The 56,966-nt window shown below is 54.2% G+C and carries 56 protein-coding genes (2 of these 56 only partly in view); 16 read left to right on the forward strand and 40 right to left on the reverse strand.

Annotated elements, in window-relative coordinates:
• From ACZ439_RS09885 to ACZ439_RS09960, 16 genes are all read right to left on the reverse strand, one after another.
• Positions 1-1,422: the 5' portion of a hypothetical protein gene (locus ACZ439_RS09885; RefSeq protein WP_127608061.1), read on the reverse strand. It extends 648 nt beyond the left edge of the window; 1,422 of the gene's 2,070 nt are visible here — the first part of the coding sequence; it begins with the start codon at positions 1,420-1,422; its stop codon lies beyond the left edge, outside the window.
• Positions 1,412-3,283: an ATPase, T2SS/T4P/T4SS family gene (locus tag ACZ439_RS09890; RefSeq protein WP_127608062.1), complete on the reverse strand. Its 1,872-nt coding sequence runs from the start codon at positions 3,281-3,283 to the stop codon at positions 1,412-1,414. The genes ACZ439_RS09885 and ACZ439_RS09890 overlap by 11 nt, the downstream gene beginning before the upstream one ends.
• Positions 3,280-4,125, reverse strand: coding sequence for a P-loop NTPase family protein (locus ACZ439_RS09895; RefSeq protein WP_127608063.1), 846 nt, complete (start codon positions 4,123-4,125; stop codon positions 3,280-3,282). The genes ACZ439_RS09890 and ACZ439_RS09895 overlap by 4 nt, the downstream gene beginning before the upstream one ends.
• A gap of 33 nt (positions 4,126-4,158) precedes the next feature.
• Positions 4,159-4,866: a hypothetical protein gene (locus ACZ439_RS09900; RefSeq protein ID WP_127608064.1), complete on the reverse strand. Its 708-nt coding sequence runs from the start codon at positions 4,864-4,866 to the stop codon at positions 4,159-4,161.
• Positions 4,867-4,877: 11 nt separating this feature from the next.
• Positions 4,878-5,999, reverse strand: a complete 1,122-nt coding sequence (locus ACZ439_RS09905) for an SAF domain-containing protein (protein ID WP_127608065.1) — start codon at positions 5,997-5,999, stop codon at positions 4,878-4,880.
• A 47-nt stretch (positions 6,000-6,046) separates the two neighbouring features.
• Positions 6,047-6,655: a hypothetical protein gene (locus ACZ439_RS09910; protein WP_054795907.1), complete on the reverse strand. Its 609-nt coding sequence runs from the start codon at positions 6,653-6,655 to the stop codon at positions 6,047-6,049.
• Positions 6,643-6,855, reverse strand: coding sequence for a hypothetical protein (locus ACZ439_RS09915; RefSeq protein WP_127608067.1), 213 nt, complete (start codon positions 6,853-6,855; stop codon positions 6,643-6,645). Before ACZ439_RS09915 ends, ACZ439_RS09910 begins: the two co-directional genes overlap by 13 nt.
• A gap of 74 nt (positions 6,856-6,929) precedes the next feature.
• Positions 6,930-7,868, reverse strand: a complete 939-nt coding sequence (locus tag ACZ439_RS09920; protein WP_430016618.1) for a ParB/RepB/Spo0J family partition protein — start codon at positions 7,866-7,868, stop codon at positions 6,930-6,932.
• A complete protein-coding gene (locus ACZ439_RS09925; RefSeq protein ID WP_127608068.1) occupies positions 7,816-8,643 on the reverse strand; it encodes a ParA family protein in 828 nt (275 codons plus the stop codon). The genes ACZ439_RS09920 and ACZ439_RS09925 overlap by 53 nt, the downstream gene beginning before the upstream one ends.
• A gap of 146 nt (positions 8,644-8,789) precedes the next feature.
• On the reverse strand, positions 8,790-11,600 hold the full coding sequence (locus tag ACZ439_RS09930) for an AAA family ATPase (protein WP_430103027.1): 2,811 nt from the start codon (positions 11,598-11,600) through the stop codon (positions 8,790-8,792).
• Between the two features lie 2 nt (positions 11,601-11,602).
• On the reverse strand, positions 11,603-12,136 hold the full coding sequence (locus ACZ439_RS09935; protein WP_127608070.1) for an ABC-three component system middle component 1: 534 nt from the start codon (positions 12,134-12,136) through the stop codon (positions 11,603-11,605).
• Complete coding sequence (locus ACZ439_RS09940) at positions 12,136-13,638, reverse strand: hypothetical protein (protein ID WP_430017293.1); 1,503 nt, start codon at positions 13,636-13,638, stop codon at positions 12,136-12,138. Before ACZ439_RS09940 ends, ACZ439_RS09935 begins: the two co-directional genes overlap by 1 nt.
• A gap of 455 nt (positions 13,639-14,093) precedes the next feature.
• Positions 14,094-15,629 carry a 23S rRNA (uracil(1939)-C(5))-methyltransferase RlmD gene (gene rlmD / locus ACZ439_RS09945; RefSeq protein WP_464620967.1) on the reverse strand — a complete coding sequence of 512 codons (1,536 nt, stop codon included), beginning with the start codon at positions 15,627-15,629 and terminating at the stop codon, positions 14,094-14,096.
• Entirely contained in the window at positions 15,610-16,545 is a 936-nt protein-coding gene (locus ACZ439_RS09950) for a diacylglycerol kinase (protein ID WP_236595693.1), read from the reverse strand. The genes rlmD and ACZ439_RS09950 overlap by 20 nt, the downstream gene beginning before the upstream one ends.
• 78 nt (positions 16,546-16,623) lie before the next feature.
• Positions 16,624-17,406 (reverse strand): sirohydrochlorin chelatase, encoded by a 783-nt coding sequence (locus ACZ439_RS09955; protein WP_054795896.1) that lies wholly within the window; start codon positions 17,404-17,406, stop codon positions 16,624-16,626.
• A gap of 162 nt (positions 17,407-17,568) precedes the next feature.
• Complete coding sequence (locus ACZ439_RS09960) at positions 17,569-17,859, reverse strand: YerC/YecD family TrpR-related protein (protein WP_010494821.1); 291 nt, start codon at positions 17,857-17,859, stop codon at positions 17,569-17,571.
• Positions 17,860-18,159: 300 nt separating this feature from the next.
• Between ACZ439_RS09960 and ACZ439_RS09965 the strand changes: the two genes are divergently transcribed.
• The 4 genes from ACZ439_RS09965 (at position 18,160) to namA (ending at position 22,442) form a co-directional block, all read left to right on the forward strand.
• A complete protein-coding gene (locus ACZ439_RS09965) occupies positions 18,160-18,705 on the forward strand; it encodes a hypothetical protein (protein ID WP_464620968.1) in 546 nt (181 codons plus the stop codon).
• A 282-nt stretch (positions 18,706-18,987) separates the two neighbouring features.
• On the forward strand, positions 18,988-19,617 hold the full coding sequence (locus ACZ439_RS09970) for a TetR/AcrR family transcriptional regulator (RefSeq protein WP_141335980.1): 630 nt from the start codon (positions 18,988-18,990) through the stop codon (positions 19,615-19,617).
• Positions 19,618-19,623: 6 nt separating this feature from the next.
• Entirely contained in the window at positions 19,624-21,174 is a 1,551-nt protein-coding gene (locus ACZ439_RS09975) for an MDR family MFS transporter (RefSeq protein WP_464620969.1), read from the forward strand.
• Positions 21,175-21,434: 260 nt separating this feature from the next.
• Complete coding sequence (gene namA, locus ACZ439_RS09980; RefSeq protein WP_054795892.1) at positions 21,435-22,442, forward strand: NADPH dehydrogenase NamA; 1,008 nt, start codon at positions 21,435-21,437, stop codon at positions 22,440-22,442.
• A 243-nt stretch (positions 22,443-22,685) separates the two neighbouring features.
• Here namA and ACZ439_RS09985 read toward each other — a convergent pair whose 3' ends face one another.
• The 4 genes from ACZ439_RS09985 to ACZ439_RS10000 form a co-directional block, all read right to left on the reverse strand.
• A complete protein-coding gene (locus ACZ439_RS09985) occupies positions 22,686-22,946 on the reverse strand; it encodes a GapA-binding peptide SR1P (protein WP_054795891.1) in 261 nt (86 codons plus the stop codon).
• Positions 22,925-23,980 carry a type I glyceraldehyde-3-phosphate dehydrogenase gene (gene gap, locus ACZ439_RS09990; protein WP_127608546.1) on the reverse strand — a complete coding sequence of 352 codons (1,056 nt, stop codon included), beginning with the start codon at positions 23,978-23,980 and terminating at the stop codon, positions 22,925-22,927. Before gap ends, ACZ439_RS09985 begins: the two co-directional genes overlap by 22 nt.
• Before the next feature lie 239 nt (positions 23,981-24,219).
• Positions 24,220-25,461 (reverse strand): sensor histidine kinase, encoded by a 1,242-nt coding sequence (locus ACZ439_RS09995; RefSeq protein ID WP_196426982.1) that lies wholly within the window; start codon positions 25,459-25,461, stop codon positions 24,220-24,222.
• A gap of 201 nt (positions 25,462-25,662) precedes the next feature.
• On the reverse strand, positions 25,663-26,394 hold the full coding sequence (locus ACZ439_RS10000; protein WP_054795887.1) for a ThuA domain-containing protein: 732 nt from the start codon (positions 26,392-26,394) through the stop codon (positions 25,663-25,665).
• A 216-nt stretch (positions 26,395-26,610) separates the two neighbouring features.
• Here ACZ439_RS10000 and ACZ439_RS10005 point away from each other — a divergent pair, with 216 nt between their 5' ends.
• The gene (locus tag ACZ439_RS10005; protein ID WP_054795941.1) at positions 26,611-27,549 is read left to right on the forward strand and encodes a helix-turn-helix domain-containing protein; all 939 of its coding nucleotides are present in this window, start codon (positions 26,611-26,613) and stop codon (positions 27,547-27,549) included.
• A 56-nt stretch (positions 27,550-27,605) separates the two neighbouring features.
• Here the strand turns inward: ACZ439_RS10005 and ACZ439_RS10010 are convergent, their stop codons facing one another.
• Positions 27,606-29,177, reverse strand: a complete 1,572-nt coding sequence (locus tag ACZ439_RS10010) for an extracellular solute-binding protein (protein ID WP_464620970.1) — start codon at positions 29,175-29,177, stop codon at positions 27,606-27,608.
• Positions 29,174-29,722 carry an RNA polymerase sigma factor gene (locus tag ACZ439_RS10015; RefSeq protein ID WP_127608549.1) on the reverse strand — a complete coding sequence of 183 codons (549 nt, stop codon included), beginning with the start codon at positions 29,720-29,722 and terminating at the stop codon, positions 29,174-29,176. Before ACZ439_RS10015 ends, ACZ439_RS10010 begins: the two co-directional genes overlap by 4 nt.
• A gap of 213 nt (positions 29,723-29,935) precedes the next feature.
• On the opposite strand from ACZ439_RS10015, the gene ACZ439_RS10020 reads away from it, so the two are divergent.
• A complete protein-coding gene (locus ACZ439_RS10020) occupies positions 29,936-30,196 on the forward strand; it encodes a GlsB/YeaQ/YmgE family stress response membrane protein (protein ID WP_141335996.1) in 261 nt (86 codons plus the stop codon).
• Positions 30,197-30,284: 88 nt separating this feature from the next.
• Complete coding sequence (locus ACZ439_RS10025; protein ID WP_054795884.1) at positions 30,285-30,761, forward strand: YtxH domain-containing protein; 477 nt, start codon at positions 30,285-30,287, stop codon at positions 30,759-30,761.
• Between the two features lie 532 nt (positions 30,762-31,293).
• Here ACZ439_RS10025 and ACZ439_RS10030 read toward each other — a convergent pair.
• From ACZ439_RS10030 to ACZ439_RS10050, 5 genes are all read right to left on the reverse strand, one after another.
• Positions 31,294-31,614 carry a hypothetical protein gene (locus tag ACZ439_RS10030; protein WP_054795883.1) on the reverse strand — a complete coding sequence of 107 codons (321 nt, stop codon included), beginning with the start codon at positions 31,612-31,614 and terminating at the stop codon, positions 31,294-31,296.
• Between the two features lie 117 nt (positions 31,615-31,731).
• Entirely contained in the window at positions 31,732-32,541 is an 810-nt protein-coding gene (locus tag ACZ439_RS10035) for a sigma-70 family RNA polymerase sigma factor (RefSeq protein WP_054798853.1), read from the reverse strand.
• Positions 32,538-32,987 (reverse strand): anti-sigma B factor RsbW, encoded by a 450-nt coding sequence (gene rsbW / locus ACZ439_RS10040; protein ID WP_054795882.1) that lies wholly within the window; start codon positions 32,985-32,987, stop codon positions 32,538-32,540. The genes ACZ439_RS10035 and rsbW overlap by 4 nt, the downstream gene beginning before the upstream one ends.
• 20 nt (positions 32,988-33,007) lie before the next feature.
• On the reverse strand, positions 33,008-33,367 hold the full coding sequence (locus ACZ439_RS10045; RefSeq protein ID WP_127608554.1) for an STAS domain-containing protein: 360 nt from the start codon (positions 33,365-33,367) through the stop codon (positions 33,008-33,010).
• A 68-nt stretch (positions 33,368-33,435) separates the two neighbouring features.
• Positions 33,436-33,975, reverse strand: coding sequence for a DUF948 domain-containing protein (locus ACZ439_RS10050; protein ID WP_464620971.1), 540 nt, complete (start codon positions 33,973-33,975; stop codon positions 33,436-33,438).
• 231 nt (positions 33,976-34,206) lie between these two features.
• Here ACZ439_RS10050 and ACZ439_RS10055 point away from each other — a divergent pair, with 231 nt between their 5' ends.
• From ACZ439_RS10055 to ACZ439_RS10075, 5 genes are all read left to right on the forward strand, one after another.
• On the forward strand, positions 34,207-34,692 hold the full coding sequence (locus ACZ439_RS10055) for a Dps family protein (protein ID WP_372814233.1): 486 nt from the start codon (positions 34,207-34,209) through the stop codon (positions 34,690-34,692).
• Positions 34,693-35,116: 424 nt separating this feature from the next.
• Positions 35,117-36,172, forward strand: coding sequence for a BMP family lipoprotein (locus ACZ439_RS10060; protein WP_127608557.1), 1,056 nt, complete (start codon positions 35,117-35,119; stop codon positions 36,170-36,172).
• Complete coding sequence (locus ACZ439_RS10065) at positions 36,169-37,734, forward strand: ABC transporter ATP-binding protein (RefSeq protein ID WP_054795880.1); 1,566 nt, start codon at positions 36,169-36,171, stop codon at positions 37,732-37,734. Before ACZ439_RS10060 ends, ACZ439_RS10065 begins: the two co-directional genes overlap by 4 nt.
• Positions 37,727-38,806 (forward strand): ABC transporter permease, encoded by a 1,080-nt coding sequence (locus ACZ439_RS10070; protein WP_141335974.1) that lies wholly within the window; start codon positions 37,727-37,729, stop codon positions 38,804-38,806. Before ACZ439_RS10065 ends, ACZ439_RS10070 begins: the two co-directional genes overlap by 8 nt.
• Before the next feature lie 4 nt (positions 38,807-38,810).
• Positions 38,811-39,773, forward strand: a complete 963-nt coding sequence (locus ACZ439_RS10075; RefSeq protein WP_054795879.1) for an ABC transporter permease — start codon at positions 38,811-38,813, stop codon at positions 39,771-39,773.
• A gap of 314 nt (positions 39,774-40,087) precedes the next feature.
• Here ACZ439_RS10075 and ACZ439_RS10080 read toward each other — a convergent pair whose 3' ends face one another.
• Together ACZ439_RS10080 and ACZ439_RS10085 are read right to left on the reverse strand one after the other, a co-directional pair.
• A complete protein-coding gene (locus tag ACZ439_RS10080) occupies positions 40,088-40,546 on the reverse strand; it encodes an ATP-binding protein (protein ID WP_054798855.1) in 459 nt (152 codons plus the stop codon).
• 16 nt (positions 40,547-40,562) lie between these two features.
• Positions 40,563-40,958 (reverse strand): STAS domain-containing protein, encoded by a 396-nt coding sequence (locus ACZ439_RS10085; RefSeq protein ID WP_464621123.1) that lies wholly within the window; start codon positions 40,956-40,958, stop codon positions 40,563-40,565.
• A gap of 198 nt (positions 40,959-41,156) precedes the next feature.
• On the opposite strand from ACZ439_RS10085, the gene ACZ439_RS10090 reads away from it, so the two are divergent.
• Positions 41,157-41,315: a hypothetical protein gene (locus tag ACZ439_RS10090; protein ID WP_164751864.1), complete on the forward strand. Its 159-nt coding sequence runs from the start codon at positions 41,157-41,159 to the stop codon at positions 41,313-41,315.
• A gap of 92 nt (positions 41,316-41,407) precedes the next feature.
• Here the strand turns inward: ACZ439_RS10090 and ACZ439_RS10095 are convergent, their stop codons facing one another.
• The 6 genes from ACZ439_RS10095 to ACZ439_RS10120 all read right to left on the reverse strand — a co-directional run bounded on the left by ACZ439_RS10095 (position 41,408) and on the right by ACZ439_RS10120 (position 50,638).
• Positions 41,408-42,046 (reverse strand): hypothetical protein, encoded by a 639-nt coding sequence (locus ACZ439_RS10095; RefSeq protein WP_464620972.1) that lies wholly within the window; start codon positions 42,044-42,046, stop codon positions 41,408-41,410.
• A gap of 82 nt (positions 42,047-42,128) precedes the next feature.
• Entirely contained in the window at positions 42,129-43,337 is a 1,209-nt protein-coding gene (locus tag ACZ439_RS10100; RefSeq protein ID WP_054795877.1) for a sugar phosphate nucleotidyltransferase, read from the reverse strand.
• A 243-nt stretch (positions 43,338-43,580) separates the two neighbouring features.
• Complete coding sequence (locus ACZ439_RS10105) at positions 43,581-44,774, reverse strand: ATP-binding protein (RefSeq protein WP_141335970.1); 1,194 nt, start codon at positions 44,772-44,774, stop codon at positions 43,581-43,583.
• Positions 44,775-44,784: 10 nt separating this feature from the next.
• Positions 44,785-45,549 carry a CheR family methyltransferase gene (locus ACZ439_RS10110; RefSeq protein ID WP_464621124.1) on the reverse strand — a complete coding sequence of 255 codons (765 nt, stop codon included), beginning with the start codon at positions 45,547-45,549 and terminating at the stop codon, positions 44,785-44,787.
• A gap of 150 nt (positions 45,550-45,699) precedes the next feature.
• Positions 45,700-49,431, reverse strand: coding sequence for a response regulator (locus ACZ439_RS10115; protein ID WP_464620973.1), 3,732 nt, complete (start codon positions 49,429-49,431; stop codon positions 45,700-45,702).
• A 52-nt stretch (positions 49,432-49,483) separates the two neighbouring features.
• A complete protein-coding gene (locus tag ACZ439_RS10120; RefSeq protein ID WP_464620974.1) occupies positions 49,484-50,638 on the reverse strand; it encodes a PP2C family protein-serine/threonine phosphatase in 1,155 nt (384 codons plus the stop codon).
• 280 nt (positions 50,639-50,918) lie between these two features.
• Between ACZ439_RS10120 and ACZ439_RS10125 the strand changes: the two genes are divergently transcribed.
• Entirely contained in the window at positions 50,919-51,326 is a 408-nt protein-coding gene (locus ACZ439_RS10125) for a YflT domain-containing protein (RefSeq protein WP_054795939.1), read from the forward strand.
• Positions 51,327-51,480: 154 nt separating this feature from the next.
• Here ACZ439_RS10125 and ACZ439_RS10130 read toward each other — a convergent pair whose 3' ends face one another.
• Both ACZ439_RS10130 and ACZ439_RS10135 read right to left on the reverse strand, forming a co-directional pair.
• The gene (locus ACZ439_RS10130; RefSeq protein WP_464620975.1) at positions 51,481-51,987 is read right to left on the reverse strand and encodes a DUF4188 domain-containing protein; all 507 of its coding nucleotides are present in this window, start codon (positions 51,985-51,987) and stop codon (positions 51,481-51,483) included.
• Positions 51,987-52,631: a TetR/AcrR family transcriptional regulator gene (locus tag ACZ439_RS10135; RefSeq protein WP_464620976.1), complete on the reverse strand. Its 645-nt coding sequence runs from the start codon at positions 52,629-52,631 to the stop codon at positions 51,987-51,989. Before ACZ439_RS10135 ends, ACZ439_RS10130 begins: the two co-directional genes overlap by 1 nt.
• Positions 52,632-52,926: 295 nt before the next feature.
• Here ACZ439_RS10135 and ACZ439_RS10140 point away from each other — a divergent pair, with 295 nt between their 5' ends.
• Together ACZ439_RS10140 and ACZ439_RS10145 are read left to right on the forward strand one after the other, a co-directional pair.
• Positions 52,927-53,493 carry an RNA polymerase sigma factor gene (locus ACZ439_RS10140; protein ID WP_054798612.1) on the forward strand — a complete coding sequence of 189 codons (567 nt, stop codon included), beginning with the start codon at positions 52,927-52,929 and terminating at the stop codon, positions 53,491-53,493.
• A complete protein-coding gene (locus ACZ439_RS10145; protein WP_054798613.1) occupies positions 53,480-54,763 on the forward strand; it encodes a hypothetical protein in 1,284 nt (427 codons plus the stop codon). Before ACZ439_RS10140 ends, ACZ439_RS10145 begins: the two co-directional genes overlap by 14 nt.
• Here ACZ439_RS10145 and ACZ439_RS10150 read toward each other — a convergent pair.
• The 3 genes from ACZ439_RS10150 to trxA all read right to left on the reverse strand — a co-directional run.
• The gene (locus tag ACZ439_RS10150; protein WP_054800500.1) at positions 54,757-55,887 is read right to left on the reverse strand and encodes a DUF3048 domain-containing protein; all 1,131 of its coding nucleotides are present in this window, start codon (positions 55,885-55,887) and stop codon (positions 54,757-54,759) included. The genes ACZ439_RS10145 and ACZ439_RS10150 overlap by 7 nt on opposite strands.
• An 88-nt stretch (positions 55,888-55,975) precedes the next feature.
• Entirely contained in the window at positions 55,976-56,746 is a 771-nt protein-coding gene (locus ACZ439_RS10155; protein ID WP_054798616.1) for a dioxygenase family protein, read from the reverse strand.
• Positions 56,747-56,941: 195 nt separating this feature from the next.
• Positions 56,942-56,966 carry the 3' end of a thioredoxin gene (trxA, locus tag ACZ439_RS10160; protein ID WP_054798617.1) on the reverse strand. Its footprint extends 290 nt past the window's final position, so only the last 25 of its 315 coding nucleotides appear in the window; the start codon falls outside the window, past its right edge — the gene reads right to left on this strand; it ends in the stop codon at positions 56,942-56,944.

A 56,966-nucleotide genomic window follows, 5' to 3' on the forward strand; every position in this document is an offset into this window, starting at 1 on the left:
CGTCGGCGTTTCGCTGCGGAGCAGGGCCATCACCGTTTCTTCGGTGCGATGCTTCACCTCCTTTACGCGATCGATGATGCGGCGATCGAGCGCTGCCGCCTCGCGCGCCTTGGCTTCCTCCTCCGGCGAAAGTTGGCCGAACAGGATGCCCGGCTTTACCGGCGCATACAGGATTTGATGCCGGCTTGCGGCATGAAGCGTAATAAACATCCCGAGCACTGCCAGAAAAGCCATGCCACCCGCCACGATGCGCTGCACATAGAGCCATTCCAGACGAAGCGGCGATGCGGTGTCTTTAAGCAGCTTGACCATGCGGTCAGCTTCCCGGGAACCGGGGGCGGGACCGAAACGATGCACAAGCCAGCGCATCCAAGGCCATTCGTAAACCCGTTTCTCCCATCTTTTTCGGCCGGTTGGTTTTGGACTCGCGTCCAGTTCCTGAATGTTCCGCAGCAGAACGTAGGACAGCCATACGACCGCCATCAGGCCGATTTTCACGATCCAGCCAGTCGTGCTCGCATAAAAGGCGTCCATGGCCGGAAAGTAATGGCTGGCCCAAGCTTCGATCGGCCGGGTAAACAGCAGCGGCAACAGCGTGATGGCGGTCAGTCCTTGCAACAGGAAACTGAGGCGCTCGCGGCGCAGCAGTTCTAGATTCAGTTTGGTCGCGAGCTTCCCGAGCGCCTTCAAGTACACGGAACCGGTTGCGGTTCGTTTGTCGCCGTATTCCTTCACCAGATGCGACAGCCCGGCCAAGCCCTGCAAATAGCGGTTCGGCGCGCTCTCGATATATTGCGCCAGCCGATGCTCGGCATCGCTTGCCGTGAGCACTTCGTATATTTCGTGTCCGTGCAGCGCCATCTCATACGGCGCGCCGTCCGCCGCTTCATAAATGGCTTCTTCCACCATGCCGTGACGATGATAATGATGACGCACATCCGAAAAAAAATGCCGGAGTTGCCGAAGCAGTCGCGTCTCCAGCCGATGGACCAGATTGTCCGAAAGGATTCCGTGGCCAACCCAGAAGCCGATGCCAATCATGCCGAGCGCGGCCGGGTCGCGCACGCCGATAGCCAGCGGAACAGCCGCCGCGAGCAGCACGCCCCATATGAGGAGCGCCGACTTCATCGTCTCCAGCCGCAGCTTCCATTCGTCGCCAAGTTGGAGAATGGTCATTCGTTTGCGAAGTTGAAGCAAATAACCGCGTAAAATCGGTACACTTTCGCTTAGGCGATACAGCTGCTGCAACACGCTGTGCAGCGCTTGCTTCTTGCGGGCTTTGCCCGGTTTGCGCAACGCTTCATACTGCCGAACGGCCTCCACGTCCGAACCGTGGCGGGATACCCATTGAAACGCCGCCACCATCGCGAGGAACAGCACCGTCGCTGCGCCCAGCAACAGGGACAGCCATTCAATCTTCATCGCTATCCCCCCAGTGAACCGCCAAAAACGCTTCGAACGCCGCCTGGTCCGGCCCGGCGAGGCATGCGGCGATTTCCTTGCGGTTTCGCTCGGACAACGGATGAACGGCGACATAGCATCCGTCTCGGTACTCGATGACGTTCCGCGCGACGTATAGCGGGCGGTCCGTTGAGCGGCGGAAATATTCCAGCATCGTCTCCATGAACGCCGTCATTTTCTCCTCGGTCGTCGTTTTGTGGCGGAACGTCTCCGGGTAGGCTGTTTCCTGCTCCTCCGGGACGCATTCGGTAATCCGTTCGATGTAGCGATGTCCGTCCGCGTCCCGCCTGAGGTGAATGTCGAAATTGATGACGCTGACGACCTGCTGCTCGGCCACTCTTTCGTTCGTAAACACCCCTGTCTTCAGCAGCGAATTGCGCAGCGAATAGACGAGATCGCGGAACGTTTTGGCATGATGCGTAAACAAGGTGAACAGCGAAGCGACCTGCGCCATCTGCACCATCCAGGCGGCAACCGGGTCGGTCGCCACTTCTCCCAAAATATTGACCGAGCCGTCCGTTTTTTTCTGGATGTCCAGCCCGTCCTGCCCGGAGATCGTTTCCGTTTCCCGCAAGCTTAAAATGTTGCGATCCCGGTATATTTTCCGCAGCTGAAGCTCAAAGCTCATTTCCTGCACCCGGATCGGCAAGATGGCCGGAATGTAGCGCACCATAGCCGTGAGCAGCGTCGTCTTGCCGCTGCCCTGCGCGCCGGTAATGGCCGTTATGCGCTCGCCCATGACGAGATATCTGATCAGTCCGATGGGAAGCTCCGCATGGTCGTCCTGAATCAATTGTTCGAGCGTGGCGTTTTGCACATCGAATTTGCGCACAAAAAAAGCCCACGATTCGCTGAACCGGGGGCGCAGCACGACGACGCGGGAGCCATCGGCCATTTCGTTCACCTTAAAGCCGTTCGCCTCGGACAATTGGCCGGGAAAATTATGTTTGTACACGTTCTGGCACACGCGCCTCAGTTCTTGCTCCGAGCCGAAGGACAGAAAGCTTAAATGGATAGATTTCCCTTTATAAAACAGCCACACGCTGTCATGCGACCTTGGCACCTCGCGCAGCTGCGCTTCTTCCTCCAGGCTCCATTCGCCTTCCCACATCGAGGGCGGGATGCCGGAAACGCCGCCCGATACGCCGTCGATTTTCATGTCGCGGATTTCGTCGATGACGCTAAACCCTTTGTACTGCTGGTAGATCCGCTGCACAACGATCTGCGTTTTGTCCCCGGCAGACAGCTTGCGCGCTTCCTGCTTGTAAATATCTCGGATTTCGTCGGCGGTAATCCGGTACGATTCTGTCTCTTCGTCTTCCATGCTCCGCTTGGGGCGGTCCAGTTCGTATTTGCGGATCAGTTCGTCCAGCGCTCTCAAACGATGTTGTTTTTTATAGAGATAGAGCAGGATGTCAAATTGATCTTGCGATGTGAGCGCCTGCGGGTCGTCAAACGGCAGGAGGCGATTCAGGTTATTATCGTCCAAGGTATAACGCTGTTCGAGCAAATCGGCGATTACCTGCTTCACATACGCCTTGTCCCGCAAATCTCCGGACGTGCAGCCCCGCAGCGCCTTCTTCAGTTCTGCGCGCTTGTTTTTGCGGCGGCGGTATTCTTCTTCCGACAAGCCGAAGTCAATCAGGTTGCTGCTCGTCATCTCGTGCAGCGCCTCTTTCACAAACGCGGTCATCGCTTCCAGCGTATAGACCGGCTTTTCGTCCGGCTGCTCCGGCAAGCGACGGCTCATACGCAAATAGAGCAAGACGCCGATCGCAATGAGGATGCCCGCCAGAAGCAAACCGTTCAGCGCGAACATCATCGGTCATCGTCCTCCTTCCCGCCGAAAAAAGGCTTGCTTAATCCGGCGCGCTGGACGATCGCTTGTGCCAGTGTCCGCACCTGTTGCATAAAGGGATAGTTTTTATGATTGCACGGCACCTGTCGGTTGCGAAATAAAAAACGGACGGCTTCTCCTTGTTGGGTCGCGTCCAGCCAGCCCGTATTATGGACAATCGGGTACGTTAGCTCCCGCCGATGAAAATGGCGCTTAATGTTTTTGACGGTCAACGCCGACCCGGGGTCATATTGTCCGAATACAAGCAAATGCTTCCGGTCGGACTGAAGCTGCGCCTCCACCAGCGGAAAGACCTGCTCCAGCTTGAGCCCATTTTGAGGCAGACAGACGACCAGCAAATCCGCCTGACGCAGCAGCGCCTGTGTCCACGCCGACAGGTTGCCGCTTCCGCCGTCCAGCAATACCAGATCGTAAGCGCGCCTTGTCAGTTCCAAAAGAGGTCCAAGCCATTCCTGTGCGGCGGAAACAAACGATGCATCCGGCTTGTTCGATCCCGGAAGGATGTCGAGTCGGTCGGCGAGCAGCGGCAGCGTGTAATCCCGCAACCTGTTCGGTTCCAGCTTGCGGTTTTGTAAAAGCCTGAGCAGCGCGTCGATGCCCGCGTCAGGCGGGGCGTCCGCTTTGCTCATCCAGCTCCGTCTCGGGTAAAAGCTGCGTTCGATGGCCGCGTATTCGCTTTGCAAATGCCCAAGCAACAAAAGGCGCGAGGAATATTCGAGTCCGAGCAGCGCCGCGGCGGCGATCAGGTTGCTCGTCGTACCTGCCTGTCCCGAAACCGGACTCCAAAACACCACGGTAAAACCCATTGCTTCATCTCCTTTCGTGCAACATTACCGAATTTACGTGCGCCTTCGGGATCGCGCCCATGCCCGCCGGGCGGTTTTGGCATCGCAATCAAACAACTGTTGCAGCATGTCCAACACGTTCCGGCGATACGTCCCGGATAGCCGCCTGATGTCGATGCGCCCATGATGCTGGTTGTCCAGTTCGACCGACATATCCCCTTCATCAAGCGAAAAGCGGAACACGGTGTCCTCCCAGCGTACAAACTGCTGCGCCAGAAGCGAATCGATATACGACTCGGGTATGGCGATCGGCAGAGTGGGAGCAATCAGTTTGTAAAACGTGAGCGGCTGGCCTTCCGCTTCGTGAAGACACAGCCGCTGCATCAGTTCCGCGTTTTTATGCATGCTGAGCCGGCTCCAATTGCTGCACCAAACCCGCTTGTCATAGCCCGGCAACTCTCGTCCTTTCACAAATTCGGTGTGATCGGTGTCGAGCAGCATGACATCGTATGCCGCTTCGCCTCCGGCTTGAAACAGGGAGCGTTCCAATTGCGCTGGCGTGATGAGCCCGGTCGCCACATCGATGCCTTCAAACTCCCGCAACGAATAGCCGAAATCCGCTCGCGGCAAATAGCCTTGCATGGACTGGGCAAGGGTGGAGTCCACGATCAGCACCTTTCGCTCCATCGCCGTGAGTAGCTTGCCCAGCACAAGGAGCAGGTGGCTTTTGTCCGACGCGCCGAAAAACACGACTTTTTTCATGACGGCCTCCTTCACTGATTAAAAATTTGCTCTAATTTATCCACTTTTGCAGGCTCTCCAGACGGCGAAGCTGGTGCCGGATCTGTCGAAACAGATGGCGTAGACTCCGCAGACGTTTCCGGCCGATTCTCATTCGTCGTTGTCGGAACGGAAGGGGAGGTCAGCGGCTGTGCAGCTGGCGGTTCCTGGTCGACCGTAGCCGTTGCGCCTGCCGGTGGCGGCGATGGGGTCGCCTCATGCAGGGCATTGCCTTGCTGTGTGACAATCCGTTCGTTTTGCAGTTGCTGCTGAACCGTTACGCTGCCGCTCGTTACGCGCAGTTTGTCCGACTCGCTCATCGCCTTGAGATTGTCATCAAGTGTCAGGCGAAGCTGGCGGGCAAGCTCGGTTGTCGCTTTTTCGAGCAGGTTCGGATCATGTTCCATCAAATCGAGCACCTTCGGATTGGCGGGATAATTGACTACCGCCGATTCCTGCAAGCCCGGCTCGATGTAGGGCAGGGCATACAGCCGCGCGCCTTGCAAGTAGGCATCGATGATCGCGCTTGAAGTCCGTAATATATCCAGCTCGTTCATTTCCAGCCAGATGACATTGCCGGACAACTCCCGCGCCTTCTTCTTCGCCAGCAGGACAAAATCTTCGCCAGTCGGGAAGTTGATTCGCACGTCGATGTACTGTCCCTTTTGCAGATTGGAGGGAAGCTGAATGACATGAAACTCCTGCACCCGCAAATCCTTCGGGATCGGCGCGCTCTCGTACAGCATGGACGGCATCAGCGGCGTGCCTGGCTGCAATTCGATTTTGGCGCTTTTGCCGATAACCGTGTTCTGATCGGTCATCATCCCTTGCGGCACCAGATTCGCAGGCATCGGGACGGACTTGAGGTCTTCCGCCGTCACGGTGCCGCCGGCAGGAATGGTGCGCGCCACAGTCCAAACGCTTCTGCGCGATTGTTCTTCTATCGTTTTCAGTTCTTCGATTTGCTTTTCATATTGTTCCTTCATTTGCTGCTGTTTCTGCTCTTGCTCTGATTGCTTTATCAGAGAATAAATGGCCGCAGCCGCCAGTAAACAAACGCTTACGGCAATCGCGGCGATCATAAGCGTCTTGCGGTGCCGATAAGTCCACGACATCGCTCACGTCTCCTTTCAATCCGAGATTGAAGTGCTATCGAATGACTTTACCGGGCTTCGTCACGGCGCTTCGGCTTTTGCTGAGTTCCAATCTGATGCTGCTCCAGTTTTTCTTGCGCCCATGCAGGCATATGCTCCGGTTTTATCAGACCCATAAAATCCTCCCGATTCCAGCGAGCCTCTTCACCGGTATACAGATTGATCACGTAGACGGCGCGACCTCGGGAATTGGCAGAGGTGCCAAAACCGCTTAGTGCCAGCACAAGCTGGTTAACAGCGGTGCGATATTCGGGTCGCAACCGTTCCGGTCGGATGACAACAACCTGGTTGTCAATGCGCATGTCTTCGCGAATCGGCTGGCATTGGGCTTGGGTAAGGGGAGATAGGGGCACCTTGACACTGGCCCTTTCTTCTTTGAGATCCTCCAGTTCCCATTGCACGCGGGAAATAAAGTCATGCACGGCTTCAAGATAATCCTCGCCTAACGCAATCGCGTAATATTGCTCGACACCCAACGAATTGTTTCGGGTGCAGGTACATACCATGTACGGACGCTCGGCATTGGTTTCGTCTATGCCAAGCAGCACTTCCACCTTCCCGATGGAGATGGCCTGATCGACTTCATAGTTGTCCACCATTCGCTTTATTTCTTCCATTGTCCGTCCTCTTTTCCTGGAAAGTTGCGGTCTTCCTTCGTTCCCCGGCTTCGCTTTGATTGGCCGGCTTCACGAGATTTCTTCTTTCGCGTGCGCGGCTGCTCGGTCTCATCCTCCAAAACTTCAAAGCGGTTGAAACCCGGCTTTTCTTGCATCAGGCGCTCATATTGACGACGCCTCCCTTTCGTGAAATACATCATGAATCGCCTCCCCAAAAATGGGCATAAAAAAGCTCTCCGTCCTAGGGGAGAGTGCCTGCCGAACAGGATACAGGTTAACGTTCCTGTTCCCGTTGCCGTTTTTTATACCAGCTTTCCAGTAGTTGTACGATCAGGTCTTCCTTTTGCTTTTCGGTAAAGTCCCTCGGGAAGAAACGGTCTATCCGCTCGCGCCGAATGGTCATCTTTTCTTTCTGGTTCGGTTTCTCCTCCGTGAGAATCGAGAAGATGACATCCACGTTAAGCCGCCCGTCCTGACTCAGTTTTTTCATGCGCTGCGCCTGCGCCAGCGAAGGCGTGCAGTCTTCAGACTGCATCGTTTCGTACAAGGCTTTCTGTTCTTCTTCGGCCAAGTATGAAAGTTCTACGGCCGGATTGAACGCGATCCGTTTATCGTCCACCATTTCGAGAATGGTGGGGGTCAGTTCGGTAAGGCGGATATAACGCTGGATTTGATTGCGGCTTTCGCCTGCCTGATCTGCCAACAATTGATCGGACCGCTTTTGTGTCCCAACTTGGGACACATTTTCTCTATTAGGTCTGCCCGCCTGTCTCTTCATCGCCTCCAACTTCATCTTATAGGCGAATGCTTTCTCGCTTGGCGCAATATTTTCCCGTTGCAGGTTGCTGTCCACCATGATGATCGTCGCCTGATCGTCGTCCAGTTCGCGGACGATGCAGGGCATCGTTTCTCTGCCTGCCAGTTCGCTCGCTTTTTTACGACGATGCCCGGCTACCATTTCATAGCCGCCGTCCGTCTTCGGACGTACCAGGCCGGGAACGAGAATGCCGTATTGCTTTACGCTGTCTGCCATTTCCAACATCGCTTCGTCCGCCTTCACCTTGAACGGATGTCCGGGAAAATCGCTGATTTCCGACAATGGTATTTCCATCACCTTTTCCCGCTGCTGGTCGGCGCGGCTCTCCTCCGTCGAGAATAAATCAGCGACTGTGGCCAGTTTGATGCTGGCGCGCATGTCGTCTTTCGCTGCCAATGCTCTGCACCTCCTTCGTAAAGGCGGCATAAGCCCCCGCAGCTTTCCCATCCGGATCATGGACGTAGATGCTTTTCCCCTTGGCGCTTGTTTCCGCCGCGCGAACGGATAAGGGGATTTCGGTGTTGAACACGCGCAGCTTGTCGCCGTAGTCGCGCCGAAGAATAAAGGAAATGTCTTTGGCAAATTTCGTCCGACTGTCTACCATCGTGAGCAGCACGCCGTCCAAAACCAACTTCGGATTGATCTGCCTGCGCACACGGGAAATGGTCTGCAACAGTTGAGTCATTCCTTTGGCCGGTAAATAATGCGCCTGTACGGGAATGATGACGCTGTCCGCCGCGGCAAGCGCATTAATGGTCAACATGCCCAAACTCGGCATGCAATCGATCAGCACGTAATCGTAGTCGGCTTTAACGGAATCGATGTACGAACGTAAAATCGTTTCTCTGCTCATCGTGTTGACGAGCGATACCTCAACAGCGGACAATTCAATATTGCCTGGCATCAGGTCAACGCCTTCATGGTGATGCAAAATACCTTCCCGCGCTTCATAGGATTCTTCCAGCATCGTTTTCGCCAGCAATGTGGCCAAAGATACCGACAGGTTATCCGGTTCGTGGAACCCTAACGAATCCGTCAGGTTGCCTTGCGCGTCCGCATCGACCAGCAAAACCTTTTTCCCATCGGCTGCCAATCCGATCCCCAGGTTGACCGCCGTTGTGGTTTTGCCCACGCCGCCTTTCTGATTGGCGAGGGCGATCACCTTGGTCATCTTACACTTCTCCTTTCACGCAAAAAGCCGGTTTGCGCTGATATTTCAGGGCAACCGGCTTTTTGAAAGTATCTATATAAAAAGAGAACGCCGCTGAAAGGGCGTTCTCTTGTACAATCGGGCTCTATTTACATCAAACTTGATTCTCACTTCATTTTTATAATTTGGGGACCTTCCTCTGTATAACCCACAATTCTGTATTGTACCATTTTTCTGTTTCTCATTTTTATTGAAAGTAACTGGGCAAAATCTTCATCGTGAGTCGAAACGACTATATGCTTATTGCTGTATTTTGAATCCATAATTGCACGCAAAACATCAATGAACGCCAAAATATTAACGTCATCCATACTCTGAATAGGATCGTCCATAAAAAGCTGTTGAAGTTGACTATATCGTTGGGTCAAACCAAGGCCAAGAAAGATACTTAAAGCCAATATATTCAATTGTGCTGCACTAAATATCTGGTCAAGATAGAGATCAATTTTATCTTCTAACTGGGTTTGCCCTATAAAATTGGTTCCACGTTCTGTATTTGTAATATGTAAACTTTTATGAAATGGATGTGGGTTTATCGTTTCGTAGACCCAGCTTATGATAGGATGATTCTCCAACCTTTCTTTTACTATCTGTCTTTGTTTCCCAAGCAATCTTCCGTGCCATTTACTTGCCTCGCTTCGGTATTCCTCAATTTTTTGTTTCTCAGATTCTAAGCTACTTATCAGTTCTCCCAATTTTTCATATCGAACTACTGCAACTTCATACTCATCAGGAAGCTTCTTGTTTAAAACTTCTTTTATTAATGCTATAAGACTCTCAATGGCAGCTAACTTTTTTTTTGTGGATTCTAAATTGGTTTTCACACTTTCATGCTCATTACCGTTAAGGTACTCTTTTCTTAGCAAAGCAAGTTCGCTTTCGACCTCACTAATACTTGGACTACTTGAAAAACCCGTTTCACTTAAGTTCGAGAGAAACCATTCTTGTGATTGAGTAATAATTTGATCAAGAAGAGAAGTTTCAAGTTCTTCAAGTTTAATCTCATTCCCGAATAAACTAATTATTGACTCACGAATCCTATTGAGTTGTAATTGAGTTTCGTTTCTCGTCGAAATTGAAGAATCTTTAATAGCAGATTGAGCTATCAACTCTTTTTGAAGATGCTTCTCCACAACATCATATTTTTCTTTGAACTTTTGATTTATATTATCCAATCTCACACGCAACGGCTGTTCAATTCTTAGAGAATACTGATTTTCAAGCGACCTAATTTTATCATGAATTTCCTTTTCTCTTTCTACTAACAGCGCTACCTGTTCGTTGCCCGCGGCGAAAGTTGAATCAATTATTAGAATAATCTTCTCTGCTATCGATGAACTACTTTCCCAACCTTGCAATGAAGAATATTTAGGATTTGAAAAGTCCTCGTTTAAACAAACTGGGCACTTATCAGTGCTTTGAAAGTTATCATTTATCAACTTTTTGACATGAATTAAAGCTTCTTGATATTGTACGTTTAATAATGAAACGGATTTTTTTTGAGAAAGTATATCTTCTAAATTTTCATTCAATTGTTTTTTTGTATCCTGTATATTGATTAACTGCCTCTGAATTTCACGAAACCACTCTTTATCTATGTCCTCAATACCGAGATTCTCTATATTTACTTCAAGTTCCGATTTAAACTCAATAACAAACTTTTCCCATTTGACTTGCTCTTGGATTAATTCAGCCCAAAATCGCTCATCAACATCTGTGCTTGAAATATACTTTGATAATGGTAGGAATGTATATCTATATTCTTCCAGAGTAACTTTTTTTCGCTGGATAGAATCAATACTTGATTCACAAGAAACAATTTTTTGATTTAAACTACGTATTTGTTCACTCAGCGAATCACTATTGTTTAGTTTTAAGCGTGCAGCCGCCTCTGATCTTTGAAGTTGTACTTTAGCTTGTTCCAACAATGAAAATGTTTCAAACCTTTTATTAAGCCGCAGTAATTCCTCATATTTTGAATTCAAGTCATCACGAAACGCAACAATTTTTTGATGCTCCGCACTCAATGTTTTCAAATATTCAACACAATTGCTAAAACCAATACCTGATTCAGCCACTAACAATGAAGCATTTATCGGGAGATTCCCGAGATCACTACTTGTTAAAACCAATTTAATTTTTGTATAGTCATCATTAATCGCTTTTATATAATGAATAATATCATCAAAACCCAATTTTTTGATGAAATCTGTGATCCCTTGTTGATAAGTCCTTAAATTTACAGATTTGGTGGTCAAGTCATTGTACTTTAAAGTTAACGAATTATTTTTTGCTTGAAATTTACTAAGTGCCTGATACAAATTATTTAGCTCTTCTTCTTGTAACAGATGCATAAAAATTTCCCTTCGCTGCGAAGGAGAATTATTTCTTAGAAAATCGCTTATACTTTCTTGGCCTAGCATATGAGTATGAAAAAATGCTTCTTTGTCTTTTGTTTTTGAAATGAATTTATGCAACACTTCTTCCGTTGTAGTTTCGACTAACTCATTTATTCCCATAAATACTTTTGATGAATAACTTGCATCCTTATCAGTGGTACGAAGAACTTTATTATTACTTCTTCGAACTATTCTCAATCCATTGTCAAATAGTAATTCTACATATATCTCCCTAAGTTCATTATTCCCATATTTAGGGTGATAAAACTTTAAATAATGGCTTCTCTTTAATTCATTGGCTTGGTAAGTTTTATCTACATAGAACTTTTCCAGACGATAAACATTATCAGTCAAGCACCACTCCACTGCTTCAAAAAATGATGTTTTACCGAATCCATTGTACCCATGAAAAATTACTAAGGGAGAATCTAACTCATCGTAAACAAAGCAATTGTCTGGTGAGCCTTCGTATTCGCCGTAGCCGCGGAAGTTTTTTATTCTTACTTGGGAAAGATACAAATTCAGTCCCCCTTACTTACTACGTTTTCAATGTTTTGAATTAACAATTTTATTGCTTCAAAATCTAATTCTTCTTCGTTCTCTTGATTGTCTATAATTGAGAATCCATCCAATACTCGTTCAGGAAATAACAGCCGAATAAACTTTCTCTTAAGCTCCTCAAAATGCTCATATTGAATTACGATTTTTCTTGCTACAAATCTGTCACGTTCGTATTTGGCTATATCTGCAGGTCTAAAGAGTTCCTTTTCACTTTTATATTGATGAAGGGCGACTACATACATATCCCACAAAAATTTTGACATGGGGATTTTTTCATTCTCGACATATTCCTTGTTTTTGGGGTTATTCATTTGTGTCATTATCTTGTTTCTTAAACTGGGTAATTTTGTAACGATATCATCAATTTGTTCAAGGTATGTTATTGAACAAATAACAAGTACTTTATCTTTATCCAAGTTGCAGATTCTACAGGAAGGAAGTTCTTCATAAGTAAGAAAATCTGAAATCTCTAATTCGGCCATAATCCTATCCATCAAATCAGTCCTTCCTTAAAGCTTTTATTAAAAGGACAATTGGCGTCGTGTGTTAATAATCTAATACATCGCATACATTTATATTGAAAGGATCGGTAAAACTCCTGATGCACTATAGTTCCATATGGTTTCGAGATGTCCATTACAATATCTTCAATATTTAGTTTATCAGGCACACATATTTTACACTCAGCGTCAAAAATAATAGTTTCATCGCCGACAGCGTGTATGAGATGTTGTTCCTTTAAAGTATGGTCAATAAAAGCAGCAATTAAAAATTGTTCATCCTGCTTATCACTTGCATGTGGAGTAGTCTTTAAAGAAAATGCTCTATATTCCGAAAATGAAACATTGTTAATCCCTTCAAGTCCAAAGAGTTCGACATTACCAAGTTCCTTTTCCGATAATGAATACACTTCTCCCATCGCTTTGAATAATTCCAATATGTTTAAGGTATACGAGGAAGTGGCTCCTGCCATCAGATACCTACTGTTCATCTGCTGCACTCCCAGTTCTTTCATCCCCTGTACCCACTGTTCGGTACACGAACCCACGACTTTTAGAATACGTTCTAAACTGTCTGAAACTCCTTTTTTCTTCAATAGTTGCTCATATTTGATTAATTCTATTTCGATCTCTTTAATTGCGTTAGCTAAAACATCCTTATCAAATAATTCCTTTATTGAATCAGATTGATTTTCTACGATTTTACTGATTGCATTTGTTCTTAAAACAAATACACTTTCATCTACGGTGGTATCTAAAAAAGCGTTCATCATGAGATACCTAACATTTTCATATTCGAACGCAGTTAGACCCGGAAAATATATAGACAGGAGATATTCTGTCTTTTCTTTAAGTTCAATAATACTATTAAATTTGTCGACTTTTTTTCTTGGTGTATTAAATGAAATCAACTTTATAAATTCGAAGATCTCTTCGTCACTTATCAATTCTTTATTACAATAATTTTTGTATTCACTAGGATTTTGATGTAGATGCTCTATTAATGCTCGTTTATACTGAGGTCTTATGAGATGAGGGTTCACATTGCTATAAAAATTTTTAAACTCCTCGAATGCTTTTTTCCCTTCTTTTTTTTCTATATATTCGCGAACCAAACAGTCTTTCACATAATTAATGTATTCAACTGGATTCTCAAAATGCTTCCTATTCCAATTTTTAAAAAATTCAGTTTCAGAAGGAGCAAACGGCACATTCGTTTTTATTTGAAATTCACCGTTAGTTTTTGTTTTCTTGTATGTATGATAAAAGTTATAGATAGTATGAGTAATCGCTTCATGATTACGAGTAAACGTGTCGTCACTATAAAATTTTGCTTCGATAAATTTTTCGTCACCGTAATTGACTCTGATATCCGCATCACACTCAACGCCTACATATGCATCTTCATATTCATATACGTTTACTAATTCATAACAAGCGATAAGAAGTTGAAAGTAAAATCCAGCTATTGAATGCTTTACATCCGTTGATTTCATTTCTAGACCGCCTTTAAAAAATGTCAGGTTTAAGGCTAATTCCTCACACTTGTAAACTCTTTTCGTATTCCATGGAATGAAGTTTTCAGATTTTTCTTTGTAAATATCGTACCACACTTTGGATAAGTTTGTAATTAAATTGCTCTTGGAACGCTAGTTCTAGAAACCCACAAAGTTATCAATTGTAACCCCTATACGAGTGGAAATTCACTTTCAATTTATATAAAAAGAGAACGCTGCTGAAACGACGTTCTCTTCTTCATTCTCAATATATAATTTATTTGCTCAGGATCAAGATTCCTGGAACGAATTCAACATGTCTACACACCCGACGTCCAAATCCAGGTCCAAAACGACGGAAACCTCAATTTTGTCTTTGAGCACCTTATTTTTGAAGTCGCTGCCGTCTGCCGTGAAAGTCATAAAACGCGCAAAGTGTTGAAAATAAAGGATTTCTACGTATTGATTCGTTGCATTCCTATTACGCACTCCACATGAACGGTATGCGGAAACATATCCACCGGCTGTACCTCCATTGTGCGATAACCCCCATCCTCCAACATGCGCAAATCCCTCGCCAATGTCGAAGGATTGCACGACACATACACCACGCGCTCCGGCCGCATCTCGAGGATCGTCTCCAACAGCGCGGCGTCGCAGCCCTTGCGCGGCGGGTCGACGACGATAACGTCGGGCGCGATGCCCTGCTTGCGCCAGGCCGGGATGACGACCTCGGCCGCGCCGGTCTCGAACTGAACGTTGCGGATGCCGTTCAGCGCCGCATTGGCGCGGGCATCGTCGATCGCTTCGCCGACGATCTCGACGCCGTACACGTTCCTCGCCCGCTGCGCGAGGAACAAAGAGATCGTGCCGATGCCGCAATAGGCATCGATCACGACTTCTTCGCCCGTCAGCGCGGCGAAGTCCAGAGCCTTCCGGTACAAGACCTCCGTCTGTACCGGGTTCACTTGATAGAACGATCGCGCGGAGATCGCGAATCGAATGTCGCCGATCGTGTCGTAGATCACATCGCGGCCCCACAGCACGAGCGTCCGGTCGCCGAAGATGACGTTCGTCTGCTGCGTGTTCACGTTCTGGCAGATGCTCGTCACGCCCGGAACAGCTTCGCGAATGAGCCCCACCAGCTCGTCGCGGTGCGGGATCGACTCACCGTTGGTAATCAGCACGACCATGATCTCGCCGGTGTTGAAACCGTAGCGGGCCACGACGTGCCGCAGCATCCCGCGGCCCGTTTCCTCATTATAGGCGCGGATGCCGAGCTCGCCCGCCACTCTTTTCACCGCTCGCACCACGTCGTCATTCTGCTCGTGCTGGATAAGACAGGCCTCCATGTCGATAATCCGGTGGCTGCCCTGCGCGTAGAAGCCCGCGATCAGGCCGCCCTCCATGTCCGGCCCGCCATGGCCGATCGGCACCTGCGCCTTGTTGCGGTAGCGCCAAGGGTCGTCCATGCCGATGGTCGGATGCACGAGAATGCCTTCGCCCGCAGCGTCCCCCGGCCCGGCCACAGCCAGCTTCCCGATCCGCTCCAGGTTATCGGCTACGAGCTGCCGCTTCCAGCGAAGCTGAGCTTCGTAGCTCATGTGCTGCAGCTGGCAGCCGCCGCACTGCTTGTAAATCGGGCACGGCGCGTCAACACGGTCCGCGCTCGGCTCCAGAATGTCCAGCAGCTTGGCGTAGCCATACTGCTTCTTCAGCTTAACTACCTTGACCCGCACCTTCTCGCCCGGCAGCGCGCCTTGAACAAAAAGGGTAAAGCCGTTCACACGGCCTACCCCTTCTCCGTCATGCCCTAAGCCGACAATCTCGGCAATATAGTCCTCATTCTTCGTTACCGGCAGATCGCGCAGCACGGCTGCGGCTGGGGTTGGGGACGATTGCCGGTTCGAAAACGGTTGTTCCCGCCGGTCCGTTCTGCTGCCTGCCTGCGCACCCTTACCGCCGCGGCGGTTATTCTTGCTCTTCATCATGTTCGTTCTCTTCTCCGGCTTTAGTTTTCCAAGGTAATTTCAGGTGCAGCGGGTTCGTATTCTTATACGTCGTCTGGCCCGTCTCATCCACGAAGATGCGCAGGTGCTGCGACAGGTTCGTGAACATACAAGGCAGCGTCCCGCCGAACTCCCCGTCCAGGTTCAGTTGGACATAGTCCGGAGAGGTGACTTGGATTTGATTCGTCTGCAAATAAATGATGTTCGGATCGCTCAGATGTTCGCCGCGCAGCGCCAAGGACACGACGCGGATAAATTCGGCCAGATTGCATTTCTTCAAGATCAGCACGTCGAACAAACCGTCGCTCAGCGACGCGTCCGGCGCAAGCCGCTCGAAGCCGCCTACGGAATTGCTGTTCGAGATAAGGAACAGCATGACTTCCTCGTGGAGCTCGACCTCGGGCGTACGGATGTACAGCTCGATCGGACGCAGCCGGGGCAGTTTCTCGAGGCCCTTCATATAATAGGCCATCTGGCCGATCATCGTTTTCAGCTTGCTGGGCACCTCATAAGTCAGCTCGGTCATCGACCCGCCGCCTGCAATGTTAATAAAGTAACGCTGGTTGACCTTGCCGACATCGATGATGCGCGTATGCTGCTGCAGGATCACGTCGACCGCGCCTTCCCAGTGGCGGGGAATGTTCAGCGCCCGGGCAAAATCGTTCGTCGTCCCCAGCGGCAAAATGCCAAGCGGCGGCCGGTTCTCCTTCTCGGCCATCCCGTTGATGACCTCGTTCAACGTGCCGTCCCCGCCGGCGGCGATGATAATATCAAAACCGCGTGCGACGGCATCGGCCGCCGCCAGCGTCGCATCGCCTTCGCCGATCGTGGCGTGCGTGCTCGTCTCCAGACCGCCGCGCTCCAAGCGCTGCAGCACGTCCGGCAGCCGCCTCTTCATCTCCTCCCGACCGGAGGAGGGGTTATAGATTAACCTAGCGCGTTTGACCCGTTCCGTCATCTCTCTCACCCGTTCGCTTCATAATTCATGCATCTCGTTCCCGTCCAGCACGCGGGCGATCTGCCGCTCCATCCAGCGCGAAATGCCCGGATGGGGCAGCAGCGCCTGACCGTTGTACCGGTACGTGTATCCTTCCAATCGCTCGGGAATGACTTGTCCCGTAAAATATCCTTCGCTCAGGAACAGCGGCGCGACCAGCACCTGACAATCGGGCCTGCGCCTGCGCCAATCGTTCATCTTCCACTTAATTTGATCGGGCAGCAGCATCGCCCCGTCCGCTTCCGCGAACCCGCCGAGCGCCTTCACCCGCGCAGCAAGCCGCTCCAGGCCGCGCCGCCAGGCGAGATGGAAGCCCTTCTCTGCGCTGCCGTGTCCGACGAGCAGCACGATCTCGCGTTCCGGGCGCTCCGACAACGGCCGCAGCTTGCCGTACACGATCTCCGCGATAATCGGATCGTCGTCAATCGGCGGCGTGCAGTGCACCCGGGCCCGAATCGCAAACGGTTCCATGTCCGTCGGGAGCTGCGGCTCCTTTTTCAAACCCAGGGCATACGTGATCTCGTCAATATGCGTGCTCCCCGAGGAGACGAACAGCGGGATCACGATCATATCCGTAACGCCAAGCGCCTCCAGCTCCGTAATGCCGTCCTGAATAAGCCGTCCCTCCACAATCTCCAAGTAGGACGAGTAGATCGGGACCCCCGCCGGCACGCGCACCGCACGGACTGCTTCATCGACGAGCCGTACCCATTCCTCGCTTCGGGAACCGTGGCTTATGACCAATATCCCGTATTTTACCACACCGTATGCCTCCTCTCCAAAACCGCATCCGACGCTCGCTGGAAGAACCCCTCGAACACGAAAAATCCCGCTCAGCCTCCAGGCCGAGAAGGATTCGCATGTTGCGTTAATCATGCCGGGTGAGAGCCTGGCAAGAGCGGGACAACGACTTGTCCGGGACCGTTAGCGGCCCAGGCGTTCCAGCGTCATTTTGTACCCGTCGTTGCCATAGTTCAAGCAGCGCTTCACCCGCGAGATCGTCGCCGTGCTGGCGCCGGTTTCCGCTTCGATCTGGTTGTACGTGTTGCCCTTCCGCAGCATCCGCGCCACTTCGAGCCGCTGAGACAGCGACTGAATCTCGTTCACGGTGCACAAATCGTCGAAGAACACATAGCATTCCTCTATATCCTTCAGCGTCAAAATCGCTTCAAACAGCTGGTCAATCGCTTTATCATTCAGCTTCTTTAATTGCATGGTCGTTCAACCCCTCGATGGACTATCTTACCTATCATACTTCGAATCGGCATCGTTTTACAATCTATACAAGCAGTATTCGACGCCAGAGCCCGAAATCCTTCCTTTATGTTTGTAAAACGTTACTCTTTTTATGCGGTAGCGGACTAAATCGCTTCACTAGGCCAAAATCTAAAACAACGTGACAAGCGCCCATACCATCCATTCGCCTATCACATACAGTATACAAGGAAACCGATGTTGGATGAAAGTCAGGCCGCAGCACTTCTGCGAGAATTTAAATAAAAGGAATGAAAAATGATGAATTCTACAAAACAAATAATCGGCAACCGAGGGATCCATCCGCAAGCCACTGCGCACCAGGCAGCTTCAAGAACGAATCGGCCTCCGTATGCGCAGACGCGGTCTTACAACCAAGGCGTCTACCCGGGGCCGAGCTCCTACACGGATTTCCCCGGTATGGCGGGTACCCAGCTGCCTGCAGAGTCTACGATGTTCGCGCAGCCTCCCGTGACAACGGGCACAGGCGGCGAAGGAGGCGGACTCACTACGCTGTTCGGCGGCGGGTCCGGCGGTAGTGCCGGCGGCGCAAGCAGCGGCGGCGGATTTAACTTGCAGCAGGTCAGCAAGATTCTCGACCGCCTGGGCGGCATCGAGGGGATCGTGGACACCTTCAGCAAAATGCAGAAGATGGTCCAAAGCTTCCAGCAATTCGCGCCCTTGATCAAGGTGCTCCTCGGCTCGTTCGGCAAGGGCAAAGCCAAAGACGACGAGAAGACGAAGCCCCGTCGTCGCAGACGCCGCAGGCGCAGAAGCTCCAGACGCAATCGGCGGATTCGGCAGTAAGCGGCGCGAACGAGAGCGGCGGCGGCGCTGCCGTACGCTTCCCAGCAAGCGTGTGCCGCGCGATTAGCGTTGCAAACCGCGAAGACCGGTCCCCTGAGGCTTGAAGCCCCAGGGGACCGGTCTTTGGCGTTGGCGCAGCCGGCGGCCTGAGCGATCGGACAAGCCCCGAAAGGTAGGCGGTCCTATTTACCGTTTTTAATTGACACGAGTGTCAACCAATGATATATTTTTAACTGACATGAATGTCAATTAAAAATAATTCGAATTCGGAGGTGCCGGAGCATGTCCCCGCGCTCGTCGGAACAAAACGAAAAAATAAGAGAAGAACGCATCCAGCAAATCATCGATGCGGCGATTGCCGTATATTTGGAAAAAGGCGTACGGGGCACGGAAATGGGTGATATCGCCAAGCGCGCCAATATGGCCCGCGGACTCGTGTACTATTATTTCAAAGACAAGATGGACTTATTTCGCTTCGTGTTCACCCGTCTCATCGAAGAGGCGAAAACGTACATCAGCAGCACGCTGCTGTCCGACGAAGAGGTGATCTCCAAGCTGAGAACGTACGCCCGCTTTTATCTGAGATCAAGTCTGCTGAAGCCGCACATGGTACAGTTCTACCGCAACATACCGGCCGATATCCCGTTCGTGTTCGGCGATAAGGGGGAAGCGGTCTTGAAGGAATATGTGGACAATGCGACCGGACCTCTCCATCGCGTGCTGGAGCAGGGCATCCGGGAAGGGAAGCTGAAGCCGCTCGATCCGAGGCTGATCTCTGCCGTATATTGGGGCGGTCTGATGGGCGGGATGAACGCTATGTCCAGTGGTCAAGTACCGGAGGAACAAGCGGAGCGCATGATGGACGACGTGATTGACATTCTGTTGGATGGCATCGTAAACAAGAAAGGATGACGTGCAATGGCTATGAACGAGAAAAGATTGAGCTGGGTGATGGGCGCCCTGCTGCTAAGCCTGTTTCTCTCTTCGCTGGACCAGACGATCGTTTCGACGGCGCTGCCGACAATCGTTGAGAAGCTGGGCGGCTTTGAGCAAATTTCTTGGGTTTTCACGGTTTATATGCTGACCTCTACGGCGATCATGCCGATTGTCGGCAAGCTGTCGGATATGTATGGACGCAAGCGGTTTTATGCCGCCGGTCTGCTGACGTTTATTATAGGGTCGGCGCTGTGCGGGCTGGCGCAGGACATGACGCAGTTGATCGTATTTCGCGGGATTCAAGGGCTGGGAGCCGGCTGCATGATGCCGATCACGTTCACCCTGCTGTTTACGCTGATGCCGCCGGAGCGCGCCGGACGGTTTCAAGCGATGTTCATGGGCGTATTCGCGCTGTCCTCGATCGTCGGGCCGAGCGTCGGGGCGTTCATTACCACCTGGATGAGCTGGCGCTGGAACTTCTATATTAATCTGCCGCTCGGGCTGATCGCGCTCTTCATTCTAATGGGAGCGCTGGTTGAATCGAAGGACACTACCCGCAAGCCGAAGGTCGATTATGCCGGCGCCTGGTGGCTGGTGTTCACGACGGTCCTCACGCTGCTGGCGCTCAAAATGGGCGGCGTCGACTACCCCTGGGCCTCCTGGCCGATCCTCGGCCTGCTTGCCGCTGGGGCGTGCGGACTGGCGCTGTTCCTGTACACCGAGACAAAAGCGGAGGAGCCGATCGTCCCGTTCGAGCTGTTCCGCAACCGGACGATCGCCGGCTCAAGCCTCGCAACCTTCCTGCAAGGCATGATCATGTTCGGCTCCCTGCTGTACGTGCCGATCTTCATCCAAGGCGGTCTTGGCGGCGACGTCGGCGATGCCGGCAACGCGCTGACGCCGATGATGTTCTCCGTCATGATCGGCATGGCGATCAGCGGTTTTCTGATGCGGTTCTTAAGCTGGCGGATGAGCACGTTCCTGTCGATGCTGCTCGCCGGGAGCGGCGCGTACATCATCACCCTGCTGCCGCTGGACGTCAACCAATGGGCGCTGCGCGCCGACATGCTGCTGCTGGGGATCGGCATCGGCTTCCTGATGCCAATCTCGCAGATGGCGATCATGACGAATGCCCCTGCCCGTTATCAAGGCGTCGCTTCTTCGACGGTCACCTTCTTCCGCTCCGTGGGCGGGGTGTTCGGTTCGGCCATTATGGCTGCGATCGTGAACCGGCATATGACGTCGACGATCGAACGGGAAGGCGCGACGCTCGGCATTCCGCCGGAGAAGCTGGAGGCGTTCACGAACCCGCAGGTGCTGCTGCACGCCGAAGGCCAAGTGCCGGAGGCGGTGATGACCATGCTGAAGCATGCGCTTGGCGATGCGGTTCATGTCGGCTTCTGGATGCTGGTCGGGGCCTCGCTGCTCGGCTTGATCGTCTCGCTGTTCATGGGCGGAGCCCGGTTCGATCTGGAGAAGCACAAGCAGATCCAGGCGGCTAAGCAGACACAAGAAGCGCCCTCGGCCGGTTAGAGGCTGTGCGGGTTGCGGCACCAAGACCGGTCAGCGTAATGGATAGGAGCAATCCGGTCAGCGGATGGTGAGGTGACGCCATAGGCGGGTGAGCGAGTTATTGCGAGGCCTTCCCGTGCGCGGATGAAAACGGAGTAATCGCGAATACTGGTACATTTTGCACGAATCCCCATCAACATGCTATGATTAGGTTAGTTTGAGACATCGAGTTAATTACTAACCTTTTTTAAGAGACCAAGAATAAAGGATGTGGAGTATTCATGCTTTTTACTTCTTACCCCCTTAGGAACCTTACGCTGAAAAACCGGATTGTCATGTCGCCGATGTGCATGTATGCATGCGCCGATGAGTCGGGCCGTGTGAACGACTGGCATCGAATCCACTACCCGTCGCGCGCCGTCGGGCAGGTCGGTCTGATCATCGTGGAAGCGACAGCCGTCACGGCGCAAGGGCGCATCTCCGCGAACGACCTTGGGATCTGGAGCGATGAGCATGTTGCCGGGCTGCGGGAGCTCACGGCGCTCGTTCACGGTCAAGGCACGCATATCGGCATCCAGATCGCTCATGCCGGACGCAAGGCTACGGTAGACGGTCCGATCGTGGCTCCGTCGGCGATTGCATTCGACGAGAAGAGCCGGACGCCGGAAGCTATGACGCTCGGGCAGATCGAAGAAACGATCGCTGCCTTTGGCGCCGCCGCCCGCCGGGCGAAGGAAGCCGGCTTCGACGTGGTGGAGATCCATGCTGCGCACGGGTATTTGATCAATGAGTTCTTGTCGCCGCTGACGAACAAGCGCGATGACGCTTATGGCGGCGATCGCGCCCGCAACTTCCGATTCTTGAGCGAGGTTGTCCGGGCGGTCCAAGCGGAGTGGGACGGTCCGTTGTTCGTGCGCATCTCCGCTAGCGACTACCATCCGGAAGGCATGACGCCTTCTGATTACGTCGAGTACGCACGCCTGTTGAAGGAACAAGGCGTCGATTTGATCGACGTCAGCTCCGGCGCTCTCGTGCCGGTTCCACCGAAGGTCTACCCCGGCTACCAGGTGCCGTTCTCGGAGCAGCTACGGCGCGAAGCGGGCATTGCGACCGGCGCGGTCGGCTTGATAACCGAGGCCGAGCAGGCGGAGGAAATTTTGCAGAGCGGCCGCGCGGACTTGATATTCCTCGGTCGCGCGCTGCTGCGCGACCCGTACTGGCCGCGTACGGCGGCGAAGCGCCTGGGCGTACAGCTGGAGCCGCCCAAGTCGTATACACGCGCCTGGTAAGAGCGGGCACCTGCGTGAAGACAGAGAGAGCCGTTCGGGATACATCCCGGACGGCTTTTTGTGATATCGCCGAATCATGGACGGAACTCAAGCACTTCGCATATTCGCTGCTTTCGCCGATCCCCTTGCCCGCCAGCATACAAATAGGCCAACCAGAAGTTTCCGGCTGACCTAGAGATACGAAAAAGCCTGTGTAGCCCGTCCTCTATTCCCGAGAGGGGCGGATACACAGGCCTTCGGCTATTAGCAGAGCTCGGTGTAGGTGCGCATATGCAGCGGTTGAGCGCCGTCTTCGCCCAAGCCCGCCCCACTTGACTCGGCAGACCGGCTGTTGCCGGAACACGACGGATCGTCGCACTGGCTGTAATAGAAAGTTACTTTACGCGTCTCCTGCGTGCCGATTAGCTGCCCGCAGTGCTTGCACAGAATCGTTCCGAGATGCCCTTGCCCGGCCTCACTGACCTTCGCTGCAGCGTCTACCTTCAAACCACCGCTTCTTTCCATGTTTCATCGCTCTCCCTCGGAATGGAATTCGATACGGTTTGCGCCAAATCCATGACGCGGTTAGCATAGCCCCACTCGTTGTCATACCAAGCCAGCACCTTCAACTGATCGCCCGCCGCTGCCACCGAAGGTCCGTCGATCACAGCCGACTTGTCGCAGCCGATATAGTCGGCCGACACAAGCGGCTCGTCAACGTAGCCCAGATAAGGCGCCATCACCCCTTGCGAAGCGGCAAGCAGCGCAGCCTGGGCCTCCGCCGTATCGACCTGACGCTTCAACTGCATGGTCAAGTCGACGAGCGACACATCCGGCGTCGGTACCCGTATAGAGATACCGTTTACATATGGCGCCAAGTGCGGCAGTACGTCGATCAGCGCCTTCCCTGCGCCGGTGCTCGTCGGAATGATCGACTGTGTGCACGCTCGTGCTCTGCGGAGATCCTTATGCGGATTATCCATATGATTCTGATCGCCGGTAAATGCATGTACGGTCGTCATCCAAGCGCTCTTCACGCCGAAGCTCTGATCGATGACATGCAGAACCGGCGCGACGCAGTTGGTTGTGCAGGACGCTGCCGAAATCAAATGATGCTGCTGCGGAACATAGCGGTCGTCATTGACACCCATGACGACGGTGAGATCCATTCTTTTGCCCGGTGCGGTGATGATCACTTTGCGGGCTCCCGCCTGCAAATGCTTGGAAGCGCCCTCACGGTCATTAAACTTGCCGGTCGCATCGACAGCCAGCTCGACGCCAAGCTCCTTCCACGGAATGGCCACCGGGTCCCGCTCGTACACGATGCGGATCCTTGCTCCGTTAATGACCAGGTCCCCTCCGTCGACGCGGATGTCCGCCTTCCACGTGCCGTGGACCGTATCGTATTTCAACAAATGCGCGATCGTCTCCGCCGGGTACACCGAATTAACCGCTCGAACACCCAGCCCCCGCTTATCTGACTCAAAAGCATGCCGCACCAACAACCTGCCGATACGTCCCATCCCGCTTATCCCTATGGAACCTGCCTGATCTGCCATCGAGGTATACCTCCCGCGCTTGATATCGTGTGTATTATTTATAATTAATGTATAACATATATTTAAATAGTATGCAACATTTAAATCATTTCTTGTATTCTGATGCTTCATAAATGAGAAAAGTGCACAAAAAAACCTTCCCCTTTCAAAAGCTCCGATGCGGGGGAAGGTCGATTTCCCGAATGCATCCGAAGCTTAACAGGTGAAGGCAGCTCTTGTTAGGATATGACGTCTTACTCTCAGCACGTCGGAAGCGTAATGATAAACTTCGTCCCTTTTCCCTTCGTGCTGCTTACTTCAATTCTGCCGTTCATCGCCTTGGCGACGCTGAAGGCGACCATCGTGCCGAGTCCGGTTCCCTTGGTTTTCGTTGTATAATACGGCGTGCCCAGCCGTTCCACTTCCTCCGTCGACATCCCGGCTCCGCTATCGATGATGCAGATGCGCGCTTTCTTGCTGTCGCACACAGCTTTGACCTCAAGCGTTCCGCCACCCGGCATCGCCTCGATTCCATTCTTGAGCAGATTGATCAGGCATTGGCGGAACTTATGTTTATCGCCCAGCACGAATCCTTCTCCGACGCCGGACACTTTGATTTCAACCTTGCCGAGCAGCGCGTAGGGCTCCAGCACGCTGATCACGTAAGCAAGCTCGTCGGCGACCTGCAGCCGGGAGACCATTTCCGCTTCGGGCTTCGCATAGGCGAGATAGTCGGTTATGATGTGCTGTGCACGATCCATCTCTTCAAGCGTAAGCCGCAAATACCGGGCATCCTGCTCGTTGTCCTTATGGCGCTCCAGCAGCAGCTGCAAGAAACCGCGGGACACCGTCAACGGATTGCGCACCTCATGAGAAACACTCGCGGCAAGCTCGCCGATCACTTGAAGCCTCTGAATTTGCATCATCTCATTGCGCATAAGCATATTTTTGCGCATCGCCTCGATAAATCCGGCAATCATGCCCGAGCTCAAAGCCTGAATCGATAAACCAAGCAGTACGTACCCGGTCAGGGGATCGTGCACCTCTTCCGGAGTGTTCATGTAAAATCCGTAAAGCGACACCATGACGGACAACGTGGAGAGCAGAACGACGACGGAAATTTTCATTTTTGGAGAATAAGTACGGAACCGGATGATGCCGATTTGAATGAGCAGCGCCGTAACTGCATTGATGAGCAGCGTATACGGCGATGGATCGTGAATAAGCAAGATATCAAGCAGCAGCATGAATCCGGCAAGCCAAGCCGATATACGATGCCCTCCATACAGCGAGGCGATGATAAACGGTATCAGGTGCAAATCAAACTGATGACCGGCCGTCAGCCCGATCGGGAACAACATGCACAATCCGATTGAAAGCAATCCCATCAGCGTATAACTGAGGTTGGGCAATTTATGTCTGCGCCGCTCCCCCCAGAATACATCATACAAAAAAATCGGAAATAAGATAAAAAAAAGATTGCTCAGCAGGCTGGTCAGCATGAACGACATGCGCTCCTTCACGCAGAAATCTGGAAGTTGGATTCTACCCTTAGCAGTTCGACGTTCTGAAAATAGTTCCTGCTAATCGCGCATTTTTTTGGCATTATTACAAAAAAATCCGGCATCTTCTCTGCAACTGCAGATCAGAGCCGGATTTCGCCTGCTCAGGCTTCGTGCGTAACGCCGCACGCGGTTTAGACGCTAGCCTTTCGCTTTAATCGTCTCAAGCGGTTTATGGTTGCCGTATGTCGGATACTCGCGAGTCGTCGGAGCTGCCCAATAAGCGGCGTTGCGAATAACCCGGCGAATTTGCTCATTATAATAGGTCGGGTACGCTTCATGACCGGGACGGAAATAGAAGATCTTTCCTTGGCCCCGATGGAACGTGCAGCCGCTGCGGAACACTTCTCCGCCTTCGAACCAGCTGACCATGACAAGCTCGTCCGGAGCAGGGATATCGAAGTGCTCGCCGTACATTTCTTCTTCCGGGAGCTCGATGTATTCGCCGATTCCTTCGACGATCGGATGGTTAGGCGCTACGACCCAGATGCGTTCCTTCTCGTCCGCTTCGCGCCACTTCAGATCGCAGCCGGTTCCCATGAGCCTCTTGAACACCTTCGAGAAATGCCCCGAATGCAGCACGATCAAGCCCATGCCCTGCAGCACCCGTTGCTGCACGCGGTCAACAATTGCGTCCTGCACCTGGTCATGCGCTTTATGTCCCCACCAGATCAGCACGTCGGTGCTGTTCAGTCGCTCCTCGGACAGACCGTGCTCCGGATCGTCGAGCGTGGCGTAGGCGACTTCCACGTCGGCGCCGAGTCCTTCGCCAATGGCCGTATGTATGCCTTGCGGATATACCGAGCGAATACGTTCACTTTCTTTCTCATGCCGAAATTCGTTCCAAACGGTGACGCGTAATTTTTGACCCATCGTCCCATTCCCTCCACATCTTGTGTTCGTGTTACTCTCAGTATAGTGATTCAAACGGGGAAAAGATATGCTTAATCCTGCTTCATCTATATGCAATACTGCTCTCCTCTATCGATTCGTGATATACTGGTTAGGGAAGTGACTACGATGAAAGCTGGTCGTATATATGCAAAAGCGTTCTTCGGAAGCGAGGTCGGTTACGCTGTGAAACCTTTAATGCCGGTGCAGTCCGATGTCATGATCGAGGATGTCGTGTATCAAAATCCGCTGCTTTTTCTGAAAATATGGGAAATCCGCTCCGATAAGAGCGAAGATGGTACGAGCGGCTCTCCCGATCCGTGTCTGTGGCATTATCATAAAGAGGTCGAGTTTCTGGCGATCGTGGACGGCATGCTCGGCGTGCAGACGAAGCATGACTATGTTGCGCTTGGCCCCGGCGATGTGATGGTGCTGGGTTCCTCGCAATTGCACCGCACCCATAAGGCAGCCGTCGGGGAATTAAAATATGTCGTGTTTCAGGTGGATTTGACGCAGCATTTTGACCAGAGCACGCTGCCTTATTTAAGCTCGTTCTCCGAGCTGACAGAGCCTTTGAGTAAACTGAACTACATCTTCGCCGAAAATGCCGCTGCCCGGGCGCAGGCTCACGCGCTGGTTATGAACATCTATACGGAGGCGCTGCAGCGCACGCGCGGATACGAACTCGCCGTCAGCTCGGCCATCAAGCAGCTGCTGCTGCTGTTGATCCGCTCGGACGAGCGGGGCGTGCTGGGCGGCGTGCAGGACGCTGACCTGCTGCGCTTGCGCCCGGCGCTGGATTATGTCGACCGCCACCTGAGCGAGAAGATCGCCGTGGAGGACGTATGTGCCGTGCTGCACTTGAGCTACCACTACTTCATCAAGCTGTTCAAAAAGGTGATCGGCCTGTCGTTCATCGACTACGTGAACTACAAGCGCGTTAAAACCGCCGAGCGTCTGCTCCTGACGCAGGACCTCAGCGTCACCGAGGTCGGCGAGCGAGTCGGCATTCCGAACATGGCGCAGTTTTACAAGCTGTTCAAGCGCCACAACGCGTGCTCGCCGAAGACGTTCAAACAGCGCATGCAGAGCGGCGGCGGTCCGGCTTCCCGCGAAGCGGCAGCCGGGGCTGACTGAGCCCACACTGCGCCGCATGGGCGCGGTATGGGCTCAGATAGCGGAATTACAGAGCGCTATTGCCTGTTTTTTTCAAGCCCCGTATTCCCCTTCGGCAGAGGCACCAGCCCCGGTCTCTCGCTTTCCTCCGGGTTCCACAGCTTCTCCGCCTCAGCCTGCAGCTCGCGCAGCGCCTGTTCAAGCGTCTTGCGCCCTTGAAGCACCTCGGCTGACTTCGTTTGCAGCTTCTTGAACACCTCCCCGCTGATGGTGCGGCCAAGCGATGACGATCCGTCGAATAATAGATCCGAGGGCCGCACCTTCAGGAACGCCTCCGTATGCTTGCCGGGGACGCTTGCCACCGGCATCGCCGGACTTGCCGGATAACGATCAACCTCCAGCCGTCTCGGCTCTTCTTGCTGAATCAGCTTGATCAGCTCCCAGGCGGCCCGGCGGTTCGGGGAGTTGGCGCTGACCGCGAATATGCCCCCCAGCGAGAAGGTCATCGATTCCGAAGGGCGATCCGGATGAACAGGCTCGCTCGCCACGTCCCATTCCGGGGCATTCTTCGAGGCCTTCAGCGTTTGGATATAGCTGTACCGCTGCAGCGTCATCGCCGCTTTCCCCGTCAGGAACGGGTCCGGGGTCCCTCCCGTCTCCGCACGGTTGCCGCCGGATGCCGATTGAGGCGCTTCGTATACGGCCCCTTCGCGCAGCGCCTCAAGCACGGTCGCCCACACCATCCGCCACTGCGGCGTATCGATCGCCACCTGCCTGGTCTTCGGATCAATGATGGAAATTCCCGCCGCATTCGCCACCTGCATGATCATACTGGTCGGCCACGACCCGTTCCCCGTCGCCAAACCGTACACGCCTTCCCGCCTGCCGCCTCCTTCGCCGATGGCGGCAGCTATGCCGAGCAGCTCCTCCCAAGACATCCCGTCTTCCGGATAGGCCACTCCATAACGATCGAACAGCGCTTTATTGTAATAAACCGCAAGCTGGTCGAAGCTCGGGGCAAGGCCGTACAGCTTGCCGTCGCCTTGCTTGCGCAGCGCCTCGATCAGGCCCGGATGGGCTGTCTTTAGCGGAAATCCGTCCTTTTTCACAACCTCATCGAGCGCGTACAGCTTGCCTTGACGCACAAGGGTCGCAAACTCCGCACCGTTCACCCCCATCACATCGGGCAGTTCCTCAACCGGCCATGTCGATGGATTCGACCTCATCACGCTGCTGACCGGAGAGACGTCGCCGTACGGAATAATCTCCACCTTCACATTCGGAAACTTCTTCTGAAAAACAGCCCCGTATTGCGACATAAACGCCTCTTCGCTGAAATAAGCCACCTTCAACGTCAATGCTGTATTCGGGTCTAGCGGCTGCAGCGCCGGGTCTTTCGGCTGGGTCACCAACGGAGTGAACGCCGATTTCAGCCGATCGGCTTCGGTCACACCGAATACAACCGCTCCCAGCAAGGCGGCAGCAGGCAACCATAGCCATTTGCGGCTCCGCCCTCTAACCGGCGGCACCATCCGTACCCGCGCCTGCACCCGTTCGGCCAGTTCCTTCGAAAACCCGCCCTGAGACAACGGCAGCCGTCTTAACTGCTGTTCCCACGCTTCGGGTTCGTTACGCTCGTTTTTTGTCACAGGGTATCCCTCCCTTCGGTTTCCAATTGCTGTGATATTTTCGCTCTTGCCCGCGACAGTCGCGACTTCATCGTCCCGACGGAAATGCCCAGCAGCTCCGCGATTTCGACATACGACAGCTGATGATGCGCATGCAGCAGCAGCACCTCGCGCAGCTTCGTCGGCAGCTCCAGCACAAGCTTCCACACGTCCTCCTCCACGAGAGCGCTTAACGCTTGCGATTCGGCCGAGGCGACGGTTTCATCCCGCTTCAGCACGCCGAACGGCACAACGCGCCGAAACCACGCCGAGCGCCACTGATCGCGCACCGTATTGCGCGTAATCGCCAGCAGCCACGTCTTGATGCTCGCTTCACCGCGAAACGAGTAAAGCCGCTCATATACTTTCATAAATACATCCTGCGTAATGTCGTCCGCCGTCATCGGCTGACGCGTCAGAAAGAACGCGTAGTTCCATACATCCTCGCCATAGGTGAGCATCAGCTCGGATAAGATTTCGTTCTTATCCATACCTCCTGCGAGCGATTTCAAATACTCAAAGGCCACCCGGGTTCACCTCTCATCCAATTGGACGATGCAGGGATGGAAAGGTTCCCTTTTTCGCTGAAAAATCATAAACGCCCGGCGCCGATTGCGGTCGAAAATACCTGCAGCAGCTGTCGAACGGACGCCGAATACAGCCGCTTTTTGTTTCACCCTCCCGCCACCCGGGTAAAAGTAGACATGCAAGTAATCAACCTCAAAGGGAGCGTGATGAACATGTTAAGCTTGCTGATAACGTTAATCATGGCTGTTGTCATTGGATCTATCGGGTCGGCGATTGCGCCGGGCGCGATGCCGGGAGGTATGCTTGGTTCGATGATCGCCGGATTCGTAGGCGCTTGGCTCGGTGCCCTGCTGCTCGGTTCGTGGGGGCCGGTTATCGGCGGATTCGCCGTTTTGCCTGCCATCATCGGCTCTGCATTGTTCGTGTTCTTGCTCGGGCTGCTTGCAAGAGGCTTCGGCAAACACACGGCGTAACGGTTGTACAAACCCTGTAGCCCCGTAACCTGTAGGATTGATTCACACCGGAGATCGTGTGGATGACAAAGAGAAGGAGTGAGGAGATATGAGTACGGTGAACACGGAGACAAGACGAAGCGGCATGCTGATAGGAACGGTAATGGCCGGTCTGGCCGGCGCAGCGATTGCGTTGTTAACGGCGCCGAAATCCGGACGCGAGCTGCGCGGCGATCTGAAGGATCGTTTGCAGACGCTTCAGGCTAAAGGCGCAGACCTGGTGGGAACGTGTAAAGCGAAAGCTGTGGAAACGGCTCAGCTCGTGAAAGAGCAAAGCGGCATGCTTGCGGACAAAGCGCACACGGTTACCGACGACATGACAGATAAAGCCCGCGCTGCGACCGATCGCGCGGAAAGCGCCGCCCATACGGCCGTTGACCGCGCCTCATCCGCAGCGGAGAAGAAGCTCGGACAAGCGTCCGACTTCACTCATCGAACGATGGATTCCGCAGGCGATTCGTCGCAGCGCCTAGTCGACGGCGCCTCCTCTACGGCGCATCGACTGGCCGACAAATCGTCGCATTAATCCAAGCCCTGCGGGGCCCCCATCCAGCCCAAACCGTTGTTGCGGTTTAGGCTGGTTTTATGTTACCCGTCCATCCACAAGGTACACATATTCATATGCCTGATATTCACGTTGATCGCACCTCACCAACTCCGGGTTTCTGAAAGCAAAGGTATCCATTCCGGCTCCAGGGTCACATACTGCTTTACCTCTAGCCTGAGCGCTTCTTTAAGGCTCTCTTCCCCATACTGCGCACGACGACTAAGAAAGAGCGACGTAGGGATACATACTGCACCATGTACGCAAGGGCATCTTTACGACTCGGGTTCAACGATAGCTCGCTCAGGATCGACGGCGGGCAGCGCCATCACCATTCCCTGACCAAAAGCGGTGTGATCTTCCTCCGTCGGAAGACGAGCGGCCATTAACTCATTGAAGATTAGAGGATTAGAAGATTAGCGGAACACCAAAAAGCCGGGAACAGCTTGTCCCCGGCGTCACCTGCTTATGCACGGCCTTCCGCGCTGCGCATGCCGTCTGCGCTTTGTCCGCTCTATACCTGCTCCAACCGGATGATCCAGCTCTCCTCGGTCAGCTCATCCTGCTGCAAGCATACGTTTACGGGAATGCGCTCCTTCTCCGGCTTGACGAAATAACCGTTCTCCAAGTAGTAGCCGCGCTCCTTGGCCACCGCCAGCAGCATGCAGAACTTCTCCGCCGCACGAACGGCTTCATCCTGATTCGGGAACGCTTCCAATAGGCTGCCGAAGCCAAGCGGGTTGCTGGAAGCCTGAATCGACAAAATGTACGAACCTTCCTCTTCCCGGACCATGACTTCACTGCCGTCACACTTTATACGATGTTTAACTGCCATGAGAACCACCGCCTTCTCGTAAGTTTGGGTGCTTGTCTATCATTACCCGCTCTTTGCCGCGCTGAAACATGCCCCTTCTCCCGCTTCACGCAAAAACGCGCCCCACCCGGGACGCGTTTACGATCCGACGTCGCGATTGCCGCCGGTTTCTTGAAAGTAAGCCTTCAACTTATCGAGCGCACGCTTTTGTATACGCGACACACTCATTTGCGAGACGCCGAGCTGTTCGGCGATTCGCCGCTGCGACTGCCCTTCGGTATAAGCGAGATGAAGCACCTTCTGCTCTTCCGGCTTCAAATGTACAAGCGCATCCTGCAGCGTAAGCCGATTCTCCACCCTCTGATACGCATCGCTGGGACAGCCGATCACATCGCCGATCGTCGATCCGTTATCGTCCGATGACAGCGGCGTATCCAGCGAAACGTAATGGTAATAATCGCGTCCCGCCAAAATCTCGATCGTCGCCTCGACGGACAAGTCCATCGCTTCGGCGATCTCCTCCACGTTCGGGGAACGTTCCAAACGAACGGTCAGCTGATCGACCACCTGCTGGATTTGATTCCCCTTTTCCTTAATCCGCCTGGGCACCTGAACATACCAGGATTTATCGCGCAAGTAATTTTTCATATGCCCGATCACGCTTTTCATCATATAAGCTTCGAACTGCACGCCAAGCGTCAAGTCGAATTGCTTCAACAACCGAAGCACCGACATTTGCCCGACTTGGTACAAGTCCTCGAACAGGTCCGGACGGTTACGCGACATTTTACCCGCAGCCATCTTCACCATCGGCTCGTACTGACGCAGCAGCACCGTTGCCGTTTCATTACAGCCCGTCTCCTGATATCGAACGATTAATGCCTCATTCGCGATGGAAGGAGCTTCATCCGTGGTTCCGGGCACCGTTCGTTCCGAATTGATTTTCATACCATTTCCTCGCTTCGGATGAGGCGTTTGGTCAAAGTCACTTCCGTGCCTGCGCCTGTACGCACCTCAACATCGTCCATGAGCGCCTGCATCAAATATATACCGAGCCCGCCGACATTGATTTCATGGAGCGTCTTCTCATGCAGCGATTCGGCGCGCTGCGCTTTCGCCTCGTAATCGAAGCTCGGTCCTTCATCCTTCACCGTAATGCGCAGCCCGTCGTTCAGCCGCTCGAAGCGCACGTTCATCTTCCCGGGCCGACCCGGTTCGTAGGCGTGCACCACCGCATTATTGCAAGCCTCGGCGACCGCCACTTTCATATCTTCAATTTCTTCATACGAGAAACCGAGCTTGGAGCTGATGCCGTAAAGCGTCAGACGGACCAAGTCGATGTACTCCGGCTCGGCAGGGACAGTTAGACACACGGCGTGAGTTTCGGAATTCATAAGCTCTCTTCGATCCTTTCTTATCCGTTAATGATGCGGGCCTCAGACGAATCTGCCGGCGACTTCGGTTGCAGAAACGAAGTAATGCCCGTCAGATCGAAGAGTCTCCTGATTTTCAGCGGAATCTCTTGTACTGTAAAAGAAGCCTTCAAGACGTCCCTTGCTTTTAATACCGATACAATCACACCGATCCCCGTGCTGTCAATATATTGAAGCTGCCTTAAGTTCAAGACGAGGCCACGCCCGGTGTCCGCTACAAGCGGATCCAGCACGCAGCGCAGTTCCGACACCTTGGACAGATCGAGTTCGCCTTGAAGATATACAATGTTCTCCAGTTCCGTTTTTTTCGTTTGGACTAGAAAGCTGTTCGGTTTATCCATATGAAAATCCTCCTTGGCCGCTGCTTGTCTTGAAACTTCTGCAAGCAAGCCGTATCGGCTGCTAGAAACTAATTAACCGGAAACCTTCCTTTTGAAACACCGACTCCACAAACTTTATCGGTTGGGGACCGCGGCGGAGACGGCTGTCCGATTGTTTCGTCAGGTCGGGCGGATTCCGCTTTCTTCCTTTCGCGCCACTTCTGCCACAGCTCGATCACCATCGGCACCGTCTGCAGCACATGTTGAGCCGTTTCCCCTGCCGTCTTCGGATCTTTCGGTACGCTGTTCCGAATCGTTCCCGCCACCGCGGTGGACGCTTGCTTGACCGAAGAAGTAACTTCCTGGACGGCGTCGCCGATATTTTTGACCGAATCCACGACCGAATCGATCGAGTGCAGCTTGTTGCGAACGTCCACCGATACTTCGTTCGTGTGCCGCAACAGCTCCACCGCTTCCGTGCTGATGCCGTTCATTTGCTCCTGCAATTCACGAATAACCATGTTCGTCTGTCCGAGCAGGTCCGACACCGAGCGCAGCGTTTGAATAAGAAAAACGACTAAAGCCGCGAATGCGATGGCCACGACGGCCACACTAATTTCAATAATCATCCTGCATCCCTCCATATTCATGGTTCGATTGGGTATTTTTTAACCGCTCGGGACAAGCTTGAAACGCACAATTGGATCAGGATCAAATTTGTTTCAATCGGCTATCCTATGGGTAAGGAAAGACAAGCAGGCGGACAAGCGACGACCTGTTATTCCCGGACAGTTCGGGTGAGCCTCAAACCGCGCGGGCTGTCCAACCCTAAATAACAAGGATTCGGGAGGTAATAGACAATGGCTAAAGTAATGGAAAAGGAAACCGTTAAGGAAACCACAGGGACAACGGGTAACGACCTGCTGGCTTTACTGAATCAACAGGTTGCGAATTGGGCCGTCTTACACATAAAGCTGCATCAACATCATTGGTTCGTGAAAGGACCTCACTTTTTCGATTTGCATGCCAAATTCGAAGAACTCTATAATGAAGCCGGCCAGACGATGGACGAACTGGCGGAACGCATTCTTGCTCTGCAGGGATCTCCGGTATCCACGACCAAGGAAATCTCCGCAGCGGCGACAGTGAAAGAACACGCGCCTCTGAAATCGGCGGATGAGATGGTGAAGAGCGTACGCGACGACTTCAAGCAGCTGATCGATGAGATCGGACAAGCGATGGAGGTCGCCGAGAAGCAGAAGGATGACGGTACGCACGATATGCTGATCGGCATTCGTACGACATTGGAGAAGCATGTGTGGATGCTGGACGCCTATATAAAGTAAGATCGGCAACCGCAACAATGGCGGACTGTCGAAAGGGTTTACCCCTGGTCAGTCTGTTTTCCAATGCAGGCGATAACTGATCAAATTTGGGTAAAAATTACAGATTTTATATTGCCCATGGTCAGTTTTTGTGTTAGAATTTCCGCAAGGAACGCAGTCAGATCAGCATCATCACGCTACACGAACTCAGGAAACCGATAAGAGCAAGTCCGGTTTTCCTGGGTTTTTTTAGTAAATGACGCCAACCTGCTTGCGTTACCGACCGCACCGGAACCGGCTGCCGTTACAAAACATCTTCCCCGCCGAATACGGGCCGCAAACCGTTAAAGGGAAGCTGGCATTATTTGTGATAAGGAAAGCCGGGATGGTTATACTAGCCTTATGGAAAGGCAAGGTCCACCATTTGAAGGAGGGGTCTATCAGAATGAAGAAGCGGCTTTCACTTAGTTTGATCGTCTTGTTGACGTTTGTCCTTGCCATGACAGGCTGCGGCAGTAAAAATCCTGCACAAACCGAAACCGGAGGAACCACGACCGGAGGAACGACAGCGGGCGCGGAGAAACCCGGATCCAAGCTGAACATCGGGATGGTGACCGACGTTGGCGGCGTAAACGACAACTCGTTTAACCAAAGCGCATGGGAAGCTCTTCAGAAGCTGAACAAAGAAACGGGAGTCAACGTTAAATATTTGCAAAGTAAAAACGACTCTGAATTTGTGCCGAACCTGAACCAACTGGTGAAAAACAACTATAACCTGACTTGGGGGATCGGTTTTATTATCGGCGATTCGCTGAAAACCGTTGCTCAGCAAAACCCGGAAGCAAAGCTGGCTATCATTGATAACGTAGTTGAAGCGCCTAATGTCGTTTCCGTTACGTTCGCCGAGCATGAAGGCTCTTATTTGACAGGCGTTGTGGCAGGCTTGATGACGAAGTCGAACAAAATCGGCTTTGTCGGCGGGATGGACATTCCCGTCATTAAACGTTTCGAGGCCGGGTTTGTAGCCGGCGTTAAAGCGGTAAATCCGAACGCTAAAGTAACGATCAACTACACAGGCGCATTCGACAAGCCCGACCTGGGTAAGGCGGCTGCCTCTACCATTTACAACGACGGCGCGGACATCGTCTTCCATGCGGCCGGGGCAACCGGCGACGGCGTGTTCAACGAGGCGAAAGACCGTGTGAAGAACGGTAAAAAGGTGTGGGTAATCGGCGTAGATAAAGACCAATCGCTTACGTTCGGCGACGATGTGACGTTGACGTCCATGATGAAACGGGTCGATACGGCGGTTTATAATATCTCCAATGACCTGATTAACGGAAAATTCGAAGGCGGCAAAACGATCGTACTCGGTCTGAAGGACAACGGTGTGGGCCTCCCGGAAACGTCCAAAAAGAACGTCCCTGAAGATGTGCTGAAGAAAGTAGACGAGTACAAAGACAAAATCGTCAAAGGCGATATTCAGGTTCCGGATAAATGAGCAGCGGAGCGACCAAAGTAGAGATGCGCGGCATCACGAAACGGTTTCCGGGACTTGTTGCCAATGACGGCATCAACCTGACGCTGAAGGAGGGCGAGATTCTCGCCCTTCTCGGTGAGAACGGCGCGGGCAAATCTACGCTGATGAATATTTTGTTCGGTTTATACCAGCCGGATGAGGGCGAAATCCTCATTGGCGGCAAACCGACCGCTATCCAGGGCCCGAAGACGGCAATCCGTCTCGGGCTCGGTATGGTTCATCAGCACTTTAAGCTCGTGCAACCGTTTACCGTGACGGAGAATATCATTCTCGGTCTGGAGCCGAAGCAGCGGTTGTCCATCCATTACCGGAAGGCGGAACAGCAGGTGGCCGAGCTGTCCGACCGTTACGGACTTCGCGTAGACCCTAAAGCCAAAATTCAAGACATCTCGGTCGGTATGCAGCAGCGTGTGGAAATTTTGAAGACGCTGTATCGCGGCGCCGACATTCTGATCTTTGACGAGCCGACGGCGGTGCTGACCCCGCAGGAAATTCAGGAATTGATCGAAATTATGCGCAAGCTCGTCGCCGAAGGCAAGTCGATTATTTTGATTACGCATAAGCTGAAAGAAATTATGGCCATCGCCGACCGGGTCATGGTCATTCGCAGGGGGAAAGTCATCGATTCGCTTAACGTCAGCGAGACGAATCCGGATGAGCTGGCCGCCAAGATGGTCGGTCGGCAAGTCTCGTTCAAGCGGGATAAGAAGCCCGCGAGTCCGGGTCAGCCGGTGCTGATCGTAGATAAGATCGTCGCCCATGCGGCCAGCGGCGCCCGCGTATTGGATGAGGTGTCGCTGGCCGTGCGCAGCGGAGAAATCCTCGGCATTGCCGGCGTCGACGGCAACGGGCAGAGCGAGCTGGTTGAAGCCGTCGCCGGGCTGCGCCGCATCGACAGCGGCCGCATCTCGCTGGCCGGGCGGGACATTACGAACCGACCGCCGAGGACCATCTCCGAAAGCGGCCTCGGACACATTCCGGAAGACCGTCATAAGCACGGACTCGTGCTTGATTTTACAATGAGCGAAAATATGGTGCTGAAAACGTACTATACGTCCGCCTACAACAAGAACGGCTTCCTGGACTACGCGGCTATCGAGAAGCAGGCGAAACGGCTCACGGAGGAATTCGACGTACGCATGTCCGGGCTCGATAGCGAGGCCCGTTCCTTGTCCGGCGGCAACCAGCAAAAGGCAATTATCGCTCGCGAAATCGACCAAAACCCCGAGTTGCTGATCGCCGCCCAGCCAACCCGCGGCCTCGATGTCGGCGCCATCGAGTTTATTCATAAACGCCTGATCGAGCAGCGGGATAAAGGGAAAGCGGTGCTGCTGTTATCCCATGAGCTCGATGAAATTTTGCAATTGTCCGACCGGATCGTCGTCATCTGCGGCGGGAAAATTATCGGGGAAGCCGATCCTGCCCGCACAAGCGACCGCGAGCTCGGGCTGATGATGGCAGGCTCCGGCCAAACCGGCAAAACCGGCAGCGAGCCAGAATCCGGAGGTGACACGCATGTCTAAGTGGTCCCGCCTATTTATTAAAGACTCGGCGCTTGTTCCGCTCGCGGCCATCGTGCTCGGCCTTCTCGTCGGTGCGATCATCATGCTGATCGGCGGTTACAACCCGCTCTTGGCTTACGCGTCCTTGGTTGAGAAGGTCGTCGGCGATCCATACAGCATCGGCGAAACGATTCGTGAAATTACGCCTCTGATCTTGACGGGGCTGTCGGTCGCCTTCGCGTTCCGCACAGGCTTGTTCAACATCGGCGCCGAAGGCCAGTACATCATCGGCATGACGGGCGCCACCTTTATCGGCATCAAGCTGCAGCTTCCGTTCTGGATTCATGCGCCGCTTGCCATTATCGTGGGGGCCGTGCTCGCGGGCTTGTGGGGAGCGATCGCCGGTTATTTGAAGGCGAAACGCGGCGTGAATGAGGTCATCACGACCATCATGCTGAACTGGATCGCGCTGTTCTTGTCCAACTATATCGTCAGAGAATTCCTGCTTCAGCCCGGCCAACAGCGCTCCTACAAAATTCACGAGTCGGCCATGATCAGCCTTCCGGCCCTGAGCGAGGCTTTCGGTAACGCACGTCTGCACTGGGGCACGCTGATTGCGATCATCGGTGCGGTTATCTTCTACGTGCTGCTGTGGAAAACGCGCCAAGGCTACGAGCTTCGCGCCGTCGGGCACAGTCCTAGCGCGGCCGAATATGCCGGGATGAGCGTCAACCGTAACGTGGTGAAAGCGATGTTCGTCGGCGGCGTGTTCGCAGGTCTTGCAGGCGTGTTCGAAGTGCTTGGCGTATTCCACTACCAGACGATCGCGGCCGGCTCTTCGGGCTACGGCTTCGACGGCGTCGCCGTCGCCTTGCTCGGCGGCAACCATCCGCTCGGCGTCGTGCTGGCGGCCACTTTATTCGGCTCGTTAACGTACGGATCGGCGGGCATGAGCTTCGGCGCCGACGTGCCCCCGGAAATTATCCGGGTTATTATCGGTCTCGTCATTTTCTTCGTCGCTTCGCACGGTATCGTTCGCTTCGTGCTGCGTCCGATTACAGCTAGGCGTAAAGCCCGCGGGGAGGTGACTTGACGTCATGGATACGTTGCGAATAATCGGCGAATTGCTCCAGACGACTCTCGTTTTCTCGACAGCCTTAATCTTCACCGCACTCGGCGGCATTTTCTCCGAGCGATCGGGGGTCGTCAACATCGGGCTGGAAGGTCTTATGGTATGCGGGGCGTTCGCCTCCGCCGTAAGTGTGTACTATGCCGAACAGGCAGGGATGATCGGCGCGGCGCCTTGGATCGGCCTGCTTGCGGCCGCCTTGTTCGCCATGCTCGTCTCCGCGATCCATGCGGTCGCTTCGATTACGTTCAAGGCGAATCAGGTGGTCAGCGGCGTCGTCATTAACTTTTTGTCGGCAGGCATGACGATTTACTTGGTCAAAGTGCTGTTCGAAGGGGCCGGGCAGACGGAAACGTTAAATGCCGTCTTCCACAAAGTCGCCATTCCGGGGCTGGCGTCCATTCCGGTGATCGGCCCCGCGCTGTTCAATGCCTACCCGACCACCTACATTGCGCTGATTCTCGTGATTGTCATCTGGTACACGCTGTTTAAAACGCCTTTCGGCTTGCGCCTGCGCTCCGTCGGCGAGCATCCCGGCGCGGCGGATACGCTTGGCGTCAGCGTTGCCAAAATGCGGTATATCGGCGTGCTGCTCAGCGGCCTGCTGGCCGGTCTCGGCGGCGCGACCATCACCTTGACGACGACCAGCAACTTCTCGCACAACACGATTTCCGGTCAAGGCTTCATCGCCCTGGCCGCACTGATCTTCGGCAAATGGCATCCGCTCGGCGTATTGGGGGCCACCATCTTCTTCGGTCTCGCGCAAGCAGTCAAAAACTTCGTGCAGCTGTTCGACTTTGCCAAGAACATCCCGATGGAGTTTCTGTACATGCTGCCGTACGTGCTGACGATTCTCGTGCTCGCCGGCGCGGTCGGACGCGCCTATCCCCCGTCCGCTCTCGGCGAGCTGTACGACCCGGGGAAAAGATAAATGAGCGCTTGGAAGATCGTCCTGCCGCAAAACGCAGGACGATTTTTTTGCGCGCACAGCGCAATCAGGGCCGCCCGATCCGCACCGGCTTCCGTCTTTTCACAGTTGCTCCCGCATGCCCCCGGTCCCCAGCCGCCAGCCTCGCACCGTTCCCTCCACGCCAAATAACGGAACCGAGCTGCCTTATCATCCTCCACGAGGATGAAAGAGCGGCACAATGCCGCCTATAAGGTATCCAGGTTCCGCTAGTTCTCCATTCATGTCCATTTGAGTAAAAGGGCACACCACCGGTGCACCCGAGCTCTCAAGAGAGCTTATCCAAGCCGTTTATACAGCTCGATTCGATCGGAAGCGCCCCCCGTCCCGGACTCCACCTTCACCTCGTCCACGAGCGCCTGCATCAAATATAAGCCAAGCCGGGGGCTCTCAAACTGCCGGTCATCCAGAGACGCAGATTGCGGCAGCTCTGCGGCCGAGTCGTCCGCTTCGCGAAACGATAGCCGGCAGCCCGCCCCTTCCAACCGTACGACCAGCTCCGCCGGGCGCATGGTGAAGACGATCCGAAGCGCCGCGCCCGGCGGCTTCTCCGGCGTCTGCAGCAGCGCATGGTTGCACGCTTCCGTGAGCGCGACTTTCAAATCTTCAATTTCTTCATAAGTATAGCCCATCCGCACGGCAACGCCGTAAAGCGTTAGTCGTACCGTATCCAGCTCATCCGCATCGAACGGGACGGTCAGAATGACTTCTTTGTCCGTGCCGGTATTTCCACTCATGCCGACTCACCCTCCATCATGATAAATCCCGCTGAGATGAGCTGTCCTCTGTTGATGAAGAAGCGGAGGAGCCGGCAGAGCCGCCGGACGGTTCAGACTCCACGAGCAAAAACCGGGTCAATCCTGTCGTATCAAACAGACGGCGAATTTTAGCAGGCACTTCCTGCACGGCTAATCGGGCGTCGGCCGATTGCCTTGTTTTTAACAACGCGACGATAAGACCGATCCCTGTGCTGTCGATATACGTCAGCTCCCGCAAATTCAGCTTGAGCGGCAAAGCCGAGCCTGCAGCCAAAGGTTGCGCAACGCTTCGGAATATTTCCGCCGTGCTCAGATCGAGTTCGCCCGACAAGTGCAGTACATGGGCGTCAGGTATCGTATGAACGATAACCTGAAACTTGCTGGCATCCATCTTCAATAAGCTCACTCCGATTCAAAATGTATAGTTCCTATCATACCAGATTTTGGCCCGTTTTTCACGAGTCCATAGGCCCTCTTCCGTCCCTCCGGCATCGCATCAAGCTGCACGATTCAACAGCGGCTTGGCCGGGTAATCATGGCTAAGGGCGAATCGCCGCATAACCGACTTGCAGTAAAGGAGCGATATCAGATGGATCCATTCAAAAGCGTCGACATTGAAAAGAAAAATGTGGAGAAAAAAATGGATTCCGGTAGGGTTGCATCCACATTCATTAAATATGCGGCCTACATCGTCATTTTTTTCGGATTCCTGTACTTCCTCGTTCGTTACGTGTTCCCGAAATTTTAGTTTCTTGACGATTCGTCGCTCTTCTTGACAGGCAACAAAAACGTGAGCATCCGACACTCCCACAGGATGCTCACGTCTTGATTATGGCGTCATCAAGCTGCCGTTCGATGGAAATAATGGACCGCGGTCAGCTTGCCCGTCTCCGCATCGATAAACAGTTTCAACGCCCGCGAATGACTTCGATACACAACCCCGTCCTCGGCGATCCAGTCAGGCTTGCCGAGCGCGTCCTGCAGCTTGGCCGCATCGAGGGGCAGCGTCTTGCCGTCAATGTCGACAGTTTCCGCCTCCGCGGCGGACACGACGATGAAACGGACGAAGTTGTTGTGCAGCCCGACCTTGCAATCCTCGTAGACAAGAACCCGCTCCTCTTTAAACAGAGGATCCGTTTCGACAGCCTTGGGCTTGCCTTTGATTTCGTATACCGTCTTCAAGTCGTCGGTAACCGACAAGCCGTTCACCCGTTCCAACTTGAAGGTGCCGTTCCGGGAAGCAGCGGCCGCTTGAGGCATCGTTCCGGTCGAACCGTTCCCGGCCGGACCGGCTGCTGCCTTCAAGGCCGCGGAATCGACGCCTGGAGATGCATAGGCTGCCTCCGCCTGCACGAACACCATCGCCGACCGGGAAGGCGGCGGCGATAACGACTTGTCGGGTAATACCGTTCCCCATGAGGCCCCGGTAACGCCCATGAGAACGGCGCCGACGACCCATCCTATGCTCCAGCTTTTCACGTCAATTCCCCTCCTCCGGTTGAATCCGCCCGGTTTCAATTATTCGTTAGGCTGAGCCGACTGCTTGTCCGCTGTCAGAGCGCTAACGGATGCGTTCGAATTGGTACTGCCTGATCGGGACATACGCTTTAGGAATAAATTCCAACGGCTCCCCAATCGGCTCCGCATCGCCGATGACCGTGACCGGCCTCCCTACCGTCTCCGCATCGCCGATGACCGTAACCGGTTCGCCGAACCGGCTGCCAACCGTCGCTCCGTCTTCGATGACGGCGCCTTCCCCGATTATCGCATTGCGGATAAACACATCCCTGCCGATTCGGGCACGCGGCATCACCACGCAATTGCGAAGCACGCTGCCGTGTCCGACGAACACGCCGGCCGATAACACCGAGCGCTCGATTTGTCCGAAGACGGCCGATTCGCCGGCGACAAGCGCATGCCGCAGCCGCGCGTACAGACCAGCCTGAGTTTGCGCCGATGCCCGCCCAGGCGAACGCATCGGCCAGTCGCTATCCTCGAGGTCGAATTTCGGCGGGTCGCCAAGCAAGTCCATATGCGCCTCCCACAAACTTTCCACCGTGCCGACATCGCGCCAATAGCCTTCGAACGCATACGTCTGTACGCGGTCGCCCCTCGCGAGCATAGACGGAATGAGGTCTTTGCCAAAATCGTGGCTCGAAAGCGGATTGCAGGCATCCCGTTCGAGTATGTGTTTCAAGTAGCTCCAGCGGAACACGTAAATCCCCATCGAAGCGAGGTTGCTGGTCGGCACCCTCGGCTTCTCCGCAAATTCCGTAATCCGTCCTGCCTTGTCCGCTTTCATGATGCCAAAGCGGTGCGCTTCTTCCCAAGCGACCGGCGTTACCGCAATCGTCGCATCGGCTCCCGTCTCGCGGTGCCGCTCCAGCAGCTTGCGGTAGTCCATCCGATAAATATGATCACCCGAGAGAACAAGCACATGCTCCGGGTCATAAAACTTTAGAAACGCCATATTTTTGAAAACCGCATCCGCCGTGCCCGTATACGATCCGCCCGCCGACGGCAGCAGCGTAACGGCATTCGACCAGAATGCGCCGGAGCCGATATGCCGGTGCAGAGAAGCCGCCTGATACTGCGTGACCACTCCGACGACCGGTAGACCGGAATTGGTGCAATTGCTGAGCGCAAAGTCTATCATTCGGTAGCCTCCGCCAAAATGCACTGCCGGCTTCGCTTTATCCCGAGTCAGTACACCCAGCCTGCGTCCTTCTCCTCCGGCCAACAGCATAGCAACGCATGATTGGGATTTCATAAAGTCATCTCTCACCTCTCACCTTTCTGTGCAAATTGGAGACTTAGGCGTCATGAACATCATGGCTCTCTATAATTATTTTTAACCAAAAACCTGCTTCTATGAAACAAATGGTGAAAAAGCTTCCATTGCCCTTGGCATGCGGCTCCCTCCCCCTCTGCCTGGACAAAACGCAAAACGGCCCTACTCCGAGGAAACCCAACCGACTGCTTGAGTTTGCCTCCCTGTAAGGCCGTCCGATGATTAAGCCAATCTTAAATCATCTTGTTCTTCATAAGGTTTCATACGCACTGAAAAAATAAATTCCGCCCCCGGCTGTTCGGTCGCCACATAGGCGATCTTCCCTCCCATCAGCTGCACCAAATTGCGGCAGATGGCGAGACCCAGACCGGTACCGCCGTACTTGCGCGTCAACGAAGAGTCGACCTGCGTGAACGGCTGGAACAAGAGCCCACGTTTCTCTTCGGGAATGCCGATGCCGGTATCGGTAACGCGGAATTCGAGCGACAGCTGTTCGCCTTCACGCTCGAGCGGTCTCACCGATACATGAACGCCGCCGCGATCCGTGAATTTGACGGCGTTGCCGATCAGGTTGATCAGCACTTGACGCAGCCGGGACTCGTCGCCCAGTAAACACTCCGGAGTCTCCGGGTCAATGTCGCACGTCATCTCCAGCGATTTCGCCCGGCACTCCGCATGGAACATCTCGAACGTTTCGATTAAACAATTGCGAAGGTGAAGCGGCTGCTCCTTGAGCTCCATTTTACCCGATTCGATTTTCGTCAGGTCCAGGATGTCATTCATAATGTACAGAAGCGCAGCCCCGCTTCGCCGGATCGTATCGGTATATTCGCGCTGTTCGCTGTTCAGTTCGGTCTCCATCAGCAGATCGGCCATGGCGATCACCCCATTGAGCGGCGTTCGAATTTCATGGCTGATCATCGCGAGAAAATTCGATTTGGCCGAAGCCGCCTGCTCCGCCGCCTCTTTCGCCCGCTCCAGCTCACGCGATCGCTCATTAAGTAGCTCCGTTTGCTGCTGCAGCTTTTTCTGGGCCATATACATGCTGACGAAGCCTTCGATCTTCGACTTCAGCGTACGCGGCACGAACGGCTTTACGATATAGTCGATCGCGCCGACGGAATAGGCCGTGAATGACTGATCCTGCTCTTCCGGCGCCGCCGTAATGAAGATGATCGGTACGGTCCTCGTCTTCTCCCGGGATTTGATCCATTGCGCCGTTTCGAAACCGTCCATGCCCGGCATCTGTACGTCGAGGACGATCACGGCGAATTCATGCTTCAGCAGACAGCGCAGCGCTTCTTCCCCGGACGTCGCCTTTACCAGATCGTAATGATGGTCTTCCAGCACCGCTTCAAGCGCCAGTAAGTTTTCCGGTTGGTCATCGACCAGCAGAATGCGGATCGCCTCGTTCATCCACCACACCTCATTTTTGTTTACGATAAATTTTTTCCTGATGGTCAAGCACTGCGTAGCCGTCTGCATGCTTGGTGAAGGAGATCGACTCCTTATGACCCAGCACCAAAATCCCCTCTGTACTCAAGCTTTCATAGAACAGATCGTGAACCTGATTTTGCAAATATCCATCGAAATAAATCAGCACGTTCCGGCAAAAAATAACGTGAAACTCGTTAAACGAGCGATCAGTCACAAGATTATGCTGGGCAAATACGATCTTCTCGCGCAAAAACGGATGGAATGTCGCCCGATCCCCCGCCGCCGTATAGTAGTGGGAAAATGCATCCTTGCCCCCGGCGTGCATATAATTTTTCGTGTAATCCTGCATTTTCCTGAGCGGGTATGAAGCCTTCTCGGCAGTATGCAGAACTTCCTCGTTAATATCCGTTGCATAAATGCGCACCCGGTCATACAGGCCCTCCTCGTAGAGCAGGATAGCCATCGAGTACACTTCCTCCCCGGTCGAGCAGCCCGCGTGCCAGATCCGAATGGCGGGCACGCTGCGCAGCAGCGGTACAACCTGCTCGCGGAAGGCGTAGAACAGACTCGGATCGCGGAACATTTCCGTGACATGGATGACCAGATCGGCCAGCAGCCGCTCCATGCAGCCGCGATCGTGCAGCACGCGCTCCTGCAGCGCCGACACAGTCGACAGCTTCTCCGCATCGATGCGGTGCCGGATGCGACGCCGCAGCGAAGGATAAGCGTAATGCCGGAAGTCGTATCCGTACATCCGAAACAGTCCTTCCAGCAGCAGCGTGATTTCAATGCGCTCCCGCTCCTCTTCTTCCTTCGTGACGCCTACTTCCTTTTCTCTCCTATAATCGTCGCTTACTTGCCTTAATGAAGCCATTTCCTACAGCTCCTTGCTTATCCCAGCGGCTCATTTGCACAACCAGACTCTTATTAAGGAGAGCAGTTGTTCCGTATGAACCGGCTTCGTGATGTAATCGGAGGCCCCCGCCTGCATACATTTGTCCCGATCGTCCTTCATCGCTTTGGCCGTTAAAGCGATAATCGGCAGTCCCTCGAACCGTTCGTCGGCGCGGATGGCGCGCATCGCTTCATAACCGTCCATTTCCGGCATCATGACATCCATCAGCACCACATCGAAGTCCGGCTCCCGCTCCAGCTGAGCGAGCGCCTGCTTGCCCGTCTCCGCGAACGCAACCTGCATCTCAAGACCTTCCAGCAAATTGGATAGGGCAAACACGTTGCGAATGTCGTCGTCGACGATCAGCACTTTCTTGCCGGCGAATACCGCCTCGATGCTGTGCAGCTTCTGGAGCACCCGTTGCTTCTCTTCCGGCAGCCGCTCCTCGACGCGGTGCAGGAACAGAGCCGTCTCATCAAGCAAACGCTCCGGCGATTTAACGTCTTTAATAATGATCGACTCGGCGTATTTTTTCAGCCGCATCTGTTCTTTTTTGTCGAGCGTATGACCGGTGTACAGAATAATCGGAATGCGCCTCAGCCTTTCGTCCGCCTTGATGCGGTCGAGCAGATCGTACAGCGGCAAATCCGCCAGCCCGTAGTCGATAACCATGCAATCGAACGAATGCGTCGAGAGCAGCTGCAGCGCACCGGCTTCGTCGGAGGCGGTGGCGATGTTCACATCGTCGTGCGCGATGAGCTCGATCAATCCGCTGCGCCGCGCTTCGTCCGACTGGACGATCAGCAGGCTGCGCAGATCCCGGTTCAGGAACGTCTGGATCGACGCGAACGCTTGCTCCAGCTGTTCCTTGCCGGACGGCTTCCGCAGCCAAGCGATCGCGCCCATGGACAGCCCCTGGTGAATTTCGTCCACGACCGAGATGACATGAACCGGTATGTGGCGGGTGGCCGCGTCGCACTTCAACTGCACAAGCACCGCCCAGCCGTCGATAACCGGCAGTTGAATATCGAGCAGAATCGCGTCGGGGATATGCTTCTTCGCCAGCTGCAGACCGGTATCGCCTTGCAGCGCGACGATCGCCTTAAAGCCGCGGCTGCGCGCCATGTCGAGCAGAATCGACGCAAAGTGCGCGTCGTCCTCAATAATAAGCAGCACCCGGTCGCCCGCCGCGATCCTCTCCCGATCGTCGGTCAGCGCGTTTGGCGCGTAATCGCCGGCCGCTACGACGGACGTGCGCAGCCCGCTATCCACGGCGGTCGACATGACCGTGTACGCTTGCAGCGCTCCCGCGCCCGCCGCATCCCCCGCTGCAGCTATCGCCGGCGCCACCTCGTCGGCGCTGCTCCGGCAGCCGGGGTCTGTCGGCACATACAGGGTGAAGCGGCTGCCGCGCCCTTCTTCACTTTCGAGCTCGATCGCGCCGCCCAGCAGCGAAGCCAGTTGCCGGCTAATCGACAGGCCGAGGCCGGTGCCGCCGTATTGGCGGCTTGTTGTGCCGTCGGCTTGCTGGAACGCTTCGAAGATCATATGCTGCTTCTCCGGCGAGATACCGATACCCGTATCTTCCACGTCGAACGCGAGCAGCGTTCTCGAGGCTTTCGTTTGCTCGGGCGATGCCGGAAGAGCGGCGTAGGTTTGCACCGGCCTTACGGTCAAGGTCACCCCGCCGCGATGCGTAAATTTGAATGCATTGGACAGCAGGTTTTTTAAAATTTGCTGCAGCCGGACGGCGTCCGTCTCGATCCGGTCGGGAATTTCGCCCTCCATCCTCACCTCGAAGGTCAAATCCTTCGTACGGGCGAGCGGAAGGAACGCCTTCTCGACGGAATCGACGATGTCGTGAATCGTCACGTGCTCCGGGTGCAGCTCCATCCGCCCGGATTCTACCTTCGCCAAATCGAGCACATCATCGATCAGCTTCAGCAGATCGCAGCCGGAAGAGTAGATGGTCTCGGCATATTCCACTTGCTTGCCCGACAAGTTCCGGTCCTTATTTTCCTTCAGCAGTTGGGAAAGGATAAGCAGACTGTTCAGCGGCGTGCGCAGCTCGTGCGACATATTGGCGAGAAACTCGGACTTGTATTTCGAAGCAAGCGCCAGCTCCAACGCCTGCTGTTCGAGCGAATCCCGCGCCAGCTCGATCTGCCGGTTCACTTCCTCCGTCTCGCGGATTTGCTCTTCCAGCTCTGCCGTCTTGCGCTGCAGCGCCTCGTTGCTCAGCTCAAGCTCCCCTTGCTGCCGCTGCAGCAGCTCTTCGGACGCTTGCAGCGCTTTCGTCTGTTCTTCAAGCTTCTCGTTCGACGCCTTCAGTTCATCCTGCTGGGAAATCAGCTCCTCCGATTGGCTTTGCAGCTCGTCGGTAAGCGCCTGATGGATGCGCAGCAGCTCCTCGTTCCGCAACCGGCCCTGCAGCGCGTTCAACAGCATACCGATCACTTCGGAGACTTGTTCCATCAGCTTGAGCTCTAATTCGGAGTACGGTTTGAACGAAACAAGCTCAAACACGGCCAGCACGTTGTCCTCGTATTTTATAGGCTGCACCGTAACGGCCATGGGCTCCATCGCCCCGAACGCGGAGCGCACCGTCCCATAGTCGCCGGCATACTCGCGGATGTGAATCGCTTTGCCGTCCTTCGCCGCCTGCCCGACAAGACCTTGCCCAAGCGGCAATTCGGCTGCCGCTGCCGCTTCGGGTTGAGCATGAGCATAGGCCCCGGACAGCACGAGCTTCTTCTCCTTCATGTACCCCGGGGAGGACGGCTCCACGATGTAAAAGGCGCCGCCATGCGCCCCGACGGTAGTCGCCAGCCGGCTAATAAAACCTTCAGCCATCTCCTCGACCTTGCCGCTTTCCTGCAGCGAATAGTAAATGTTGCCGACCTGTGTCTGCAGCCATAACAGGTCCTCGTTCATTCGGTTCAGCTCGCGTTCGTTCACCGCCGCCTTCTCCAAATCGTCAGCCAAGCGGTTGAACATGCGGCCAATTTGGCCGAATTCGTCGGACGTAGTGACCGGTACCCGGTAAGTCGCCTCTCCCCATTGGACACCGGCAAAGTTGGAGATCATCCCGGTCAGCGTGCCGATTCCTCGAGTCAAGCTGCGCACGATGGCATACATAATCCCGAAGCCGAGCAGCAGCCCGACAATGGTGAGCGATCCCGTCCATTTGAACGACTCCTGATTATCGGCATGCACCGTCTCAATGGCCTTATCCATGGCTTCTTCTTGAAACTTGCTCATGCCCGTCATCGACTCGATAAAGATATCCTGCAGCTCAAGGCCGCTGGCGGTCCGGAGCTTGTTCGCTTCGTCTTCCTTGCCCTGCTGGTGCAAGATGATGACTTGATTGACGTAGTCCAAATAAGCGGTTCCGTATTTAAGCATATCCTCGACGATGGCGCGTTCCTGATTTTCGTCAAAAATCGCATCCGCCTTCTCCATCCCGCTGCGAAGGGATCCGCTCAACGTGCGCATCTGCTCCAGGTGTTTCTTGTCGCTGGACGGGTCGTCGATGAGCAGCAGATTGACGGTCGCTTTGGAGAGCTCCGCCGCCTCATTGCGCATTTGCGTGCTGATCTTCAGTTTTTTATAGCGGTTATCGTACACTTCCTTGATGCTTTCGTCGGTGCTTGACAGTCGGCTGATTCCGAGACCGGCCAAGGTGAACATAATCACGAGCAGGATGCTGAATCCCAGAAACAGCTTGGTTTTAATTTTCATGCCTGATGACCCTTTCCCCATCTTCATCGTCGTAAGCGGTTGACCCCTGCGTTCATGATGCGCTGATCATCACCATGCAAATATCGTCTTTGCGCGACTCCAGCACATCCGCCGGCAGTACCTCCCGCATCACCTCTTCGGCATTGCGGCCCTCTACCATACTGGCTTGTATGCGTTCCATGAGCAGGTCGGCTTCGCTCGCCTCTTCCGGATAATCGTCCGGCAGCGGCAGCGCTTCAAGCAATCCGTCCGTATACAGCACAATGCGAATCGGCTGCTCATAAGCGTACGTGCTTTTGGTAATGTCCATCTGATCGAAAAAACCGACGGCGCAGCTCCCTTGATCGAGCGCCATCGGACGTTTGCCTTCCTCGAATAAAAACCCGGGCGGATGGCCCGCATTCACATATTCGATCGTCTGCCGTTCCGTATCGATCAATAAATAAATCGCCGTAAAATAATAACTCACGTCTGCGCTCTTCTGATTCAATTGGTTCATATACCGATTCAACTCGGCCACCACGAACTCCGGCGACACGAACCGTGTAATCGTATCCTGCATAACGGAGGAAATGAACATGCACACGAGCGAGGACGAGATGCCATGCCCCATCATATCCAAAATGATGACCCCGTGGCGATGTTCGTCAATGCGGTACCAGGCGTATAAGTCGCCGGCCAGCTCGAACGAAGGGTAATACACCGCCCCGATGGACAGCCGCTCTTTCTGTAAAGGGGGGCTGAGCACGCTGCTCTGTACTTGCCGGGCAAGGTCCAGCTCGCTGCGGATTTTGGCTTCGTTCTCGATATGCCAGTCTTTCTCGTATTTAAGCCGCAGCGCTACGCGGATGCGGGCAATCAGCTCGATTTTGTTGACCGGCTTCATCACGTAATCGATGGCGCCTGCTTCCAGCGCCTCGGCCAGCTTATTTGAATCGCCGAGCGCCGTAACGATAATGACCGGAATGTCCTTCAACCGGTCGTCCTGCTGAATGCGGCGGCACGCCTCAATGCCGTCGACCTCCGGCATCATCATGTCCATCAGAATCAAATCGACGGGAATTTTCCCTTCCGTGTGGGCAGCTAATCGATCCAGCAATTCAACCGCCGACGACGCTTTCCAGAACGAGTGATAACCCGCGCTTTGTAAAATTTTCTCAATGACGATAATATTAACCGGATTATCATCCACAATGGCTATATTCACGCTAGATTCGCCCCTCATTTCTAATCGCCAAGCGGTTCAAATCCGCTTCCAAACATACCCGGAATTGTACCGTTATTACCATTATAGCGAACTTTATAAGTATATGTAACCTTGTCAAGGGGCGATTGAAACAAGAGAAAGGCTGATTCAACGCGGAAAATAAAGGTTAATAAGGGACAAGCCGATCGGTTAGCAGCCGGCCGCACAACAGCCATCCATGCATGGAACAAGGAAGTCCGGGCGCTTGGCAGCAAAAAAACATTTTCGGGAGGGACCATCCATGAGAACGATGATCAAGCTGGTTGACCATGTGGAGCAAGCCATTCGAGCGATTCGTGAATTCCGGGAACAAGGCCATCCGTTAAGTGAAATTTACGTGCTGGCTCACGATAGCGAACGAACTGAGGAGCTTAGTAAGCTGACCGATACGAATACGATCGGTTTGATAGAGGAAGGCATGGCGACCGCTTTCGCCAACCTGTTCCGATCGCGCGGAGAGCAGCTGCGGTCCAAGATGGAGTCGCTCGGCATCTCCGCCGGGGAAGCGGAGCGGTATGAAGCCGAGCTGGATCAAGGCCGCGTCCTTGTTCTCGTCTGGCACGACGAGAACAAGGAGCGCGAGGAGGCCGAGCGCCGGCGGGAGCGTCCCGAGGACGCTTACGTGCCGCCGATCGGCGGGGTGTACTGATCGCCGCGGAAGCGCGGTAAGCGGCGGCGGCCGGGTGCTCCGCCGCGCCATGCGAACAGCCCGAAGACGGGACTCGAAAGCGAGTCCGTCTTCGGGCTGTTGCGCGCTGGCGTGGGCGCAGCCGCAGGCCCGCCGCGCACGGGTGCCGGCGCGGCTATTCGACCGGCGGAGACGGCACCGCCGGTTCGTTGTCGCCGCCGAGGCGGCGCGCGGCCGTCTCGCGGGGGCCCGTTGCAGGTACGTGCCGCCCCGCTTTCGCGAGCCCCATCACAGGCATGTGATGGTACACGCATTCGTACCGGCCCTCCGGGACGAGGTAGCTCTCGTGGTAAATGCCGACGGAGCGGCTGGCCGCGACCTTTTGGTTAAACATGCGCCAGGCGTCAAGATGAAGCCCGCCCTGCCGCGCATACTGCTCCAGCTGCTCGAACGACCGCCAATACTGCACGATCATCGGTCCCCGCAGCGTTATGAAATATTCCGCGTGCAGGAAGCCGAGCTCCGGATGCGTGTACAGCTCCTTCAGCATCGGCGGCATCGCCTTAATAATCGGTAGCCAATCGCGAACCGCCCACAGCTTATTCACCCGAACCCCGATAATGAACACCACGAACGAACCTTCGATTTGGGCCGTATAACGACCGGGCACTACAGCAGCCATTACGAATGACCTCCTTCGCCTAATAACGACAAATGCCGCTCGTAATGAGCAAGCAGGTCTCGCTCTTGAAACATATGCGCCGACAAATAGGCACCGTAGAAAATCGTCACCAGCACCTTCGCAGCCTCAAGAGGCGTTACCCCCTGCCTCAATTCGCCGGCTTCCGCCGCCTCGCGGACGGATCTCTCAAACAGTGCATCCATACGGGGCTCCCGTCCCCCCAGCTCCGGATTTCCCGGAAACAGCAGCTGAACCTCGGCTTCGCTCAATTCCGGCATGCATGGATGCATTTTCAACTCGCTCAAAAACCCGATCAAAGCCAGCATCAACCCCGGCCTCTCGGCACTCGACCGCTGAATGTGGAGAAATAAATGACGGATCGCGTCGAACCCCTTCTTACCGTTCTCCTTCAGCTCGATCAGCCGCTCGGTAAGCCATACCCTCATGAAATAAATCAACAAATCTTCCTTTTGCCGAAAAAACTTGAAGAACGTCACCTTCGACACTTCCGCTTTCCGGCAAACATCCTCGACCGTCATGTCGCGAAAAGACCGTTCCCCGATCAAGCTTAAGCTCGCCTCGTAGATCGCCAGCTTGGCCCGCGCTTTCTTGAGCTCACGCAGAGAGATCTGCCCCGTATTCATGGTTCGTTCCCCCTCCATATTAAATTTAACTTATATAAATAAATTAACTTAAGTTAATTTTTATGTCAAGGGATCAACCTATTTTCAGGCTCAAGGCTATACGCCCGTTAGAGCGCCGGTGCTGCCTGACCACGTGTCTCTTCACTCCGATACTTTAAATACCTCTTTATTAATAGGGACGATCCAAGTAAACTGGTAAGAAAAGCACTGGCGATGTCACCCTTCAATTGCTGTTCCGACTATTTCATTGAACTTTAGCCATGGTAAGATCGTCAAAAGACTTGAGGTGTCTGTTTTGGAATCGGATGTGAATTTTGAATATTTAAAGTATTTGTCCGACAGCTCCGACAAGAAGGCGATCTTACAGGAGCTGATGACCGCTTACGGTAAGGATGTATGGAATTATGCCTACAGCATCACACGCAAGTGGGATCAGGCTGATGATATTACGCAAGAAGTGTTCCTGAAAGTGTACCGGAATTTATACTCGTTTCGCTGTGAATCTTCGGTCAAGACATGGCTGCTCGCCATCACCCGCAACATGACCCTCGACTACCGCAAATCGGCTTTCCTCCGCAAAGTGACGCTTGTCGACGCGTTCACCGCCCGGGAAGAGCAGGCTACGGCTTCAACCGAGCAAGAGGTGATGTCCAAGTTGACGGTAAACGAAATGTGGGACTTGGTGTTGAAGCTTCCGGTGAAATACCGCGAGGTATTGATCTTGTTCGCCCACCATCAGTTATCGATGAAGGAGATCGCGGAGCTGCTCGGCGTGAGCGAAGGAACGGTGAAATCGAGGCTGTTTCATGCGCGGAACAAAATTTCGAGGTTGAAGGAGAGTCGTCGCATTGGATCCGATTGACAAGGAACTTAAACAGGAGTTGTCCGACGGCCCGTTTGCCCAGGACGGGTTTACGGATGCTTTGCGCAAACGAATCGAAGAACGCATCATGACCGCGGAAGCCCCTTCCTCTCCGACGGTCCGCCGAATTCGGCCCTGGCTCGCCGGTGCAGGGGCTGCGGCCGCTGCAGCCTTGCTGTTCCTTGCGGTGGAAGGCGACCGATGGTTCATGCCTCCCGCCTCAACGCTGGATTCAGCGCCTCTGGCAGCTACGGCCTCGCAGGTCGTGCCGGATTTCGAGTCGACCGTCCGAACGGCGCTCCTGGTCGGTCTGCGAACCGATACGAAAACCGCCGAACCGACGGAAGAAAAGAGCGAATACCGCACGCTGTTAATCGCGCCGGATGACAGCCGTTTGAAAGTGATAAGCCAAGGCCCCGGCATCCTCATGCCGTATAAAATGGACTTCTGGCGCTTGAGAGAAGCGCGCACCGTAAACGGGGAAGGCCGCGCTTACGTCTACTGGAGCGCAGCGCTCGCCGCCTCCTCCAGATCAGCCGACCAGTCGGCCAAACAGGTCGCAGCCCTGTCTAACGCGGCCTTAACGGAAAAGCTTCTATTCGTCGGCAACCGTTACATCGCCGTGGAGCAGAAGGTCATGACCCGGGATAAGAAAGGCGATTTACGGAGTTCCCGGTTTGTATGGGTGAAAGACGTGCCGCAACTCGCGGGCGCCTCTAACCCCGATGAGCCGCCGTTACAGCAGCCGCATGTGAAGCTGAAGGACATTTTCGGCACGGCCGTCGAGCCTGCGCTCCAGCAGCTGGACCCATACCTCCCGCTTATGCCGAGCGAATTTCAGCCGAAGCATGCGTCAACCGACACCTGGGGGGAGAGCTGGACGATCGCTCGTCAACAAGGCCGCTGGATTGCGAAGGTCGCTTCCTATGAGAACGATGCGAGCAGCGACAGCCAATCCTATCGTCTGAAGGATGTGCCGATGTCGCTGCCGGCGGAAGTCGTTTCACATGATCGGTTAGTTCCCGAGTGGGGGGAAATCAAACGCATTCAACCGGCCGCCGTCGACGCCTACTCTTCGCCGAACCTCGATGTCGTCCTTGTCGTCGCGGACCGCCATTTGATCGTGTATCCTTATAAGGGCGTCCTGCTGCCGAACCCGCTCCTGACCGTCGAGCTGAAACCTCAGGAGTCGGTCATTATGGCGCATTGGGCGACCGACCCGTACATCGATCCGTGGAAGAAGAACGTCTCCGCGTTCCTTACTCAATAAACGACGTGTTCCTCAAACGTCGGCGTGTTCGGCACGATAAGCATATGCGTTTGCCCAGGAAGCAGCGAAACTTCACGGCCCTGATCGTACAAGCGAATAGGGTCGTTTTCGCGTTCCCGCTTCCACTCCACGGATTTAGCCATGCCGCGTTGGAACAAGACGGCCGTCCCCTGCCCCATTAGTTTCACGTCGCGGCGGCCTTCATTATCGAGAATGCGATGCACCGCGCCCAGGACAACGACGTTCGTCGCCGTTAACGTCTCTCCGTTATTCAAATCGCTATGCGCGCTGCCGTTAATCGAACGCTTGTAATTGCGCGCCGCTTCGTCATACTCGTAGGACACCCGGTACGACTTCACCAGGAACGTCACATCGACTTTGCGCGCCTCCTTCGCCCCGCTGCCCATCGTTTCAACCGCGCCGCTTTCCGGCTTGGCGAACGAATAAACGGGCGCCGTCGGTCCTTGATCCTTGAGCCCCCGTTTACCGGCGCCGTCGCGGATATTTGTCAAATTCGTATATAAGTTGTGCGGAGCTTTCCGGGATTTCTCCCTCCAGAAGTATGGGCCCGCGTTCGTGATCTCGTCCAGGTTCTCGATTCTCTCGCGGCTGATCGTCTCGTAACCGTCCGGACTGCCTCCCGCGTGCACTTGAATCGCGCCATACGATTTACCGATACTGATGAAATAAGGACGAATGCTGCGGACAGGTCCGATGTCGCCCGTGAAAGCGCTGCTCTGAAACAGCGCGATCAACCGGGTGATTTCGCCTTCAGCGAGCACCTCGTACAGTAAATCAGCCTGCAGCAGCCCACTCTGCGGACGCGCCTGCGGCGCATTGTTGATGACTACCATAACCGGCCGGGATTCGTTCTTCTCCGCGGTCTCTACGCCGGTGAGCGGCGCCAGATACGCAGCCTTCGGTGCAGGAGCCGGAGGCTCCTCTTGCTTCAGGACAGGCTTTGCCGTCTCCGCCGCCTCCGGTACAGTTGTTGCGCCATCATCCGCATTGCAACCCGCTGCCGACAGCGCCATAGCGCAAGCCAGCAGCGCAAAGCCGCCTTTGCGCTTCCATCCCGTCTTTCGTTGCCAGGCCTTCTCCCGGTCCGCTGACCTTTTGTCCATTAAGGCTCACCTCGTTCGCTTGTCTTCTTGTAGCTTCTAGTAATCTATATTCTATCAACTTCACAAATAGAAGCGGATGAATCAAGCATTAACCGAACATCCAACAGCTTAATGACAAGGAACCGTATTGATACTGGCGGTGCAGCAGCTTCGCCTTCTTCCCTTCATGCGCCGCGCCCATGGCGATCAACAGCGGCACGAAATGCTCCGACCGAGGCACCGCCTCTTTCGCGAACGGCGCCTCCGCGTCATAACGAAACAACCGATCGATGTCCCACGTCTCGATCCGCTCCCCAAGCCACTCGTCGAATTCGAGCGCCCACGCGCTGACGTCCCCGCTGTCCCAAGCAAGCCGGTTCAGATTATGAACCGTACCGCCGCTGCCCATAATTAGCACGTCCTGCTTCCGCAAGGCGGCCAGCGCTCGGCCGATTCGGTACTGCTGCTCGGGCACGAGACCGGCATGAACCGACATCGATACAACGGGGACATCCGCTTGCGGATACATCAGCTTCAAGACGCTCCAGGCTCCGTGATCCAGCCCGCGTCGGTCGTCAAGCTCGGCTGCCACGCCTTCCTTCTCCAGCAGTTCCCGAATTTGCAGCGCAAGCGCAATGTCGCCTTGGGCCCTATATTCGATCTCATATAAGGCGTCCGGGAAACCGAAGAAATCATGGATCGTTGTATAACGCACGGCGGAGCCGATTTGCTGCACCGCAGCTTCCCAATGTGCACTGAACAGAACGATAGCTCGCGGCTTGGGCAGCTTCTGTCCCAGCGTTTGGAGAAACCCGGTGTAGCGGAGCCGATCGGTTACAAGCGTCGGAGCCCCATGGGCAACGAACAAGGAAGGAAGCATACAGGCTGAACTCCTTTCCGGAATCGGGATCACAGACACGGCAGGCGCGTCCTTTCTCCCCCAAAATCATCTACCTACAATATTCCGTTCTTCCGCTCCCAATTCCTGCTGCATCGCGCAAATCGGGCCAAACGCCGAAGAGACCGGCAAACATCGATGCGATGTTTGCCGGTCTCTTCGGTTCATTCGATACTCTTACAGCTGGCCTTGCACCCAAGCT

Source organism: Paenibacillus sp. JCM 9796 (genome assembly GCF_055379675.1).

Excerpts from the sequence above, each read along its gene's own strand:
- ACZ439_RS09935 (WP_127608070.1), bottom strand. The coding sequence starts at position 12,136 with ATGGATAGGATTATGGCCGAATTAGAGATTTCAGATTTTCTTACTTAT.
- ACZ439_RS10090 (WP_164751864.1), top strand. The coding sequence starts at position 41,157 with ATGGATCCATTCAAAAGCGTCGACATTGAAAAGAAAAATGTGGAGAAA.
- ACZ439_RS09965 (WP_464620968.1), top strand. The coding sequence starts at position 18,160 with ATGAATTCTACAAAACAAATAATCGGCAACCGAGGGATCCATCCGCAA.
- ACZ439_RS09925 (WP_127608068.1), bottom strand. The coding sequence starts at position 8,643 with ATGACCAAGGTGATCGCCCTCGCCAATCAGAAAGGCGGCGTGGGCAAA.
- ACZ439_RS09985 (WP_054795891.1), bottom strand. The coding sequence starts at position 22,946 with ATGGAAAGAAGCGGTGGTTTGAAGGTAGACGCTGCAGCGAAGGTCAGT.
- ACZ439_RS10065 (WP_054795880.1), top strand. The coding sequence starts at position 36,169 with ATGAGCAGCGGAGCGACCAAAGTAGAGATGCGCGGCATCACGAAACGG.
- ACZ439_RS09940 (WP_430017293.1), bottom strand. The coding sequence starts at position 13,638 with ATGAAATCAACGGATGTAAAGCATTCAATAGCTGGATTTTACTTTCAA.
- ACZ439_RS10155 (WP_054798616.1), bottom strand. The coding sequence starts at position 56,746 with ATGCTTCCTTCCTTGTTCGTTGCCCATGGGGCTCCGACGCTTGTAACC.
- ACZ439_RS09970 (WP_141335980.1), top strand. The coding sequence starts at position 18,988 with ATGTCCCCGCGCTCGTCGGAACAAAACGAAAAAATAAGAGAAGAACGC.
- ACZ439_RS09950 (WP_236595693.1), bottom strand. The coding sequence starts at position 16,545 with ATGAAGAGGCGGCTGCCGGACGTGCTGCAGCGCTTGGAGCGCGGCGGT.
- ACZ439_RS10055 (WP_372814233.1), top strand. The coding sequence starts at position 34,207 with ATGGCTAAAGTAATGGAAAAGGAAACCGTTAAGGAAACCACAGGGACA.
- ACZ439_RS09905 (WP_127608065.1), bottom strand. The coding sequence starts at position 5,999 with ATGTCGTGGACTTATCGGCACCGCAAGACGCTTATGATCGCCGCGATT.
- gap (WP_127608546.1), bottom strand. The coding sequence starts at position 23,980 with ATGGCAGATCAGGCAGGTTCCATAGGGATAAGCGGGATGGGACGTATC.
- ACZ439_RS10030 (WP_054795883.1), bottom strand. The coding sequence starts at position 31,614 with ATGGCAGTTAAACATCGTATAAAGTGTGACGGCAGTGAAGTCATGGTC.
- ACZ439_RS09900 (WP_127608064.1), bottom strand. The coding sequence starts at position 4,866 with ATGAAAAAAGTCGTGTTTTTCGGCGCGTCGGACAAAAGCCACCTGCTC.
- ACZ439_RS10025 (WP_054795884.1), top strand. The coding sequence starts at position 30,285 with ATGAGTACGGTGAACACGGAGACAAGACGAAGCGGCATGCTGATAGGA.
- ACZ439_RS10130 (WP_464620975.1), bottom strand. The coding sequence starts at position 51,987 with ATGGCTGCTGTAGTGCCCGGTCGTTATACGGCCCAAATCGAAGGTTCG.
- ACZ439_RS10125 (WP_054795939.1), top strand. The coding sequence starts at position 50,919 with ATGAGAACGATGATCAAGCTGGTTGACCATGTGGAGCAAGCCATTCGA.
- ACZ439_RS10005 (WP_054795941.1), top strand. The coding sequence starts at position 26,611 with ATGCCGGTGCAGTCCGATGTCATGATCGAGGATGTCGTGTATCAAAAT.
- ACZ439_RS10100 (WP_054795877.1), bottom strand. The coding sequence starts at position 43,337 with ATGAAATCCCAATCATGCGTTGCTATGCTGTTGGCCGGAGGAGAAGGA.
- ACZ439_RS09890 (WP_127608062.1), bottom strand. The coding sequence starts at position 3,283 with ATGATGTTCGCGCTGAACGGTTTGCTTCTGGCGGGCATCCTCATTGCG.
- ACZ439_RS10080 (WP_054798855.1), bottom strand. The coding sequence starts at position 40,546 with ATGAGTGGAAATACCGGCACGGACAAAGAAGTCATTCTGACCGTCCCG.
- ACZ439_RS10150 (WP_054800500.1), bottom strand. The coding sequence starts at position 55,887 with ATGGACAAAAGGTCAGCGGACCGGGAGAAGGCCTGGCAACGAAAGACG.
- ACZ439_RS10000 (WP_054795887.1), bottom strand. The coding sequence starts at position 26,394 with ATGGGTCAAAAATTACGCGTCACCGTTTGGAACGAATTTCGGCATGAG.
- ACZ439_RS09910 (WP_054795907.1), bottom strand. The coding sequence starts at position 6,655 with ATGGAAGAAATAAAGCGAATGGTGGACAACTATGAAGTCGATCAGGCC.
- ACZ439_RS10050 (WP_464620971.1), bottom strand. The coding sequence starts at position 33,975 with ATGATTATTGAAATTAGTGTGGCCGTCGTGGCCATCGCATTCGCGGCT.
- ACZ439_RS09995 (WP_196426982.1), bottom strand. The coding sequence starts at position 25,461 with ATGCTGACCAGCCTGCTGAGCAATCTTTTTTTTATCTTATTTCCGATT.
- ACZ439_RS10115 (WP_464620973.1), bottom strand. The coding sequence starts at position 49,431 with ATGAAAATTAAAACCAAGCTGTTTCTGGGATTCAGCATCCTGCTCGTG.
- ACZ439_RS10105 (WP_141335970.1), bottom strand. The coding sequence starts at position 44,774 with ATGAACGAGGCGATCCGCATTCTGCTGGTCGATGACCAACCGGAAAAC.
- ACZ439_RS10045 (WP_127608554.1), bottom strand. The coding sequence starts at position 33,367 with ATGGATAAACCGAACAGCTTTCTAGTCCAAACGAAAAAAACGGAACTG.
- ACZ439_RS09975 (WP_464620969.1), top strand. The coding sequence starts at position 19,624 with ATGGCTATGAACGAGAAAAGATTGAGCTGGGTGATGGGCGCCCTGCTG.
- ACZ439_RS10060 (WP_127608557.1), top strand. The coding sequence starts at position 35,117 with ATGAAGAAGCGGCTTTCACTTAGTTTGATCGTCTTGTTGACGTTTGTC.
- ACZ439_RS09915 (WP_127608067.1), bottom strand. The coding sequence starts at position 6,855 with ATGATGTATTTCACGAAAGGGAGGCGTCGTCAATATGAGCGCCTGATG.
- rsbW (WP_054795882.1), bottom strand. The coding sequence starts at position 32,987 with ATGAATTCCGAAACTCACGCCGTGTGTCTAACTGTCCCTGCCGAGCCG.
- ACZ439_RS10020 (WP_141335996.1), top strand. The coding sequence starts at position 29,936 with ATGTTAAGCTTGCTGATAACGTTAATCATGGCTGTTGTCATTGGATCT.
- rlmD (WP_464620967.1), bottom strand. The coding sequence starts at position 15,629 with ATGATGAAGAGCAAGAATAACCGCCGCGGCGGTAAGGGTGCGCAGGCA.
- ACZ439_RS09960 (WP_010494821.1), bottom strand. The coding sequence starts at position 17,859 with ATGCAATTAAAGAAGCTGAATGATAAAGCGATTGACCAGCTGTTTGAA.
- ACZ439_RS10110 (WP_464621124.1), bottom strand. The coding sequence starts at position 45,549 with ATGTACGGATACGACTTCCGGCATTACGCTTATCCTTCGCTGCGGCGT.
- ACZ439_RS10070 (WP_141335974.1), top strand. The coding sequence starts at position 37,727 with ATGTCTAAGTGGTCCCGCCTATTTATTAAAGACTCGGCGCTTGTTCCG.
- ACZ439_RS10035 (WP_054798853.1), bottom strand. The coding sequence starts at position 32,541 with ATGAAAATCAATTCGGAACGAACGGTGCCCGGAACCACGGATGAAGCT.
- namA (WP_054795892.1), top strand. The coding sequence starts at position 21,435 with ATGCTTTTTACTTCTTACCCCCTTAGGAACCTTACGCTGAAAAACCGG.
- ACZ439_RS10135 (WP_464620976.1), bottom strand. The coding sequence starts at position 52,631 with ATGAATACGGGGCAGATCTCTCTGCGTGAGCTCAAGAAAGCGCGGGCC.
- ACZ439_RS10075 (WP_054795879.1), top strand. The coding sequence starts at position 38,811 with ATGGATACGTTGCGAATAATCGGCGAATTGCTCCAGACGACTCTCGTT.
- ACZ439_RS09895 (WP_127608063.1), bottom strand. The coding sequence starts at position 4,125 with ATGGGTTTTACCGTGGTGTTTTGGAGTCCGGTTTCGGGACAGGCAGGT.
- ACZ439_RS10085 (WP_464621123.1), bottom strand. The coding sequence starts at position 40,958 with ATGGATGCCAGCAAGTTTCAGGTTATCGTTCATACGATACCTGACGCC.